Source organism: Sphingomonas sp. Leaf412, assembly GCF_001425405.1.
Lineage (GTDB): Bacteria > Pseudomonadota > Alphaproteobacteria > Sphingomonadales > Sphingomonadaceae > Sphingomonas.
Genome location: NZ_LMQP01000003.1, coordinates 726,819 through 778,038 on the forward strand (window position 1 = coordinate 726,819; position 51,220 = coordinate 778,038).

Consider the following 51,220-nt stretch of genomic DNA (forward strand, 5'->3'; position numbering starts at 1 on the left):
CAGTCCGAGCGACAGCGGCAGGCGTAGCGCGATCCACCCCGCGGGCGCCAGATCGTGCGCCACGATCGCGCGGTCCACCGCCAGTGCCGCGACCAGCGCGCCCGCGAGCACCAGCAGCGACGGGCCCGGCCATGTCTGCCCGGTCCACCACGGCAGGGCGGTGGCGAGCGCGAGGAGCGAGGGCGCGACCGCGGCGATCCACAGCCATGCGGGCGTCCGCTCGCCGCCGCGGGTGGCGAGGCCCCACCAGGTGCCGCCGAGGAAGCTGAGGATCAGCGCGGCATAGGCAAAGGCGAAGGCGAGCGCGGCGAAGCGGGTGGCGGGGTCGTCCTTCAGCAGGACCATCACCGCGAACGCCTGCGGCAGCAGCCCGGCATAGCCCAATATCCGGGCGAGCCGCGGGACCGATCCGTTCATGCGCGCACCTCCACCCGTACCAATGCGTCGATCGCGGCCTGCAATATGTGCGCCGCCGCGGCCGAATCGATCCGGTCGGCGCGCTTCGCGCGGCTCATGTCCTGTTCGATCAGCGCGCGTTCGGCGGCGACGGTCGACCAGCGTTCGTCCCAAAGCAGGATCGGGAGCGCGAGGTCGACCATGTTGCGCGCGAAGGCGCGGGTCGATTGCGTGCGCGGGCTGTCGCTGCCGTCCATGCTGAGCGGCAGGCCGATGACGAGGCCGACGATCCCCTGCGTGGCCGCCAGCGTGGCGAGCGCCTCCCGGTCCTTGGTGAACTTCGTCCGGCGGACCAGCAACGCGGGGCTGGCGAAGGACCAGCCGGCGTCGCAGGTGGCGGTGCCGATCGTCTTCGTGCCGACGTCGAGGCCGAGCAGGCGCCCGCCGTCGGGAACGAGCGCGCGGTAATCGGCCGCCGACGTGACGATCGCGCCGGCGGTCATTGGGCCGCCATCCGCCGCGCGGCATCGGCGCGCACGTCGCCCCAGAACAGGCTGTAGTCGTAGACGTGGTAGTTGTTGCCCGGCAGCGTGTACGGCCCGACCTCCGGCGGCGATCCGATCAGCAGCAGGCCGCGCTCGCCGCAGCGTGCGGGGACGAGGCCGGGGGCGATGCGTGCCTGCGTCATGCCCTCGTTGGGCAGCAGCGTGCCGCGGTTCGCGCTGGCGGGGGCGGTGCCGGGCGTGCCGAGGATGGGGTTGGTACACAGCATCGGCGTGCCGCGCCGCGGCTTGCCGTCGAAGCCGGTGGTGGCGTCGTAGGTGTCGAGGACCAGCTTCGGGTCCGCAGGCTCCGCGAACGACTGCCACGACAGGATGCAGCCGCGCTGCGCGGGCGCGGTGCAGGCGGGCAGGCCGAGCGCGGCGAGGTCCGTCGCGGTGGAGACGGGCCAGCCGACGACATAGGCCGCGACGATGCGGCGCTTCAGCGCGGGATCGGTTGCGACCCGCTCCCGCAGCAGGCGCGTCAGGTGCAGCGCGCCCTGGCTGTGGCCGGCGAGGATGACGGGTCGGTCGCGCGGAATCGCGGTTAGGAAGGCGTCGAACGCGGCCGCGACGTCGCGATAGGCGAAGGCGAGTGCGCGGTCCGCATCCGCCTCGGTCGTCAGGAAGGCGCCGAAGGTCGCCTGCCGATAGCGCGGGGCCCAGATCTCGCCGACCGCGTTGAACGCGCTCGCCTGTCCGCGGAGGAACAGCGCGGCGCGCGCATTCGCCTCCGCATCGGTGACCGGCGCGTTCCAGTGTGCGCGGCTGAGGTAGGAGGTGGGGTGGATGAAGAACACCGCCGCGCCGCCGGGCGTCGTGCGCGGCGTGTAGCCGGTGGGAGTCCACAAAGCCGGATTGCCGGGCAGGTCGGGGCGGGCAAGCCACATCTTCTGCTCGCGATAGGCGGCAGGGCTGAACGGTGCGGCGGTCTGGAAGCGCTCGCCGGGGACCATCGCCATCCGCATCAGCTCGACGCCGTAGAAGCGATAGGCGAAGGCGCCCGCGATCGCGAGGACGACCAGCGCGGCGATGACGTAGAGGAATTTGCGGACCAAGCGGGAAGCACCTGCGGCATCGCGGCACGATCGCCGCGATCGATCCGTGGCGCATGATCGCGGACGGCGCAACAGCGCGACGGTTGCGCGCGACGCGCGGGGGGTGGTAGCGGCAACGGCATGTCCGTCGACACCGCCACCGTCCGCCGCATCGCCGGCCTCGCCCGCATCGCCATCTCCGACGAGGAGGCCGCGCGCCTGTCGCCCGAGCTGGGCAATATCCTCGACTGGATCGAGCAATTGTCGGAGGTCGACACGTCCGCGGTCGAGCCGATGACCGCGGTGATCCCCAACACGCTGCGGCTGCGCGACGATGTCGTCACCGACGGCGGCGTGCGCGACAAGGTGCTGGCGAACGCGCCGCAGGCGGAGCACGGGTTCTTCACCGTGCCGAAGGTGATCGAATGAGCGGTCGCACCCCCTTCGTCACCCCGGCGAAGGCCGGGATCCAGCAAGGACTCGTCATCCGGGCGAACGCCGGGATCTCGTGCCGAAAGGGCACGCTCAATAACGCAAAGACCCCGGCGTCCGCCGGGGTGACGAAGGCTTCGACATGACCGACCTCACCGACCTCGGCATCCGCGACCTGCGCGACGGGTTCCGCGCCGGGCAGTTCAGCGCGCGCGACGTCGCGACCGCGTTCAACGCCGCGGTCGCCGCCGCGACGCCGCTCAACGCCTTCCTGGTCGAGACGCCCGACCACGCGCTCGCCGCCGCCGATGCCGCCGATACCGCGCGCGCCGCGGGCGACGCGCCGAAGCCGCTGGCGGGCGTGCCGATCGGGATGAAGGACCTGTTCTGCACCAAGGGCGTCGCCAGCACCGCGGCGAGCCACATCCTCGAGGGCTTCGTCCCCGAATACGAATCCACCGTGTCGCAGAAATTGTGGGACGCGGGCGCGGGGATGCTGGGCAAGCTGAACATGGACCAGTTCGCGATGGGATCGTCGAACGAGACCAGCCATTTCGGCAACGTCATCAGTCCGTGGCGCCGCGCGGATGGCGGCAATGCGCCGCTCGCCCCCGGCGGGTCCTCGGGCGGCAGTTCGTCGGCGGTCGCGGCGCGCATCGCCCCCGGCGCGACGGGCACCGACACCGGCGGCTCGATCCGGCAGCCCGCGGCCTTCACGGGCATTTCGGGGATCAAGCCGACCTATGGCCGCTGTTCGCGCTGGGGCGTGATCGCCTTCGCCTCGTCGCTCGATCAGGCGGGGCCGATGGCGCGCGACGTGCGCGATTGCGCGATCATGCTGGAAAACATGTGCGGCTTCGATCAGAAGGACGCGACCAGCCTCGACCTGCCGGTGCCGCAGTGGGAGGCGGGGCTGAACGCTGGCCTGAAGGGCAAGCGCGTCGGCGTGCCGAAGGAATATCGCGTCGACGGCATGCCGCCCGAGATCGAGGCGTTGTGGCAGCAGGGCATCGACTGGGTGAAGGATGCGGGCGCGGAGGTGGTCGAGGTATCGCTGCCGCACACGAAATATGCGCTTCCCGCCTATTACATCATCGCACCGGCGGAGGCGTCGTCGAACCTCGCGCGCTACGACGGCGTGCGCTACGGCCTGCGCGACCTGCCCGAGGGTGCGAACCTTCAGGAGATGTACGCACGGACCCGCGCCGAAGGGTTCGGCGACGAGGTGAAGCGCCGCATCCTGATCGGCACCTACGTCCTGTCGGCGGGCTTCTACGACGCCTATTACACGCAGGCGCAGAAGGTCCGCGCCCTGATCGCGCGCGATTTCGAGCGTGCGTGGGAGGCGTGCGACGTCCTGCTGACCCCCACCGCGCCGTCCGCGGCGTTCGCGCTGGGTGAAAAGTCGGCGGATCCGATCGCGATGTACCTGAACGACGTCTTCACCGTGCCCTCGTCGCTGGCGGGCCTGCCCGCGATGAGCGTGCCGGGCGGCGTCGACGCCATGGGCCTGCCGCTGGGGTTGCAGATCATCGGCCGCCCGCTGGACGAGCAGGGCGTCCTGAACGCCGCGCTGGCGATCGAGGAACGCGCCGGGTTCGTCGCGCGGCCGGAGCGCTGGTGGTGAGGATCGCCGCGCTCGCCGCCCTGGCGCTGGCGGTCCCCGCCTGCGGCACCGCCGCCGCCCCCCAGGGCCCGGGCGCCGGCCCCGCAACCCTGCGGACGCTGGCCGCACGGCTGAAGTCGGCGAAGGGGGGCGAGACGATCCGCCTCGCGCCCGGCGACTACGGCAGGGTCGTGTTCCCGCGCGGCGGCCATTCGCCCGCCATCACGGTCGAGGCCACGGGCGCCACGTTCGAAGGGCTGGTGCTGAACGGCACCGGCGGCGTCACGGTGCGCGGGGGGACGATCCGGGGGACGGGCGGGCGCAGCTACGGCATCGGCATCCGCGACAGCGACGGCGTGCGCATCGAGGGCATGTCGATCACCAATACCCACCGCGGCGTGGTGGTGAACGAAAGCAGGAACGTGGCGCTGGTCGGCAACGAACTGACCGGGCTGATCTCCGACGGGATCAACATCGCCCTGTCCAGCCACGTGCTGGTCCAGCGCAACCGCTGCCACGATTTCAGCCCGAACCTGGCGGTGTTCGACGCGGCGGGGAAGAAATTGCGCGACGGCGACCACCCCGATTGCATCCAGGCATGGTCCCGCCCGACCCGCGCGCCGGTGAGCGACGTTCAGGTGCTGGACAATGTCATGGAGGGGAACATGCAGGGCATCTTCTTCGGCAACCACGTCCGCGGCGGCGTCGACGACGGCGGCTTCGATCGCGTGACGATCAGGGGCAACCGCATCCGCGTGACGATGAGCGGCATCGTCCTCGACGACGCGCGCGACAGCGAGGTGGCCGACAATCAGGTGTCGCAATTCCCCGGCGCCATCTTCGCCACCCGCCCGGCCTTCCGCCTGAAACCCAACGTGCGCGTGTCGGGCGCGCGCAACCGCGCGTGCGGGAACGTCGTGACGACCGGCGGCGTGAACCAGGGGGGCGGTCGCTGCCCCTAGGCGCCCGGCCCCGCACCCGTCCCGACGCACCCCGTCCATCGATCCTGTAGACCGCGAGAAGTCATGGCAGACGCAAGCACAATGTACCGTATCAAGGGCGCCACCGGCGACTGGGAAGTCGTCGTCGGGCTGGAGGTCCACGCGCAGGTGACCAGCAACGCCAAATTATTCTCCGGCGCCGCGACCGCGTTCGGGGCGGAGCCCAATACGCAGGTCAGCCTGGTCGATGCCGCGATGCCCGGCATGCTGCCCGTGCCCAACCGCGAATGCATCCGCCAGGCGGTCCGCACCGGCATGGCGATCGAGGCGCAGATCAACAAATGGTCGCGCTTCGACCGGAAGAATTATTTCTACGCCGATCTGCCGCAGGGGTATCAGATCAGCCAGCTCTATCACCCATTGGTGGGCGAAGGCGCGGTCGAGATCGAGGATGCGGGAGAGACGCGCACGATCGGGGTGGAGCGCATCCATGTCGAGCAGGATGCGGGGAAGCTGATGCACGACCAGCATCCGACGCGCAGCTATGTCGACCTCAACCGGTCGGGCGTCGCGCTGATGGAGATCGTCAGCCGTCCGGACATGCGGTCGCCGTCCGAAGCCGGGGCGTATCTGCGCAAGCTGCGCGCGATCCTGCGCTACGTCGGGTCGTGCGACGGCAACATGGAGGAAGGCTCCATGCGCGCCGACGTGAACGTCAGCGTGCGCCGCCCGGGCGAGGAATTCGGCACGCGGACGGAGACGAAGAACGTCAATTCGGTCCGCTTCGTCATGGCGGTGGTGGAACAGGAGGCGCGCCGCCAGGTGGACGTGATCGAGGACGGCGGGCGGATCGTGCAGGAGACGCGCCTGTACGACCCCGACCGGAACGAGACGCGATCGATGCGGTCGAAGGAGGACGCGCACGATTACCGCTACTTCCCCGATCCCGACCTGTTGCCGCTGGTGCTGGACGACGCGTTCCTCGACGAATGCCGTGCCTCGCTGCCCGAACTGCCCGATGCGAAGCGCGCGCGCTACATCGGGCTGGGCATCACGCCCTACGCCGCGGACGTGCTGACCGCGGAGGTGGAGAATGCGCGCTGGTTCGACGCGCTGCTGGACGCGGGCGCGCCCGCGGTGGCGGCGGCGAACTGGGTGACCAGCGAATTGTTCGGCGCGCTCAACCGGCTGGGCCGGGGGATCGGCGATTCGCCGGTGCAGCCGGGGCAGGCGGCGGAGCTGCTGGCGCTGGTCGCGGACGGCACGCTGTCGGGCAGCCTGGCCAAGCAGGTGTTCGAGGCGATGCTGGAGACCGGCGACGCGCCGGGGAAGATCGTCGAGGAACGCGGGCTGAAGCAGACCAGCGACACCGGCGCGATCGAGGCGGTGATCGCGGACGTGCTGGCGAAGAACCCCGGCCAGCTGGCGCAATATCGCGACGGCAAGGTCGCGCTGTTCGGCTTCTTCGTCGGCCAGACGATGAAGGCGATGGCGGGCAAGGCCAATCCGGCGGTGGTGAACGAGCTGTTGAAGAAGGCGCTGGGATAAGGGGCGGGGGAAGGATCAGCGCATCAGCGCGAGGACGCGCGGATAGTCCTCCGGCCCGATCGTCGCGTCGAACTTGCACCCGATGCGGCCGCCCAGCGACCAGCGGACCTCCGCCATCACCGCGCCGACCTGCGGCAGGTGGAACGTCAGCCGCGCGCCGACCGCCACGGGTTCGTCGACCCTCGCCATCAGGCCGTGGGGGGACAGGTTCACGACCAGCACGGGCAATCGCGCGCCCGACGCATCCGACGATCGCACGCGGCGCCACGTCTCGTCGCGCGGCGCGATGCGGTCGTCCTGCGATGATACCGGGCGCGGGGCCATGGGGGTCCTTCGGGTGATGGCCTTCCGCTAGATCACCCGCGCCCTAACAACGGGTGAATCGTGCGACCGGATGCGCGCGGCTACGACCAGTCGACGATCCCGTGGTGCTTCTTGCCCGCCGATATGCGCACCGGTGCGCCCGCGGCGGCGACGATCGCGGCCTCGTCCGCCACCTTCTGCCCGTCCACGCGCGCGCCGCCGCCCTTGATGAGGCGGCGCGCCTCGCCCTTCGACGCGGCGAAGCCCAGCCCGACCAGCGCGTCGACCAGCGCGATCGCTCCCGTGGCGGCGATCTGCGGCAACGTTTCGCCCGCGCTCCCCTCCTCGAACGTCCGGCGCGCGGTTTCGGCGGCCTCGTCGGCGGCGGCGCGGCCGCGGCACAGGGCGGTGGCCTCGTTCGCCAGCACCTTCTTCGCCTCGTTGATGTCCGCGCCCTCCAGCGCGTCCAGCCGCGCGATCTCGTCCAGCGGCAGGTCGGTGAACAGGCGCAGGAAGCGGCCGACGTCGCGGTCGTCGGTGTTGCGCCAGAATTGCCAGTAATCGAAATGCGGCAATTGATCCTCGTGCAGCCACACCGCGCCCGAGACGGACTTGCCCATCTTCTCCCCCGACGCGGTCGTCAGCAGCGGGGTGGTCAGCCCGAATACCTCGGTCCCGTCCATCCGGCGCGCCAGGTCGACGCCGTTGACGATGTTCCCCCACTGGTCGCTGCCGCCCATCTGCAACCGCACGCCCTGCCGCCGCGCCAGTTCGCGGAAGTCGTAACCCTGCAATATCATGTAGTTGAATTCGAGGAACGACAGCGACTGTTCGCGATCGAGGCGCAGCTTCACCGAATCGAACGACAGCATGCGGTTGACGCTGAAATGCTGTCCGACCTCGCGCAGGAAGGGGATGTATTCCAGCTTGTCGAGCCAGTCGGCGTTGTTGACCAGCACCGCGCCGGTGGGACCGTCCCCGAACGTCAGGAAGCGCGCGAAGATGCGCTGGATGCCCGCGATGTTGGCGGCGATCGTCTCGTCGCTCGACAGCTTTCGCGCCTCGTCCTTGAAGCTGGGGTCGCCGATCTTGCCGGTGCCGCCGCCCATCAGGACGATCGGCTTGTGCCCGGTCTGCTGGAGCCGGCGGAGCAGCATGATCTGGATGAGACTGCCGACGTGCAGCGACGGCGCGGTGGGGTCGAAGCCGATATAGCCGGGCACGACCTCCCTCGCGGCCAGCGCGTCGAGCGCGGCGGCGTCGGTCGCCTGGTGGACGTAGCCGCGCGACGTGAGCGTGCGGAGGAGGTCGGATCTGTGGTCGGTCATGATGCGGGGGCGCTTAGCACAAATTGTGCTTCCGCGAAGGCGGAAGCCCAGACTGGGTTCCCGCCTTCGCGGGAACACAAAGCTACCGCCGCGGCAATTGTCCCACCGGGTCCACCGGCGTGCGCCCGCGGCGCAGTTCGAAATGCAGCTCGGGGCGGTCGGCATAGCCCGTCTCGCCCGACAGCGCGATCGTCTGGCCGCGCTTCACCGCCTGTCCGCGGCGGACCAGCAGCTTGCCCGCGTGGCCGTAGATCGACGCCCAGCCCCCGCCGTGGCGCAGGATGACGAGCCCGCCTAGCGCCGCGATCCCGTCGCCGACATAGGCGACGTCGCCGTCCGCCGCGGCCTTCACCGGGGTATCCGCGGGCACTGCGATCTTGATTCCGTCGTTGCGTTCGCCGCTGGCGCCGGGGCCGAAGCGGCGGACGATGCGGCCGTCGACGGGCCAGGCGAAGCGGCCCGGGGCGGGGGGCGTGCCCACGACGGCGGTGGTCGACGGCAGGACGCGCCGCGGCCCCGCGACCGGCTTCGCGGGCGGCCGGTTCGCCGCCACCGCGGGCTGCCCGCCGGTCAGGATCGAATCGATATCGAGGCGGAAGGCGGCGGCGCGTTCCGCCGCGGACGGGCGGCGCGCGGCATCGCCGGGGATCAGCACGCGTTGCCCGACATACAGGACATAGGGTTCGGCCAGCGCGTTGGCGGCGACCACCTCCGCCCAGCGGACGCCGTAGGCGCGCGCGATCGCGATGCCGGTCTGGCCCGGCCGGACCAGGTGATAGCGCCCGCCGGGGATCGCCAGCACCTGCCCCGCGGCGATGGCATCGGGGCGGGGAAGGGCGTTGGCGCGCGCGATCGCCTCCACGCCCGCGCCGGTGCGCGCCGCGACCGCGGTCAGCGTGTCGCCGGGGCGGACGGTGTAGCGCTGGTCCTCCACCGCGCGCGCATCGGGCGCGACGGGGCGGCTTTCCCACGCCGGGCGCGGCGCGGGCAGCTGGCTGACCCCGGTAGCGGGGCTTTCCACCACCGGCGCGGGAAGCGGCTCGGCCTGCGGCGGCTCGGCCCGTGGCGGCGGGGCGGGGGGCGGCACGTCATATCCGCCGCCCGGGATGCACGCGCCCAGGAGCAGCGGCGCGACCAGGGCGGCGGCCCGCGTCATCGCCCCCGGTAGACGTCGGCCAGCCCCGCGAGCGACCGGTGATGCGTCAGGTCGAGCTGGAGCGGGGTGACGGTGACGTATCCGTCCGCGACGGTCGGCAGGTCGGTGCCGTCCGCCTGCGGCGCGGCGATGCTGCCCAGCGCGAGCCAGTAATAGGGATAGCCGCGCGGATCGGTGCGCGGATCGAAGCGGACGCGGCCATAGTCGCGCAGCCCCTGCGGCACGACGCGCACGCCCTTCACCTCCCCCGAATCGGGGGCGGGGAAGTTGATGTTGACCATCGTGCGCGGCGCCCAGTCGTGGTCCAGCAGCGGGCGCAGGACGCGCGCCCCCCATTGCGCGGCATGATCGAACGACACGTCGTCGCCCGGCTCGATCGCGCCGTAGCGCTGGCTGAGCGCGACCGAGCGGATGCCCGCCAGCGCCCCTTCCATCGCGGCGGAGACGGTGCCCGAATACATGCAATCCTCCGCCAGATTGCCGCCGCGGTTGACGCCCGACAGGATCAGGTCGGGCGCGCCGTCCTTCATCAGTTCGGCCAGCGCGATCATGACCGCGTCGGTCGGCGTCCCCGCCACCGCGAAGCGGCGGGCGTCGAACCGGCGGACGCGCAAGGGGCGGGTGAGCGTGAGGGAGCGGCCCGTCCCCGACTGTTCCTCCGCCGGCGCGACGATCCACACGTCGTCGGACAATTCGGCCGCGATTCGTTCCAGCACGGCAAGGCCGGGGGCGTGATAGCCGTCGTCGTTGGTCAGCAGGATACGCATGGGTTCAGGGCCGATCGGGGTTAGGGTTGCACGGGCGCCGGCGATCTAGAACGCCGCCGTCATGCCGGATCCATTCCGGCATCCATCGTGCCGCGATAGCAAAAAGCGTTGATATGGCGGCACGATGGACCCCGGAACAAGTCCGGGGTGACGAAGGGTTGGGGCGAGGTCGCGCGAACATCTTCCGTCAACCGACCGATCATCACTTCGGCTCCAGCCGGTTCAGCCCGCCGAGATACGGTTGCAGCACCTCGGGCACCCACACCGATCCGTCCGCCTGCTGGTAGTTTTCCAGGATCGCGACGATCATCCGGCCGACTACCAGTCCCGAGCCGTTGAGCGTATGGACGAAGCGCGTCGCCTTCTCGCCCTCTGGCCGATAGCGTGCGTTCATCCGCCGCGCCTGGAAATCGGTGCAGGTGGAACAGCTCGAAATCTCGCGATACCGCCCCTGTCCGGGCAGCCATACCTCCAGGTCGTAGGTCCGCGCCGCGGTGAAGCCCATGTCGCCGGTGCAGAGCTTCATCCGGCGGAAGGGGAGGCCGAGCCGCGTCAGCACATCCTCCGCCGCCGCGGTCATCCGTTCATGCTCTTCCTCGCTGCGGTCCGGCTCGACGATCGACACCATCTCCGCCTTCTCGAACTGGTGCTGGCGGATGAAGCCGCGCGTGTCGCGCCCCGCCGCGCCCGCCTCGCTGCGGAAACAGGCGGTCAGGGCGGTGAAGCGCAGCGGCAGGTCGGACGCGGACAGAATCTTCTCGCGCACGATATTGGTCAGGCTGACCTCCGCAGTGGGGATCAGCCAGCGATCGTCGGTAGTGCGGAACAGGTCCTCGGCGAACTTGGGCAATTGCCCGGTGCCGAACATCGCCTCGCCCTTCACCAGCAGCGGGGGGACGACCTCCTCATAGCCGTGGTCGCGGGTCAGGACGTCGAGGCCGAACTGCCCCAGCGCGCGATTGAGCCGCGCCATCGCGCCGCGCACCAGCGTGAAGCGCGCGCCCGCGATCGCGACGCCGGTCTCGAAATCCAAGCCCAAAGCGGGGCCGATCGCGTCATGCTCCTTCACCGCGAAATCGAACGTCGGCCGGTGCCCGCGTTCGTGGACCAGCTGGTTATCCTCCTCGTCCGCGCCCTGCGGCACGTCGGCCAGCGGCAGGTTGGGAAGCGTCGCCAGCGTCTCGTCCAGCGTCGCCTGCAACGTCGCGGCCTCCGCCTCCAGCTGCGGCATCCGCTCCTTCAGGCCCGCGACCTCCGCCATCAGCGCGGCGGCGGTCGCCTCGTCCTTGCGCCCCTTCGCCGCGCCGATCGCCTTCGACGCCTCGTTCCGGCGCGCCTGCGCGGTCTGCAAGTCGGTCAGCAGCGCGCGGCGGCGTTCGTCGTTCGCGACCAGCGCATCCGACGACGGCGCCACCCCGCGGCGGGCGAGCGCGGCGTCGAAGGCGGCGGGGTCGTCGCGGACCAGGCGGATGTCGTGCATGGCCGCGCTATGCCGCCCGACGGCCGTACTCGCAACCTCATGCGGCGCGACCCGTTGGAGAGGGGAGCATAGACCATAAGGAGAGCGCTCCCGTGCACATTCCCCACAAGTCCGTCGTCGTCGTCGCGGACGGACGCAAGATGCTGTTCCTGCGCAACGAGGGCGATGCCGAATATCCCAACCTCGTCGTCGAGACCGCGGAAGAGAAGTCGAACCCCGCGACCCGCGACCAGGCGACCGACGCCGCGGGCCGCGCGTCCTCCCCCCAGGGCGCGGCGCGCAGTTCGGTGGAGCCGACCGACTTCCACCAGCTGGAGGAAGACCGCTTCGCCGCGGAGGTGACCGACATGCTGAAGATACGCGCGCTGAAGAACGATTTCGAATCGCTCATCATCGTCGCCCCGCCCAGGACGCTGGGCGAGATGCGGAAACACTATCACAAGGAAGTCAGCGGACGCCTGACCGCGGAACTGGACAAGGACCTGACCGGTCACCCGATCGCGGATATCGAAAAGGCGCTGCTCGCGGCCTGATCCGTGCCCGGCCCGGGGGAACGACGGCGGTGTTCGTGAGCCCGGGTTCCCGCCTTCGCGAACACGGACGGTCGTCAGGCGGCGACCGCCCGCTTCGCCAGTCGTCGCCGCGCGACCAGCCCCGCGGCGGCGGCGCCGAACAGCAGGACCATCGGCGGGGCGGGGACGGGCGCGGGATTGCCGCTGCTCGACCCGCCCGGCCCGCATTTCCCGTATTTGCACCCGCCCGGCCCCGACGACGTCCAGCCGCCGCTGCTCGACCAGCCCTTGGAACTCGACCCGTAGGAGGACGAGGAGGTCGACGTCGTGCTCGACTGATTCTGTCCCTGGCCCTGCTGCTGCTGCTGCTGCTGGTTCTGTTGCTGGTTTTGGGCCTGTTCCTGGTTCTGGCTCTGCTGATTCGTGTTCGTATTCGTGTTGTTGCTCGTGTTCGTGTTGCTGCTGGTATTGCTGTTCGTGTTGGTGTTGTTGCTCTGGCTCGAGCTGTTGTTCGTGCTGCTGTTGTTCGACGAATTGTCGAGGTTGTTGTTGTTGTTCACGTCCACGGTCGCGCCGCCGGTGGAGCTGGAGGTCGAACTCGCGACATTGCCCGACGACGACGTGCTGCTCGACCCGCTGGTGCTCGACGTGGAGGAGACGACGATCCCGCCGCCCCCCCCGCCGCCGCCGCCCGATCCGCCGAAGAACCCGCCCGCGAAGAATCCGCCCCCGCCGCCGAAGCCGCCGCCGCCGATGATCGCGGGCGCCACGCCCCCGCCGCCGGCAAAGACCGGCGCCTCGGGCAGCGGCACGGGGATCGGCGCCCCCTGGCTCGCGATCGTCACCGTCGTCGCGGCGCACGCCCGGCCGCCCTTCGCGACGCGGCGCACCTTGCCCGTGCTGGCGTAGGACCGGCGCACGACGCGCTTCGCCACCTTCTTGGTATAGGCGGCGCGCGCCTTGCCCGTCTCGGCGACATGCACCGCGCCGCCCCCGATCAGCGCACCGCCGCAGGTGCAGGCACAAAGTTTCGCCAATGCCATCCGTACGGACATGTGACACTCTTTCGTTGGCGGCGAAGACACGCCGTGGGATATCGAAGCACCCGCTCCTGCCGATGCTCATCCACCAAAGTGCAAAACAAACATTTAAGTTCAACCGTGTTAACTATGATGCGTCGGGGATATCGTGTCGAAATCGGGACACCTGTGCGAACATTGTGGTTAACGTGCCGGCGCGGGACGATCCGGCCCCAGGTCGTTCAGGCAGGCGACAGCCGGAACGTCGCAAACCGCGTCAGCGTCCGCTTGAGATAGGTTAGGGTCGCCTCTATAGCGCCCGCGGGGGCGTGGCGATGCGAAGACATCCGGCGCTGGCGGGAGTGTTTCGATGGCAACGGCAATAGATCGTATCGACAGCGTAGCGGGGCGCAGGATGGCGGCGAACGATGCCGACGACGGATACCGTCCCGGGCCGGACGAGGCGTTCATGAACGAACGGCAGCTGGCCTATTTCCGCCGGAAGCTGCTGGCGTGGAAGGATGCGCTGCTGCGCGAATCGATGGGCACGCTGTCGCAGCTCCAGGTCGATTCGAACCGCGAGGCGGACCTGAGCGACCGGGCGTCGAGCGAGACCGACTGGTCGATCGAACTGCGCACCCGCGACCGGCAGCGCAAGCTGGTGTCCAAGATCGATTCGGCGCTGCGGCGCATCGACGAGGGCGAATACGGCTATTGCGAAGTGACCGGCGAGCCGATCAGCCTGGGCCGGCTGGAGGCGCGGCCGATCGCGACGATGACGCTGGAGGCGCAGGAGCGCCACGAACGCAACGAAAAGGTATCGCGCGACGACTGATCCCCGCCGATCCGGTAACGCGCGGTTTACCGCATTCGGGTAGCAGGGGCGCAGGATCGAACCGGTGGACGCAATGGAACAGATAGGTAAGCGCGGATTCGACGACGCCGCTCCCGCGACGGACAGTCCGCGGGGGCGCGACAGCCTGTTCCTGATGGCCCGCCTGCGCTTCGCCGGCGCGGCGGAGGACATGTCGGTGCGCGTCCGCAACCTGTCGCCCGGCGGCCTGATGGCCGAACTGCCCGCGCCGATCGCCACCGACAGCGCGATCGAGGTGGAGGTGCGCGGCATCGGCTGGGTCAAGGGGCGGATCGCCTGGCAGACCGAAGGTCGCGCGGGTATCGCCTTCGACGCGGAGATCGACCCGCAACGCGCGCGCAAGGCGCCCGGCACCCCGAACGATCGCTGACCCCTCTGGACGCGGGCGCTCCGCTGGTGCAAGGGCGCGACGCTTCCACGCGGGTGTGGCGGAATTGGTAGACGCAGCGGACTCAAAATCCGCCTCTGGCAACAGATTGTCGGTTCGAGTCCGACCACCCGTACCAGCCATCGATCCATGAACCCTTGCGCGATCGCGTCCCGCCCGGCATCTCCGTAACAAATGATATGGAGGAGGATGGCGATGGGCGATTTCAGCGGCAGGAACGTGTTCGTGGCGGGCGCGTCCAGCGGGATCAACCTGGCGATCGCGCACGCGTTCGGCGCGGCGGGCGCGACGGTGACGGTGCTGAGCCGCAGCGCGGAGAAGATCGAGGCGGCGGCGCAGGGCCTGCGCGATGCGGGCGTCGATGCGCAGGGGATCGCATGCGACGTGCGCGACTATGCCGGGCTGGAGGCCGCCTTCGCCGCGGCGGTGGCGAAATACGGCCCGATCGACGTCGTCGTCTCGGGCGCGGCGGGCAATTTCCTCGCCCCCGCGCTGAAGGTCAGCGCCAATGCGTTCAAGACCGTGGTCGATATCGACCTGCTGGGCACCTACAACGTCTTCCGCGCCAGCTTCGATCACCTGAAAAAGCCGGGCGCGTCGCTGATCGCGATCACCGCGGGGCAGGCGGTGCACCCGATGTCGTTCCAGATCCACGCCTGCGCCGCGAAGGCGGGGGTGAACATGGTCACCAAGTGCCTGGCGCTGGAATGGGGCCCGGCGGGCGTGCGCGTGAACGCCATCTCCCCCGGCCCGATCGCGGATACGGAAGGAATGAAGCGGCTGGCCGATCCGGCGCGCGAGGCGGCGATCAAGGGCCGCCTGCCGCTGCGCGACTATGGCACGAAGCAGGACATCGCCGACGCCGCGCTGTTCCTGTCGAGCGAGGCGGCGAAATACGTGACCGGCACGATCCTGAACGTCGACGGCGGCAGCGACCTGGGCGATGCCAGCGCGGATGCGTTGGGCGTTTAGGGCGGATCCGCATTCAGCGGACTGCCCGGCGATCCTCCTCCTCCGGGGAAACATCTCGCGATGTTGATCCAGCCTGGCCCGCACCCCCTTTCCGTTCGGGCTGAGCGAAGTCGAAGCCGATGTGCGACACATGGCCTTCGACTTCGCTCAGGCCGAACGGGGGTAGGGGAAGGCGCTCCGCCCGAAAGGGGTTCAGGCGATCCCCAGGTCCGCCGGTCCGAACGCATCCGGCAGCAGTTCCGACAGGCGATAGCTGGCCAACGCATCGCCGGTCGCGCCCGCGCAATGCACGGACAGGTCGCGCCCCCCCATCTGCGCCGCCTCGTTCAGCACCTGCCGGCAGCGCCCGCACGGGCGCACCGGATCGGCCCCGGCCGCCTGTCCCGATGCGTCCATCGCGCCGCCGATGACGCCGATCGCGACCACGTCCGCCAGCCGCCCTTGCGCGGACACCGTGGCGATCGCGACCGTCTCCGCGCACAGCGACAGGCCGTAGCTGGCATTCTCGACATTCGCCCCCGTCACGACGCTGCCGTCGGACAGCAGTACCGCCGCCCCGACCGCGAAGCGCGAATAGGGCGCATGGGCGTGGACCGCGGCCCGCCGCGCCGCCGCGATCAACATCCGTGCCTCGTCGCTCATCGTACCGCCACGTCCCAGTTCACCGGCCCCTCCACCCCGTCGACGCGCCGGATATCGCTCGCCTGCCACATCCGCCACGGACGGTCGGTATAGGCGGGGCGAAGGAAATTGCCCGTCGCCCAGATATTTCGGCGCAATGCCTGTACCAGGGTATAATCGTCCTCCACGTCGGGCGCGACCTTCAGCAGCACGGGCTTGCCCGTATGCGCCTCGATCCGCCGCGCGGCCTCCGCCACGTCCGCGATCAACGCCGCGCGATCGGGGCGGGCGGGGCAGGCGGGATCGTAATGCAGGTCGATCGCCGCGGGCAGCGCGTCGGGCGCCAGCGGCACGACGGTGTTGAACGCATTCGCCTGCTCCGCGCCGTCCTGGCAGAAGGAATAGACGTGGATCGCGCCACGCCGCACGCCCGCGGCGGCCATCGCGTCCCAATGCGCCTGGAACGTGCGGTCGCGGACGTTGTGCCCTCGCGTCGCGACGGCGTAGCCGAAATCGACGCCCGCGCCCTTCGCCACCGCCCATTCGACCGCGCCGTTGGCCTCCGACACGTCGATGCCCTGCACCGGATATTTCGCGACCGACGGGTGCCAGCGGATCGCCAGCCGCCAGCCTGCGACGGTCGCGAGCGCGAGCGCGAGCAGGATCAGGACGAGGCGGCCGGCTCCATACATGCGTCAGCCCTTGATGTGCAGGACGCAGATGAGCGTGAACAACCGGCGCGCGGTGTCGAAATCGACCTCGATCTTCCCCGCCAGCCGTTCGACCAGCAATTCGGCGGCATCGTTGTGGACCGCGCGACGGGCCATGTCGACGGTTTCGATCTGCTGCGGCGTCGACTGACGAATCGCCTGGAAGTAACTGTCGCAAATGGCGAAATAATCGCGGATCGGCCGCCGGAATCGCGCCAGCCCCAGCACCAGCGTCTCCAGCGGCGTGCCGTCCTCGCGCTTGATGTGGATGCCAAGCCGCCCCTCCTCGACCGACAGCGCGACGCGATACGGCCCGGCATAGCCGTCGGGATGGACGCGTTGCGGCGCGAAGTGATTGCCCTCGACCAGGTCGAAGATCGCGATCCGCCGTTCCTGTTCGATATCCGCCGAGCGCCACAGGATCGTGCGCTCGTCCAGTTCGACGTCGATGATCCGCGGATCGGCCATATCGTGTCGATAGAGACGGTTTGCCGGTCCGTCATCCCCGTTCACTCGACGCGTCGCACCCCATGTCCGTTCGGGCAGAGCGAAGTCGAAGCCCATGTGCCGACCTTGGCGCTTGCCCTTCGACTTCGCTCAGGGCGAACGGAGGTGGGGTGCGCCAAACCCGGCTCGTCCATGTTATCCACAGTGACGGACATTCCGCTTTCCCCCCGCGTCCGCTACACCGCCCGGCATGGCGACCCTCGCATTCCCCCATCCGGCCCCGGCCGAACCGATCCAGCTGCCCCGCAACGTGGAGGCGGAGGCGGCGATGCTCGGCGCGATGCTGATCGACAACCGGCTGGCCGACGACATCGTCGACCGGCTGGAGCCGCAGCATTTCTACGAACCCGTCCACGGCCGCGTCTTCGCCGCGATCAAGACCTTGCGCGGCAAGGACATGCTGGCCTCGCCCGTCACGCTGCGCCCGATGTTCGAGGCGGACGAGGGGATGCGCGAGCTGGGCGGTCCGGCCTATCTGGCGCAGCTGACCGGCTCGGGCGCGGGGCTGATCGGCGCGCGGCAGTTCGCGAACCAGATCTACGACCTGGCCATGCTCCGCTCGCTCGTGACGGTCGGCCGCACGCTGGTCGACCGCGCGATGGACACCAGCGAGGAGGTGAACCCGCGCGCGCAGATCGAGCTGGCGGAAGAGGAATTGTTCAAGGTCTCCGCCGACGGCCAGTCCGAATCGACCGTGAAAAGCTTCGCCCAGGCCGCGACCATGGCGGTAAGAATGGCGGAGAAGGCCCTGAACTGGGGCGGAAACCTGTCGGGCGTGACGACCGGGCTCGATTCGATCAACGCCAAGATCGGCGGCCTGCACCACAGCGATCTGATGATCCTGGCCGGGCGTCCCGGCATGGGGAAGACATCGCTCGCCACCAACATCGCCTTCAACGCGGCGCAACGCTGGATGCACGACATGCGCGACGGCATCCCGCCCGCCAAGTCGGTGGGGGCGAAGGTCGCCTTCTTCAGCCTGGAGATGAGCGCGGACCAGCTGGCGACGCGTATCCTGGCGGAGCAGTCGCGGATCAGTTCCGAGGCGTTGCGCATGGGCAAGATCAGCAAGAGCGAGTTCGAGCAGCTCGCCGCCGCCGCGGTGGAGCTGGAGAATCTGCCGCTGTTCATCGACGATACCGGCGGCCTCAGCATCGGCGCGCTGCACACGCGCGTCCGCCGGTTGCAACGGCGCCACAACAACGAAATCGGCCTTGTCGTCGTGGATTACCTGCAATTGCTCAGCGGCTCCGGCAAGACCGGCGACGGCAATCGCGTGCAGGAGATTTCCGAGATCAGCCGCGGGCTGAAGACGCTGGCCAAGGACATGAACGTCCCCGTGCTGGCCCTGTCGCAGCTCAGCCGCGCGGTGGAGCAGCGCGAGGACAAGCGCCCGCAATTGAGCGACCTGCGCGAATCGGGATCGATCGAGCAGGACGCCGACATGGTGTGGTTCGTGTTCCGCGAGGATTATTACATCGCGGCCAAGGAGCCCAAGCGCCCCGCGGAGGGCGACGACACCCGCGCGTTCGAGGACCACGCCCGCTGGGCCGCGGACATGGAACGCGTCTACGGCCTGGCCGAGCTGATCGTCGCGAAACAGCGCCACGGCGCGACGGGGAAGGTGACGCTGAAGTTCGATCCGACGATCACGCGGTTCAGCGACTATGCGGGATATTGAGTGTTACACGCCCGGACTTCCGTTCGGGCTGAGCGCAGTCGAAGCCTATGCTCTACGCATGCCCTTCGACGTCGCTCAGGGCGAACGGAAAGTCTCCTCGCCTATCGCGGCCGGTATTCGATCCGTGCCTCGCCTTCCGCGCGGACGGGCAGGAACAGGCCCTGCGCGGTCGCGCGGATGCGCCCGTTGGTCACGCGCGTGACATGGGCGGACAGCAGGAAGTCGCCGCGCCGTCGCGATCCGATCGCCGCCTGCGCCTTGGCCAGCACCTTGGCATAGTCGCCCGCGAAATCATGGCGTAGCGCCCCTTCGACCCCCGCCAGCACCGCCGGGCTTTCGAACAGGCGGACCAGCAGGTTCACGACCTGCGAATCGGTTTTCGTCGCGAACCCGATGTCGCGCGCCTGCACCACCTGCGACCCTTCGGCGTTCCACGGCAGCGCGGTCAGCCAGACCTCCCCCTTCGTCACGCCCAGCGATCCGTCGCGTGCCTTCACCTCGGTGCGGACGCCCACCGCCAGCCGATTGCCCTCGGTCGCGTAGATCGTGACCTTCCCGAATGTCGCATCGACCGCGCCGACCCCCGCCAGCGTGATCCCCTTCGTCGCCAGTTCGCGCAATTCGCGCTGCACCACGGGCTCCAGCTGGCGATAATCGGCCAGCACCGGGATGAAGAAGCGCAAGCCCGCCCCGCTCGCCACCCGCGACGGCGGGGGCAGGGGGGTGGGGACGGGATCGGCGGGGCGATCGCCGACGAAGCTTTCGGTCAACGCCTCCGCCGCCAGCGTCAGGCGCAATTGGCGACCATCGACGCGATAGCCGCCGACGCCGATCGCGCGCGGGGTCACGCGCATCCATGCGGGCGGGTTGCGGCGGTTCAGCTGGATGGTCGTGAACCCCTCGGCCCACGCCCGGTCCAGCTGCGCTTTCACGTCCATGCGCGCCAGGTGCCGCGGCAGGTCGCGTTCCAGCTTCGCGACCACATCCTTCAGTTTCTCATCGGCTTGCCGCGTGAAGGTGACACGCTGTCCCAGGATGTCGATGCCCGGCTCGCGTCGCCACGCATAGCCGATGTCGATCGTCGCGCGCGGTCGCCAATCGTCGACGATCCCCAGCCGTGCGTTCGCCCGGACCATGGCCACCGCGGTCGCCGTCTCTCCCGCCACGCCGCCCAGGTCGCGGATGCGCACGGTCGCGGTGACGGGCATGACCAATGTCAGCCGCTCGCCCGCGCCCGCCACCGTGATGCGCCCGCGTCGCGCCTCGCCGACGATGCGACAGCCCAGGTCCGGCGTGACCTTCACCCCCGCCACCTTTCGCCCCGCGATGCACCGGTCGCGATGCTGGTCGATCCGCCACAGCACCTGCGGCGTTTCGCGGTCCAGCCCGCGTTCGACCGCGTCGAGGGAGGCGGTGACGGGCACGACGATCGTGGAGCTCTCGCCCGGAAGGTCGACCGTGCCGGTCGCGCGCGGCGGCGCCGGATTGCCCGCATCGCGCCCGCAACCCGCCACCGTTCCCGCGAGGAGAAGGAGCAGGGCAGGGGCGGACGGGTTACGCAAAGCCATCGATGAACGCGGCGTCGCGGCGTTGGTTGCCGAACCGTAACGGTTATCGGATCGCGCACTTTCGTCCAATCTCGGCACGCCCGCCCACGCTATGACCCAAGGCGCGGGCCGCCGGAGGGGCGGGCCGCGATCGAATCTTGGGGGGTTTATGAAGAACTGGATGATGGCGTCCGCGCTTGCGGCGTCGATGGCGGCCGTGCCCGCGACGGCGCAGGAAACCGACGACGGGCCGCGGATCGTCGCGGGCGTGACCGCGGGGACGCTGGGGATCGGACCGGAGGTGGGCGTGCGCCTGTCCGACCATATCGGGATCCGCGGAAGTGCGACCTTCCTCGGTTTCGGCGCAGATTTCGATTCGGACGATATCACCTATCGCGGCGACCTGAAGCTGAAGTCCTTCGGCGCGATGGTCGACGTCCATCCGTTCGGCGGCAGCTTCCGCGTGTCGGGCGGCGCGCGGATCAACCGCAACCGCGTCGACGTGCGCGCGACGCCGTCGGACGGCGGCACGGTGACCGTCGGCGGCGAGGATTATACCGCGGCGCAGGTCGGCGTGCTGTCGGGCGGCGCGGACGTGAAGAAGTTCGCGCCCGCGCTGACGCTCGGCTGGGCGGGGTCGAACCGGAAGGGCTTCTTCTTCGGCACCGAACTGGGCGTGCTGTTCCAGGGCCAGGCGCGCCTGCGCGAGTTCCGTGCCAGCGGCACCGCGGCGAACGACGCCGGTTTCCGCGCCAGCCTGGAGGCCGAACGCCGCGACCTGCAAGACGACATCGACAAGGTGAAGGTCTATCCGATCCTGCAACTGATGATCGGCTGGCGCTTCTGACCGGGCGCCGGGCGGGGGATCAGAACGCGGGTTCCTCGCCCGGCTTCTCGGGCACGTGGATGCCGCATTCCACCTTGTCCCATCCGCGCCAGCGGCCCGCGCGCGGATCCTCGCCCGGCTGCACCTTGCTGGTGCACGGCAGGCAGCCGATCGACGGATAGCCCGCCGCCTCCAGCGGATGGCGCGGCAGATCGTAATCGGCGAAATAGGCGTCGAGGCGTTCCTTGCCCCAGTCGGCGAGCGGGTTGATCTTCAACCGCCCCTCGTCGATCTCGAACCGCGGCAGCGCGGCGCGCGTCTTCGCCTGGAACCCCTTGCGCCCCGAAATCCAGGCGTCGAACGGCACCAGCGCACGGCGCAGCGGCTCCACCTTGCGCAGGTCGCAGCATCCGTCCGGGTCGTACGACCAGCGCAGCCCCTTCTCGTCCTTCAGCCGCAATAGCCGCGGATCGGGGCGGTAAACGCGCAGGTCGGTGAAGCCGAGCCGCTCCGACAGTTCATCGCGGTAGGCAAGAGTCTCGCCGAACATCTTCTGCGTATTGGTGAAAACGACCGGCACGTCGGTATCGACCGCCGCCACCATGTGCAGCAGCACCGCCGATTCCGCGCCGAACGACGACACCGCCGCCACCCGCCCGCGCAATTCCCCGCCCAGCAGCGCGCACAGCATCTCGGGCGCGTCGACGCCCGCGAAGCGCGCCTCCAGCGCGGCCGCATCCGCGACCGTGAAGGCGGGACGGACGTCGATCTGGTCGAGGATGCGGGCAGGTTCAGCCATGCCGCTTCCTCCACACCGGCACGATATTGTCGGCGGCGGGCTGGTAGTGATCGGTATAGCGGGTCAGCGCGCGATCCAGCGCGGCCTGATCGATCGGTGCCTCGGGCGCGAAGCTGTCGAAACCGCAGCGGCGCATGAACGCGATCTGGTCGACCAGCACGTCGCCCGCGGCGCGCAGTTCGCCGGTATAGCCGCCCTCGCGCAGGATGCGCGCGGAGGAATAGCCGCGTCCGTCGCGATAGCCGGGGAAGCTGACCTCGATCAGCGCGACGCGGTCGAGATGGCCGAGCAGGCGGCGCGCGTCGTCGCCCGCCTCGACCCGCACCGCGCCAGCGTTGGTCTGTCCGTCGAGGAAGGCGTCCAGCGTCACCGCGGGTTCGTCATGCGCCGCATCGTCGCGGAAGCGCAGCAGGGCCTCACCCATAGATCGCCTCCTTGAACACATCCATGCCGACGCGGCGATAGGTATCGACGAAGCGCTCGTCGTTCTCGCGCACTTCCAGATACTTGCCGGTCACTCTTTCGATCGCGTCGACCACGCCGTCCTCGTCGAAACCGGGCCCGGTGATCTTCCCCAGCGACACGTCCTCCGCGCCCGATCCGCCGAGCAGGAGCTGGTAATTCTCCGTCCCCTTCCGGTCGACGCCCAGCACGCCGATATGCCCCGCGTGGTGATGCCCGCACGCGTTGATGCAGCCGCTGATCTTCAGCTTCAGTTCGCCCAGGTCGCGCTGCCGCGCCGGATCGGCGAAGCGGGTCGCGATCTTCTGCGCCAGCGGGATCGAGCGCGCGTTCGCCAGGCTGCAATAATCCAGCCCGGGGCAGGCGATGATGTCGCTGATGAGGTCGAGGTTCGCCTCCGCCAATCCCGCCGCGACCAGCGCCTCCCACACCGGCGTCAGGTCGCCCTGGCGCACGTGCGGCAGGACGATGTTCTGCGCATGCGTGACGCGCAGTTCGTCGAAGCCGTAGCGTTCGGCAAGGTCCGCCATGACGTCGATCTGGTCCGCCGACGCGTCGCCGGGGATACCGCCGATGGGCTTCAGCGAGATGTTGACGATCGCATGGCCGGGCGCCTTGTGCGGCTTCACGTTCTGGTCCAGCCACACCGCGAAATCGGGGTCGCCGCGATCCGGCGCCGCGCCGCCGTCATCGAACGCGGGGGGCGCGAACATGGCTTCGATCCGCGCCAGCTCCGCCGCCGGGGGATCGATCCCCAGCGCCTTCACCGCCACGAATTCCTCCTCCACCTGCCGCCGGTATTCGTCGACACCCAGTTCGTGGATCAGGATCTTGATCCGCGCCTTGTAGATATTGTCACGCCGGCCGTAGCGATTGTAGACGCGCAGGCACGCCTCCAGATAGCTGAGCAGGTCGTCCGCGGTGACGAAGTCGCGCACTAGCGGCGCGATCATCGGCGTCCGGCCCATGCCGCCACCGACATATACCTCACCGCCCAATATGCCGTCGCGCGTCACCAGCCGGATACCGATATCGTGCAGGCGCATCGCGGCGCGATCCTCGTCCGCGGCGATGACCGCGATCTTGAACTTGCGCGGCAGGTAGCTGAATTCGGGGTGGAAGGTGCTCCACTGCCGCAGCAATTCCGCCCACGGGCGCGGATCGGCGACCTCGTCCGCCGCGGCGCCCGCGTATTGATCGCTGCTGATGTTGCGGATGCAATTGCCCGACGTCTGGATCGCATGCATCTCCACCGTGGCGAGATCGGCAAGGATATCAGGGGCTTCGGACAGCTTGATCCAATTGTACTGGATGTTCTGCCGCGTCGTGAAATGGCCGTATCCGCGATCGTACTTGCGCGCGATATGCCCCAGCATCCGCATCTGCCGCCCGTCCAGCGTGCCGTACGGCACCGCGACGCGCAGCATGTAGGCGTGCAATTGGAGATAGAGCCCGTTCATCAGCCGCAGCGGCTTGAACTGGTCCTCGGTCATCTCGCCCGCCATGCGGCGCTGCACCTGGTCGCGGAACTCGTCCACGCGGGCGTCGACGATCGCCTGATCGTAGGTATCGTATTTGTACATCAGCTCGTCATCCCGGCGCAGGCTGGGATCCAGCGATCCGCGCACTGCGCTTTGTGGCTCTGGACCCCGGCCTTCGCCGGGGTGACGGTGGGCGCGCGGCTCATATCACCCAGCTCCCGGCATTCGCATCCGCGGGCTTCAGCGTCAGGTCGGGGCGGACCGTCGGACCCAGCGCGCGGATGCGGTCCTTGATATGGGCGGGGCGGGGGCCGTCGGGCGTCTCGCTCGCCTCGATCACGTACGGGCCGTTCACCCGCCGCGCGGCTTCCTCCTCGCGCGCGATCCCCTCGGCCTGCGGGCCCGCGTCGGTCGCATCCTCGACATGGCGCGACCAGCCGTCGCCGGTCCACCAGGTCACGTCGCCGGTGGCGAGGTCGTTGCCGGTAATGATCCTCACGCCATCGCCTCCGCTACCTGCGCATAGGATGCCAGCTTGTCCTGCGCGTCGGACAGTTCGACCACCTCGCCCACGACGATGATCGCGGGGCTGCACACGTCCTCGCGCGCCACCATCGCGCCCAGGTCCGCCAGCAATGTCTTCAGCGCGCGATGGCCGGGGCAGGTGCCCTTTTCCAGCACCGCGACGGGCATGTCGGGCGCGACGCCGTCGGCCATCAGCTTGTCCGCGATCGCCTCCGCCGTGGCGACGCCCATGTAGATCACCAGCGTGCGGCCCTGCCCGGCGAGGCCGGACCAGTCCTGCTCGCTCAATCCCTTGCACTGCCCGGCGACGAAGCTGACCGCGCTGCTGTGATCGCGGTGGGTCAGCGGCAGCATCGCCTCCGCCGCGCAGCCCAGGGCCGCCGAGACGCCGGGGATCACCTCCACCGGCAGGCCCGCGGCGCGCACCGCCTCCACCTCCTCGCCGCCGCGACCGAAGATGAACGGGTCGCCGCCCTTCAGCCGCACGACGCGCGCGCCGGTGCGCACGTGCGCGACGATCAGCGCGTTGATCGCCTCCTGCGGCAACGTGTGCCGCGCGCGCTTCTTCGCCACCGATATGCGCACCGCCCCGGCGGGCGCGAGGTCCAGGACGCGCGGATCGATCAGGCCGTCGTGGACGACGACGTCGGCCGACGCCATCGCCTCCACCGCGCGGACGGTCAGGAGGCCGGGGTCGCCCGGGCCGGCACCGACGAGGATGACGCGGCCGCGCGCGTGCGGATCGAGAAGGCTTGCCATGACGGCGCAGATGGGCCGCGCGGGGGCGGGGCGCAATCGAGCGATGCTTGGCTTTGGCTTAGCTGCGCTTTCGCGCTAGGCGATGGCCGTCATCCTTCCGGAGTACCGTCCTTGCGCCTGATCGCCCTGCTCCTCGCCGCCACCGTCCCGCTTCCCGCCCTCGCCCAGAGCCCGGCGCCGCGGCCCCCCGTGGCGAAGGCGGGCGACAGCGCGGAGGATGCGAAGCTGTCCGCGCTGTTCCACGCCAGCGACGAGGCGACGTTGCGGCTGAACCCGCTGTCCGCGCTGTTCCGGGGCGACATGCGCTGGCCCGACCGGATCGGGGATCTGTACACCGACGGCTATCGCGCGGCGCAGAAGGCCAATCTGGAGCGCGATCTCGCCGCGCTGCGCACGATCGACCGCGCCCGCCTGTCGCCCGTGAACCGCATCGCCTACGACGTGTTCCGCACCGATGCACAGGTGGCGCTGCGCGGCTTCGCGCCCGAATATCGCGCGCTGGACGAGGCGATGCCGATCACGCATTTCTTCGGCCTCCAGGCCTATTATCCCGACATCGTGTCCGGCACCGGCGCGGCGCCCTTCAAGACGGTCGCGGATTACGACGCCACGCTGCGCCGCACGTCCGAATATGCCGCGATCCTGGACCGGATCGTCGCGCGCTTCCGCGCCGGACTGGCCGCGGGCATCACCGAACCGAAGCTGGTCGTGCGCAACATGATCGGGCAGTTCGACGCCCTGATCGCGGAAGGGGTGGAGGGATCGACCTTCTACGCCCCGGTGAAGACCTTCCCCGCGGGCATCCCCGCCGCGGAGCAGGCGCGGCTGCGCGCCGCCTATGCCGCGCAGATCCGCGACGTCGTCACCCCGGCGCACGTGCGCATCCGCGATTTCCTGCGCGACACGTACCTGCCCAGGGCGCGCGACACGGTCGGCCTGTCCGCGCTGCCGGGCGGGGCGGCCTATTACGATTATCTGATCGAGGCGCAGACGACGTTGCCGCAGACCGCGGACGCGGTGCATACGCTGGGCCTTTCGGAGGTGGCGCGCATCCTGCGCGAGATGGAGAAGCAGAAGGCGGCCACGGGCTTCGAGGGCGACCTGCCCGCCTTCTTCACCTATCTGCGCACCGAACCGCGCTTCCAGCCGAAGACGGCGGAGGAACTGCGGCTGGATTACGAGGCGATCGGCCGGCGCGTGGCGACGCGCATTCCCGAGCAATTCTCGCTCCTGCCGCGTGCGAAGCTGGAGATCCGCCCGGTCCCCGCCTTCCGCGAGAAAGGCGACGCCGCGGGCTCCTACAACCAGGGCACGCCCGACGGTTCGCGCCCCGGCATCTTCTACTACAACACCTACGACCTGAAGAACCGCTACAAATGGGGTGAGGAGACGCTGTACCTGCACGAGGCGGTGCCGGGGCATCATTTCCAGATCAGCCTGGCGCAGGAGAACGAGGCGCTGCCCGCCTTCATGCGCTTCGGCGGCAATACCGCCTATGTCGAGGGCTGGGCATTGTATGCCGAGACGTTGTGGAAGGAACTGGGGGTCGAGAGCGACCCGTACCAGCGCATGGGCGGCCTGAACGACGAGATGCTGCGGGCGATGCGGCTGGTCGTCGACACCGGGCTGCATGCGAAGGGATGGACCCGCGACCGGGCGATCAAGTACATGACCGACAATTCCCCGATGCCGCTCAGCGACGCGACCGCGGAGGTCGAACGCTATATCGCGGTGCCGGGGCAGGCGCTGGCGTACAAGACCGGCGCGCTGACGATCCAGCGGCTGAAGGCGAAGGCGCAGGCGACGCTGGGCGCGACATTCGACCCGCGCAGGTTCCACGCGGCGGTGCTGGACACCGGCGCGCTGCCGATGACGGTGCTGGAGAAGAAGATCGACGACTGGATCGCGGCGGGGGGGGAATAGGCCGCGGTTCCGGATGGGCCCCTCCCTCTGTCGGGAGGGGCCTTGCGCTTGCCCCGGAACCGCGTTGGCGGCGGATGCCTACTTCGGCTTTACGAAGCGCAGCGTCATCCGGTCGCTTTCGCCGATCGCGGCATATTTGGCGCGGTCGACGTCGCCCAGGCGATAGGTCGGCGGCAACGTCCAGACGCCTTCGGGGTGATCGTGCGTATCCTTCGGGTTGGCGTTCACCTCCGACGCGCCCGCCGGCCGGAACCCGGCCGCCTCGGCCAGCTTCACGACCGTGCTGGTCTTCAGGTATCCGCTCTTGGCTTCCAGCGCGGTGTCCGCGCCTTCGGGCAGGCGGTGCTCCACGATGCCCAGCGTGCCGCCGGGCTTCAGCATCGTGAACCACGCCTTGAACGCATTCGCCGCGGTCGTGCCGCCGCCCATCGTCAGGTTGTGGATGTTGCGGAACGTCAGCACCACGTCCTGGCTGTTCGCGGGCACCGTCGACGCGCCGGTCGCGCCGTCCAGCGTGGCGACCGTACCGGTCAGCTTCTTTTCGGCCAGCATCTTCGTCGTGCCCTCGACGCTGCGCGGCGTGACCAGCGCGGTGTAGCTGCCGCCCTTCGCCGGGATCGTCGCCAGGATCTCGCTGTACCAGCCGCCGCCGGGGATGAATTCCACCACCTTCTTCGCGGGAGTCACGCCGAAGAAGGCGAGCGTCTGCGCCGGGTGGCGCCACGCGTCGCGCGCGCGGTTCGCCTCGCTGCGCGCGGGGTTGGCGATCGCGCGGGTGACGGCCGCGTCGGGGGCGGCATCGCGGGCTTGCGGCGCGGCGGCATAGGCGGCAACGCCGGCGCCCGCGACGGCGGCGATCGCGAACAGGGGACGGAATGTCATGGCGATTCCTTCGGAAGGTGATGCCGCGGGTGTGGGCGAGCGATGATCGAGTGGCAAGACCTCCTCTTCGCGCTGGCGGGCGCGGCGATCGCGGTGGCGATAGCGGCGGGCTGGCGCGATGCGCGGCGCCGCCGCCGCGACGACGTCGACGCGGTCGGCTGGGTCGACTGGACGACGGTGCAGGTCCTGGCGGTGTTCGTCGCGGCGGGCGCGGCGCTGCTGGCGTGGAAGGGGTGACCCCGATTTTTTGGGGGTAGCTCCCGACGGGGGCGGCACGTAGGTCGATCGGAATGGACATGCGGGTCGAGGAAGGATTGCGGGCGCTTTCCGAGAAGGAGAAGCAGACGCTGCGCCTGATCGTGCGCGGTCACGACGCGAAATCGACCGCGCGCAGCCTGGGGCTGTCGGTCCACACGATCAACGAGCGGCTGCGCGACGCGCGGCGCAAGCTGGCGGTGTCCAGCAGCCGGGAAGCCGCGCGCATCCTGCTGGCGGCGGAGCGCGACGTCGCCGGCGCGGCCCCCGAATTGCTGGGGGACAGGCAAATCGGGGCAGACCCGGCGTCCGTTGCGGTCGATCCCGGGGATGCGCCGACCGGCGGCGCGGGGCGGGCATATCGCCGGCCCTCGATCATCATCGGAGTCGTCCTCATGACCCTCGTCCTCGGCCTGCTGGCCCTCGCCACCCTTCCGCAATCCGCCCCCGCCCCCGCGTCCGCCCCGGCGCCCGCACCCACACAAACGCCCGACGCCGCGGTGGTGGATGCGGCGCGGCAATTCCTGCTGCTGGTCGACCAGGGCAAATGGGACGAAAGCTATCGTTCGTTCGGCACCGCGTTCCGGAAGCTGAACACCGCCACGGTGTGGGCCGACGTGTCGGAGAAGGTGCGCGTGCCGCTGGGCGCGGTCACGTCGCGCACCTTGCTGAGCCAGGAGAATCTGCCCGCACCGCCGCACGGCTACGAGGTGGTGAAGTTCCGCACGTCCTTCGCCAACAAGGGCGAGGCGGTGGAGACGGTGACGCTGGACCGCGAGGGCGGCGCGTGGCGGATCGTGGGCGTGACGATCGGGTGATGCCCTTTCAATAGAATCGCCGCAGCGTCAGCCGCCGCTCCGCGCCGTCGCACATCCGCAACGCGACGGCGCGGCCCGCGGCGGCGGTGGGCCAGCCGGCCTGCGCGCTGCCGACATAGTCCGGCCCGATCGCGATACCGTCGATCGCGCAGATCGCTTCGCCGTCGCGCCATCCCGCCGCCGCGGCGGGGCCACCGCGCATGACGTGCAGCACCTTCAGCCGGTCGCGCGCCACGCCCAGCAGCAATCCGCTGGTCGACCGGACCGGCGCGGTGGCGGCGGCGGGGTCCGCGGCCAGCAGCATGTGCCCGGCCGCGGGGTCCAGCAGCACGCGATAGCGCTGGAGGAAGCCCGATCCGATCCGCCCCGCGACGCGGATGGTGTCGGAAAAGCCGCCCGGCGGCTCGATCCTCACCTCCACGTCGCGGGCGGTCGCGCGCCCGACGGTCAGCTCGGGGACGATCGCCATGCCGCTGACCACCGCGCCCGCGATGCCGTAGGACACGGTGGTGGTCGCCGGCGTCCCCGCGGGCATCGCGCGCGCCCACGCGGCGTGCGACAGCGTCACGGCGGAACCGTCGCCGGTATCGACGACGACGGGCTGGAAGCGCTGCCCGCCGAGGCCGACGTCGCTGACGTACACCAGCCGGTCGGGCGCGATCGACAGCGGCGCGGCGATGCCGGGGAAGGGCATCCGCCCCGACGGCAGGAAGCGGAAGCGGCGGTGCGCGTAATCGATGTCGAGCGCGAAGGGCGCGGTCAGGTCGCGACCGACCAGCAGGTCGACGGCCGCCGCCCCGCCCGTCGCCGCCGCGGGCAGGTCCACCACCGCCAGCGTGCCGCCGCGCCGGACCAGTCCGCCGATCGCCAGCGTCGCGGTATCGACCCTGCCGACCGCGACGCTCCCCCCGATCGCGGTCGCCCGCCCGCCCGCGGTGATCGCAAGGCCCTGCGCCGCGGCGTAGCGCCGCGCCAGGACGGACATGCTGACCCCGGTGTCGAGGATCGCGGTGACCGCGCGGCCGTCCAGCGTCATCGCGAAGCGGATCTGGTTCCCCGGCGTCAGGTCGAACGCGACCCACCGCGCCTCGCTGTCGGGCGCAAGCGTGGCCACCGGCGCCGCACCGGCGAGCGCGAGGAAGGCGAGGAGGGAGAAGAGGATACGCACGCGTCGCTCCCTACGCGCGGCGGCGCGCGGCGAGAAGCGGGCGCGCAGTTTCTCGATTGTGTCCCCGCGAAGGCGGGGACCCAGACTGGGCTCCCGCCTTCGCGGGAGCACAAGGGAACTGGGCGTCGGCTCGGAAGCGAGGATCAACATCCGCCATGCGCACCGAACCGCACCGGTGCTGGAAGAATTCCCGATCCTACAGGCACGCCTCCAGATACGCCTGGTCGAAGCCGTATTGCCGCGCCTTGTCCAGCGTGTAGGGGCGCAGGCCCATCGACCGGTATTCGCCGATGATCTTCCCGTCGGCGCTTTCGTCCAGATATTCGAACTTGAACAATTCCTGCGTCACGATGACGGGGCCTTCCATCCCGATGACCTCGGTGATGTTGGTCACGCGGCGGCTGCCGTCGCGCAGGCGCTTCACCTGGATGATGAGCTCGACCGAATCCGCGATCTGGCGGCTGATCGCCTCCTTCGGGACCTTGATGTCGGACATCATCACCATGTTCTCCATCCGCGCCAGCGCCTCGCGCGGGCTGTTGGCGTGGAGGGTGCACATCGATCCGTCGTGGCCGGTGTTCATCGCGGCGAGCATGTCGAAACACTCGCTGCCGCGGATTTCGCCCAGGATGATGCGGTCCGGGCGCATGCGCAGCGCGTTCTTGACCAGGTCGCGGATGCTGATCTCGCCCTGACCCTCCAGGTTGGCGGGGCGCGTTTCCAGCGGCAGCCAGTGCGGCTGCTGCAACCGCAATTCCGCCGCGTCCTCGATCGTCAGCACGCGCTCGCCCGGGTCGATCATCTTCGAAATGGCGTTCAGCATCGTCGTCTTGCCCGATCCGGTGCCGCCCGAGATGACGATGTTGAACCGGCTGGCGCCCGCCACCTTCAACGCGGTAGCCATTTTCGGCGACATGCTGCCGAACCCGGCCATCATGTCGAGCGTGATCGGCTTGGCGGAGAATTTGCGGATCGAGATCGCCGTGCCCTTGAGGCTCAGCGGCGGGACGATGACGTTGACGCGGCTGCCGTCCTTCAGGCGGGCGTCGGCCAGCGGGCTGGTCTGGTCGACGCGGCGGCCGACGCTGTTGCAGATGCGCTGCGCGATCTGGAACAGATGCTCCTCGTCGCGGAACTGGATCTGCGCCAGCTCCAGCTTGCCCTTGCGCTCCACGAACGTCTGGTCGGGGCCGTTGACCATGATGTCGCTGATGTCCGCATCGGCCAGCAGTTCCTCCAGCGGCCCCAGACCCAGCAGTTCGTCGACCAGCACCTTTTCCAGCGCGAACTGCTCGCGCCGGTTCAGCGTCAGCTTCAGCTCCGCCAGCACCTCGCCGATGATCGGGCGGAATTCCTCCGCCAGCTCGTCCTTGCCCAGCGTCGCCGCGGCCTCGGGATCGACGCGTTCCAGCAGGCGGGGGAGGACCTGTTCCTTGATGCGGTGGATCGACGCCTCGAACCCCTCGACCCGGCTCGATCCCGATTCGCCGCTGGCGTTCTGCCGCTCGGTCAGCCGCGCCATCGCGTCCAGCTGCGCGGGCGGGGTGGTCGCGGACAGGCCGTCGGTCTCCAGCGCCAGCGCCAGCGCGTCCAGCGGCGGGAATTGCTCCCCCGCGGTCGCGCCGCCCGCGTCGTTGCGCTGCATGCCGCCGCCCTGCATCGGGCGCGCCACGCCGAAGCCGGGGCGCACCCCCGCTCCGCCGCCGCCGCCGATCCCGCCCCGTCGCCCGAACGCGCTCATTCCACTCGATCCCTCGCGTAATCGTGGTGCAGGGCTAGTGGCCAAGCCTTTAGAATTGCCTAACCATGACGCGGAGGAGACGATGATGGACGAGCCTGTACTGGTAACGCGCGACGGCGCGGTCGCGACGGTGACGCTGAACCGCCCCGCGGCGATGAACGCGCTGTCGCAGGCGATGCGCGCCGCCTTGTACGATGCGATGACCGACCTCGACCGCGACGATTCCGTCGCCTGCGTCGTGCTGACGGGGGCGGGGGAGCGCGCGTTCACCGCGGGGCTGGACCTGAAGGAACTGGGCTCCACCCCCGGCGCGCTGGGCGCGGCGAACGCGACCGATGCGGCGGCGAACCCGGTGCGGGCGGTGGAGGCGTGCCGAAAGCCCGTGATCGGCGCGATCAACGGCGTCGCGATCACCGGCGGCTTCGAACTGGCGCTGGCGTGCGACATATTGATCGCCAGCACCGCGGCACGCTTCGCCGATACGCATGCGCGCGTCGGCGTCATGCCGGGCTGGGGCCTGTCGCAGAAGCTGTCGCGGATGATCGGCGTGTCGCGTGCGAAGGAATTGTCGTTCAGCGGCAATTTCCTCGACGCGCAGACCGCCTGCGCCTGGGGCCTGGTCAACCGCGTCGTGGCGCCCGACGCGCTGCTGCCCGCCGCGCGCGCGCTGGCGGCGGACATCGCCTCCGCCGATCCCGCCTTCGTGGCGGCGTACAAGCGCCTGATCGACGACGGCTTCGCGCTGTCCTTCGGGGAGGGGATGGCGCTGGAACAGGCGCGCTCGACCGCCGCCAACCGGCTGGTGACGCCCGCCTCGGTGGAGGCCCGCCGCGCCGCGGTCCAGGCGCGGGGGCGAAACCAGTAATCTGGCGCTTGCGACCGTACATACGGATGTCCAGACTCGCGGCTGATGACGGTGGAACGGGCGGGGTCGCACGGGTGATGGGCAGGATGATCGGTGCGCTCGCCGCGGTCGTGACGGCGTGCGTCGCCGTGCCAGCGGCGGCGACGTGGCATGAGGCGACGACGCGGCACTTCACCGTCTACGCCGACGACAGCGCGCCGGCGGTGCAGAAGATGGCCGACGACCTCGAACGGCTCGACGCGATCTCGCGCCTCTTCCTGAAGCAGGAGGACGTGCCCGGCGCGGACGCGAACAAGCTCACCATCTATGTCCTGCCCGACCTGGAGGCGATCCAGCGCCTCTACGGTCGCGGCGGCGGCAACGTCGGCGGCTTCTACGTCGGGCGCGCCAGCGGGTCGGTCGCCTTCACGCCGCGCCGCGCCGGATCGGGCGGCATCAACGAACTCAATCCCCAGATCGTCCTCTACCACGAATACGGCCACCATTTCCTGCTGGGCAACAAGGCGTACGCCTTCCCGGCATGGTTCTCGGAAGGGTTCGCCGAATTCGTCTCGACCGCACGGCGCGAGGACGGGAAGACGATCCTCGGCTCTCCCGCCAATCACCGCGCCTACAGCCTGCTGGGCAGATATCGCCTGCCGGTCGGGCGGTTGTTCGATCTTACGCGGCGCGGCAGTCCGGCCGAGATCGACCAGCTCTACGCACGCGGCTGGCTGCTGACGCATTATCTGCTGATGACGCCGGGCGGGGTGGCGAAGCTCAACACCTATCTGGCCGCGGTCAACGCGGGCACCCCGGGGCAGGAGGCGGCGCAGCGCGCGTTCGGCGACCTGAAATCGCTCGACCGCGCGCTGGGGCGATATCTGCATGCGCGTCATATGAGCGCGATCGGAATGCCCGACGACAAGCTGCCGATCGTCCCCGCCACGGTGCGCGAACTGCCGCCGGGACAGGCGGCGCTGATCCGGCTGCGGATGGAATCGGTGCGCGGGGTCGATGCGAAGGCGGGGGCCAGGGTGTATGCCCGCGCCGCTGCCGTCGCCGCGGGCTTTCCCGGCGACGCGGTCGTACAGGGCTGGCTTGCCGAGATGGCGTTCGACGCGGACCGGCTCGATGCCGCCGCCGCGGCCGCGGATCGCGCGCTGGCGGCGGATCCGACATCGCGACAGGCGCTGCGGTATCGCTCGCACGTCCTGGCCGCGCGTGCGATCGCGGCGAAGGCGACGGACGAGGCGACGTGGAAGGCGGTGCGCCGGCCGTTGCTGGCCGCCAATCGCCTGTCGCCCGACGATGCCGCGGTGCTGATGGCGTACTACGGCACCTTTGCGGCGCAGGGCGTCGATCCCAATGCGAGCGCGATCAAGGGGCTGATCCGTGCGCAGGAACTGGTGCCGCAGGATGCCGGCCTGCGCGCGTCCGCCGCGCGACAGGCGCTGGTAGACGGCGATCGCGACACCGCGCTGCGGCTGTTTCGCCCGCTCGCCTATAATCCCCACGGCAGCGATCCGCGCGTGATGGCGGCGGTGAAGAAGCTGGAGGAGGGCGCCACGGCGAAGAGCGTGCTGGCCGACCTCGACGCCGCGCCGGAGGACGCGACCCCGAAGCCGCCCGGCTGACCACCCGTGCGCACCGCCGCGACGGCGCGACCCGGTTGCATCGGGCGGGACCCGATGCTACGCGCCCGCCAACTCGAGCGATGGTGCCCGCCGCGGTGCCGCCTGGTCGCACGAGGCCCATTCTTGCGGCACGAGGAAAGCGAATCGCGTGGATCATTCCAGCGGTAATCAAGGCAGCAACAGCATCCAGGCGTCGCTCGGCGGCCGCTATGCGACCGCGCTGTTCGAACTGGCGGCGGAGGCGAAGGCGATCGATTCGGTCGAGCGCAGTCTGTCGACGGTCCGGCGCGCGCTCGACGAATCGGCCGATTTCGCGGCGCTGACGGCGTCGCCGCTGATCGCGCGCGGTGCCGCGACCAAGGCGGTGCTGGGCGTCGCCGACGAACTGGGCGTGGATGCCACGACGAAGTCGTTCCTGGGCGTGCTGGCGGAAAACCGGCGCCTGGGCGAACTGCCGCGCATCATCCGCGCCTTCCGCGCGCTCGCCGCGCGCCACCGCGGCGAAACGACCGCCGACGTGACCAGCGCGCACCCGCTCAACGACGATCAGATCGCCGAACTGAAGCAGCAGCTGCGCCAGCGTGTCGGCCGCGAGGTGTCGGTCGACCTGTCGGTCGATCCGGCGCTGCTCGGCGGGCTGGTCGTCCGCATCGGTTCCCAGATGATCGATTCGTCGATCCGCACCCGACTCAACACTCTCGCGCAGGCGATGAAGGGCTAAACAATGGATATCCGCGCCGCAGAAATCTCGAAGGTCATCAAGGACCAGATCGCCAGTTTCGGCACCGAGGCCCAGGTCAGCGAGACCGGCCAGGTGCTCAGCGTCGGCGACGGCATCGCGCGCATCTACGGCCTCGACAACGTGCAGGCGGGTGAGATGGTCGCCTTCGCCAACGGCGTGCAGGGCATGGCCCTGAACCTCGAGGCGGACAATGTCGGCGTCGTGATCTTCGGCTCGGACGCCGAGATCAAGGAAGGCGACACCGTCAAGCGCACGGGCACGATCGTCGACGTCCCCGTCGGCAAGGGCCTGCTGGGCCGCGTGGTCGATGGCCTGGGCAATCCGATCGACGGCAAGGGGCCGATCGTGTCGGACCAGCGCAGCCGCGTCGAGGTCAAGGCACCGGGCATCATCCCGCGCCAGTCGGTCAGCGAGCCGATGCAGTCGGGCCTGAAGGCGATCGACGCCCTCGTGCCCGTCGGCCGTGGCCAGCGCGAACTCATCATCGGCGATCGCCAGACCGGCAAGTCCGCGGTCGCGATCGACGCCTTCATCAACCAGAAGGGCGTGAACGCCGGGACGGACGAGAAGAAGAAGCTGTACTGCGTGTACGTCGCGGTCGGCCAGAAGCGCTCGACTGTCGCGCAGCTCGTGAAGACGCTGGAGGAGAATGGCGCGATGGAATATTCCATCGTCGTCGCCGCCACCGCGTCGGAGCCCGCCCCGCTCCAGTTCCTGGCGCCCTACACCGGCACCGCGATGGGCGAATATTTCCGCGACAACGGCATGCACGCGCTGATCGTGTTCGACGATCTGTCGAAGCAGGCCGTGGCGTATCGCCAGATGTCGCTGCTGCTGCGCCGCCCGCCGGGCCGTGAGGCGTATCCGGGCGACGTGTTCTATCTCCACTCGCGCCTGCTGGAGCGTGCGGCGAAGATGTCGGACGCGAACGGCGGCGGGTCGCTCACCGCGCTGCCGATCATCGAGACGCAGGCGGGCGACGTGTCGGCCTATATCCCGACGAACGTGATCTCGATCACCGACGGGCAGATCTTCCTCGAAACCGACCTGTTCTTCGCGGGCATCCGCCCGGCGATCAACGTCGGCCTGTCGGTCAGCCGCGTCGGTTCCGCCGCGCAGACGAAGGCGATGAAGAAGGTGTCCGGCTCGATCAAGCTGGAGCTGGCGCAGTATCGCGAAATGGCCGCGTTCGCGCAGTTCGGCTCCGACCTCGACGCCTCGACGCAGCGCCTCCTGAACCGCGGCGCGCGTCTGACCGAGCTGCTGAAGCAGGCGCAGTTCTCGCCCATGCCGTTCGAGGAGCAGACCGCGTCGATCTTCGCGGGCACGCAGGGGTATCTGGACAATGTCGCGGTGACCGACGTGACGCGCTACGAGGCCGCGCTGCTCAGCTATCTGCGCAGCGACCACGCCGACGTGCTGACCACGATCCGCGACACCCGCGATCTGGGCGACGAGGCGAAGGGCAAGCTGAAGGCTGCGCTCGACTCGTTCGCGAAGACGTTCGCGTAGGTTAGTTGTGTCCCCGCGAAGGCGGGGACCCAGTCTGGGCCTCCGCCTTCGCGGAGGCACAACGAAGGAAGACGATGGCTAGTCTGAAGGCCCTCAAGGTCAGGATCAACTCGGTCAAGTCGACCCAGAAGATCACCAAGGCGATGAAGATGGTCGCCGCCGCGAAACTGCGCCGTGCGCAGGAGGCGGCGGTCGCCGGGCGTCCCTATGCCGAGCGGCTGGAGGGCGTCATGGCGTCGCTGGCCAGCAAGGTGACGGTGAGCGAATCCTCGCCGAAGCTGCTGGCGGGCACCGGCAAGGACCAGGTCCACCTGATCGTCGTCGCCACGTCGGAGCGCGGCCTTGCGGGCGCGTTCAACACCAACATCGTCCGCGCCGCGCGCAAGAAGGCGGAGGAGCTGGAAGGGCAGGGCAAGACCGTGCGCTTCTACCTCGCGGGCAAGAAGGGGCGCGTCCTGAAGCGCTTCTATCCCAACGGCATCGTCGCGGACCACGAACTGGGCCAGCACAAGACCCTGGGCTTCGAGCAGGCGCGCGAGATCGCGGACGACCTGATCCGCCGCTTCGAGGCGGGCGAGTTCGACGTCGCGCATCTGTTCTACGCGAAGTTCCAGTCCGCGCTGGTGCAGATCCCGACGGGCATGCAGATCATCCCCGTCGCGGTGCCCATCGACGCGGTGTCGTCGGCCAACGACGGCGGCGCCGCGGTGACGTACGAGCCGGACGAGGAGGCGATCCTCGCCGACCTGTTGCCGCGCAACGTGGCGATCCAGGTCTTCCGCGCGATGCTGGAAAACGCCGCGTCGGAACAGGGCAGCCGCATGAACGCGATGGATAACGCCACGCGAAACGCGGGCGACATGATAAACCGCCTGTCGATCCAGTATAACCGCACCCGCCAGGCCGCGATCACGACCGAGTTGGTCGAGATCATCTCCGGCGCCGAAGCGCTCTAAGTTTTCGAAAGCAGGAAGCAGAACATGGCTACCGTCCTTGAGACCCGCCCGGAAACGTCCGGCAGCAACAACGTCGGCCGCATCAGCCAGGTGATCGGCGCGGTCGTCGACGTGCATTTCGAGCAGAACCTGCCCGCGATCCTGTCGGCGCTCGAAACCGACAACAACGGCCAGCGGCTGGTGCTGGAAGTCGCGCAGCATCTGGGCGAGAACACCGTCCGCACGATCGCGATGGACGCGACCGAGGGGCTGACCCGCGGCCAGACCGTGACCGACACCGGCGCGCAGATCACCGTCCCCGTCGGCCCCGCGACGCTCGGCCGCATCCTGAACGTCATCGGCGAGCCGATCGACGAGCGCGGCCCGGTGAACAGCGAGCATCACGCGCCGATCCATGCGAGCGCGCCGCTGTTCGTCGACCAGTCGACCGAAAGCTCGATCCTCGTCACCGGCATCAAGGTCATCGACCTGCTCGCCCCCTATGCGAAGGGCGGCAAGATCGGCCTGTTCGGCGGCGCGGGCGTCGGCAAGACCGTGTTGATCCAGGAGCTCATCAACAACATCGCGAAGGGCCATGGCGGCACGTCGGTGTTCGCGGGCGTCGGTGAGCGGACGCGCGAGGGCAACGACCTGTATCACGAATTCCTCGACGCGGGCGTCATCGCCAAGGATGCGGACGGCAACCCGACCAGCGAGGGATCGAAGGTCGCGCTGGTGTTCGGCCAGATGAACGAGCCCCCCGGCGCGCGCGCGCGCGTCGCGCTGTCGGGCCTGACGATCGCGGAATATTTCCGCGACGTCGAAGGGCAGGACGTGCTGTTCTTCGTCGACAACATCTTCCGCTTCACGCAGGCGGGCGCGGAAGTGTCGGCGCTGCTGGGCCGCATCCCGTCGGCGGTGGGTTATCAGCCGACGCTGTCGACCGACATGGGCGCGTTGCAGGAGCGGATCACCTCCACGAACAAGGGCTCGATCACCTCGGTGCAGGCCGTGTACGTCCCCGCGGACGATCTCACCGATCCGGCCCCGGCGACCTCGTTCGCGCACCTTGACGCGACGACGGTGCTGAACCGCGCGATTTCGGAACTGGGCATCTACCCGGCGGTCGATCCGCTCGATTCCACGTCGCGCGTGCTCGAACCGCGCGTCGTCGGGCAGGAGCATTACGAAACCGCGCGTGCGGTGCAGTCGCTGCTCCAGCGCTACAAGTCGTTGCAGGACATCATCGCGATCCTGGGAATGGACGAGCTGTCGGAAGAGGACAAGCTGACCGTCACCCGCGCGCGCAAGATCCAGAAGTTCCTGTCGCAGCCGTTCCACGTCGCCGAGGTGTTCACCAGCATCCCGGGCAAGTTCGTGCAGATCGAGGACACGGTCCGCTCGTTCAAGGCGGTGGTCGACGGCAAGTACGATCACCTGCCCGAGGCGGCCTTCTACATGGTCGGCGGCATCGACGACGTCGTCGCCAAGGCCGAGAAGCTGGCGCAGGAGGCGTAAGGATGCTCGCGGCGGCGATGGCGGTGGCGTTCGCTTCCCCCGTCGCCGCCGGCGTCTCCCCGACCGTGCTGGCCGAGCGCGCGGCCTTCGTGGACTGCGCGCACGTTCTCGACGGCACGTTGCGCCTGACGGATGTCGAAGCGCTGGCAAGGGCCGGCTATGACGCGCCGGTTCGCAACGACAACGGTGTCCGCGCCGCGAGCCGTGAGCGCGAAGGCGCGGTGCGGATCGGAATGAACGCCGGAAAGCGCGGCTGCATCGTGGAATATGAAAGCGCGGCTGCATCGTGGAATATGAGGGCAGATCGTCCGCGGTCGTCTACGAAGCACTCGTTCGCCGGTTCGTCGCGCGCGGTTTCCGGTTCGCCGACGGCGCGCGCCGACCACCGAAAAAGGACTTTGTCCTCGATACGCTGACCAGCGGGGAGGGACCGATCGCCCTCGCAATCCTCGGTCGGCCGACGATGCGCGGTGCCACGATGTTCACGGTATCGCTTTTCCCGCTCCCCAAAGAATGAGATCATCCAGCATGCCGCTCCATTTCGAACTCGTCACGCCCGAACGCCTCGTCCGAAGCGAGGAGGTGTACATGGTCACCGTCCCCGGCAGCGAGGGCGATTTCGCGGTGCTGGAGGGGCATGCCCCGCTGATGTCGACGATCCGCGACGGCGACGTGCTGGTGCAGAAGTCCGCGACCTCCACGCCCGAACCGATCGCGATCCGCGGCGGCTTCGCGGAGGTGAACGCGCGCGGCCTGACCGTACTGGCCGAACACGCGGGCTGACTTCGTTCGGGCGCGGGCGCGGGCGTGGTCGCCGACCACGCACCGCTCCGGCCGCGTTGTGCACCCCCGGCGGAACACATTCGTCATGCCGGGCCCGTCCCGGCATCCACCGGGCCGCATCCTCCTACATCGTCGATGACGCGGTACGGCGGACCCCGGAAAAGTCCGGGGTGACGTCATCGACGCCGGCAAGGAACGCGACCCGTTCCGGCATCGATTGGGGCGCACATCCGCCGCCTCCGAACCACGCCCGGCCTGACGCCCCCTAAACCGCGTCGATCGTCAGATACACCGCGGTCTGGTTCAGCAGGATGTACGCGATCTCGCCGAACGTCACCGGCCCGGTCAGCGTCCCCGTCCGCTTCCCCTCCAGCTCGCCATACTGCCAGTTGCAGATGCAGTTGCACGAGAAGGCCGGCGCCGGTCCGCCCGTCGTGGCGATGCGCGACAGCCGTCCCGACAGGTCGTCGACCGGCTTCGCGAAGCGATAGGTCATGTCGGGGAAGGTCGGCGCGAACGCCTGCAACCCGCCGTCGGGTCGCCGGGTCAGCGCGACGTCGACCAGCGCGCCGTTATAGTCCGCGATCATCGGCAGGCGCAGGTCGACGCCCGCCGCGGCGACATGGTCGCGCAACCGCATCGGTACGCCGTCGACGCGCATCGCATCGGTGTCGAACCCCGCCGTGTCGAACGTCAGGGCGGGGCCGTCGCCCGGTTCGAACAGCGTCACGATATCGACCGCCGCGAAATGCGTCGCGGGGAGGGAGGCGTGCAGGATCGCCGCATCGGTCGCGCTCTTCGTCCCCGTCGCGCCGTCGTAGACCTTGGGACTGTCGACGCCCAGCCGCTCCACCGCCACGGCGGAAACCCAGCCCACCACGGGCCGGTCGAACAGGCCGGGCCATTCCTGCCCCTTGACCGCGAAGCGCTCCGCCGCGGGACTGCCCCCGGGCAGGATCACCGCGGTGAACCCGTTGGCCGCGCCGTCGCCCGCGAAACCCGGCAACGCGGTCGCATCGCGCAGCCCCTGCCAGGCGACGTCGACGACGTCGGGCAGGACATGCGCGAAGATGCGCGTCTCGTCCACGATGCCGCCTTCTTCCGCGCTCATGAAATAGGGCGTCGTGCCCGCGATCCAGCGCCCGCGGGGCAGTTGGTCGAGCAGCGGCTCGCATCCCGCCAGCAGCAGCGCGCGGCCGTCGCGGATCATCGCCGCGACCTCGTCGACCGTGAACATCGTCCGGTTGCCGTCGACCGCGATCATGCCGCCTGCTCCTGAAAGATGGCGCGATAATCGGGTGCGGCGAAGCGCAGGTTGGCGACGAAGAAACGGCGCACCTCCGCGATCAGGTCGGCGCGACGCGCCGGATCGCGGTCGTGCTGGTGCCGGATGCGGATCATCATCAGTTTCAGCGCGAGGCAGGCGTAGGACGGCTGCATCTCCCCCGATACCAATTGCCCCCAGCGCGGATGCGTCGCCGCCGCGATCGTGATGTCCTGCGTGCCCATAAGCCCTCGTCCCGTCGGCAGGGGCGTAGACACAGGTTGGTTAAGGGAGGTTTATCACCGGACGCGAACGGCGCGGGGAGGGCGAGGGACACGTTCCGGCGGTAGGGCGGCGATCGATCGCCTACAGGAAATTGTACGGGTCCACATCCACCGCCACCCGTACCTTCGCCGGCCAGTCCACCGCGGCCAGCCACGCCCGGATGACGTCCTGCACGTCCAGCGCGCGGCGGGCATGGACCAGCAGGCGATAGCGATGCCGCCCGCGCAGCATGGCGAGCGGCGCGGGGGCGGGGCCGTAGACGTGCATCCCCGCCACGTCGGGCGCCGCGCGCCCGATCGCGCGCGCGGTCTCCAGCGCGCTCCCCTGGTCCTCGCATGACACGACGATAGCGGCGTAGCGGCCGAACGGCGGCGCCTCCGCATCGCGCCGCGCCTCGGTCTCGGCGGCGTAGAAGGCGTCGGCGTCGCCCGTGACGAGCGCGCGCATCACCCCGGCCTTGGGCGAATGCGTCTGGATATAGACGTGCCCCGGTTTCTCCCCGCGCCCCGCGCGCCCCGATACCTGCCGCACCTGCTGGAACGTGCGTTCCGCCGCGCGCAGGTCGCCGCCCTCCAGCCCCAGGTCCGCGTCGACCACGCCGACGAGGGTGAGGTTCGGGAAGTGATAGCCCTTCGTCACCAATTGCGTGCCGACGACGATGTCGATCTCGCCCCCCTCCATCCGCGCGACGAATTCCGCCGCCTTGGCGGGGGACCAGATCGTGTCCGACGTCACGATCGCGGTCCGCGCCTCGGGGAACAGTGCCGCGACCTCGTCCGCGATCCGCTCCACGCCGGGGCCGCAGGCGACCAACGTATCCTCGCCCTTGCATTCCGGGCACAGCCGCGGGACCGGCTCGACATGCCCGCAATGATGGCACGCCAGCCGCCGCGTCAGCCGGTGCTCGACCATCCACGCGGTGCAATTGGGGCATTGGAAGCGATGCCCGCACGTCCGGCACAGCGTGAGCGGGGCATACCCGCGCCGGTTCAGGAACAGCAGCGACTGCTCGCGCTTCTGCAACCGGTCGGTCAGGCCCGCGACCAGTTTCGGCGACAGCCACCGCCCGCGCTCCGGCGGTTCCGCGATCAGGTCGATTGCCTCGATCGTCGGCATCTCCGCCGCGCCGAAGCGGGAGGGCAATTGCACTTCGGCGTAATTGCCCAGCGCGACCTGATGCCGCGTCTCGATCGCGGGTGTCGCGCTGGCCAGGATGACGGGGCATGCCTCGAACTTCCCCCGCATGACGCTGACGTCGCGGGCGTGGTAATGGACCCCGTCCTCCTGCTTGAAACTGGTCTCGTGCGCCTCGTCCACCACGATCAGGCCGAGGTTCGCATACGGCAGGAACAGCGCCGACCGCGCGCCCACCGTCACGCGCGCCTCGCCCGATGAAATCGCGCGCCATGCCCGCCGCCGCTGCGTCGATCGCAGGCCCGAATGCCACGCCACCGGCTCGCACCCGAAGCGGTCGTGGAAACGCTTCAGGAACGGCTCGGTCAGCGCGATCTCGGGCAGCAGGACCAGCACCTGCCGCTGGCTGCGGATCGCGGCGGCGACCGCTTCGAAATACACCTCGGTCTTCCCCGATCCGGTCACGCCGTCCAGCAACGTGGGCCGGAACGCCGCCGCCGCGACGTCCGCGACCAGAATATCCGCCGCGGCCCGCTGGTCGTCGGACAGGGCGGGGGGCGCGTGGTCGGGATCGGGCACCGGATAGGGGCTGTCGATATCGACCTCGACCGCCTCCAGCGCGCCCGCCTTCACCAGCCCGCGGATCACCGCGTCGCTGACGTCCGCGATCCCCGCCAGCTCGCGGATCAGCCCCTGCCGCTCCCCGATCCGCTCCAGCGCCTGCGCGCGCTGCGGGGTCAGCCGGTCGGGCACGTGCCCGGTCGCGCGATACTCGATCGTGGAGCGCGCGCCCTCCAGCGCGGCATTGGACGACAGCGCCATCCGCACGACGGCGGCGGGGGAGGCGAGGTAGTAATCCGCGGTCCATTCCACCAGCCGCCGCAGGGGAGCGCGCAACGGCGGCGCGTCCGACACGGCCAGCAGGTTGCGCAGCCGATTGTCGCCGACCTCCGCATCCGACGGCATCCGTTCCGGCTCCCACACCACGCCGGTCAGCTGGCGCGGCCCCAGCGGCGCGACGACGATCGACCCCGGCTCCACCGCCATACCGTGGGGCACGCGGTAATCGAGCGGGCCGAGCGCGGAATTCAGGACGAGGACGCGGGCGCGGGACATGCGCGGCCCATATGGCGCGGGACGGAACGCGTTGCCAGCCGCGGGCCGCACCGGTTACACCGGCGCGATGAAACCCGTCATCTTCGGCCTGTCCGGCCCCGTGCTGACCCCCGAGGAACGCGCCTTCTTCGCCCGCGCGCAACCCGCCGGCTACATCCTGTTCGGCCGCAACGTCGTCGACCGTGCGCAGCTGCGCGCGCTGACCGATTCCCTGCGCGACCTGGAAGGCCGCGACGACGTCGCGATCCTGATCGACCAGGAGGGCGGCCGCGTGTCGCGGATGAAGCCGCCCGAATGGCCCGCCTTCCCCGCTGGTCCCGATTTCGACCACCTGTACGAAATCGCCCCCATGTCCGGGATCGAGGCGGCGCGCGCCAACGGCCATGCGCTGGGCCTGATGCTGGCGGAGGCGGGGATCACGGTCGATTGCGCCCCGATCCTCGACGTGGCGCGCGACGGCACGACGGAGGCGATCGCCTGCCGGGCCTACGGCCACGAACCGATGCGCGTGTCCGCGATGGGCCGTGCCACGCTGGAGGGCCTCGCCGCGGGCGGGGTCGTCGGCGTCGTCAAGCACATGCCCGGCCACGGCCGCGCGATCGTCGATTCGCACCATCTGCTCCCCACGGTCACGGCTTCCGCCGCGGAACTGGAGGAGGACCTCGAACCCTTCCGCCGCCTCGCCCATGCCGCGATGGGCATGACCAGCCACATCGTGTTCGAGGCCTGGGACCCGGACCGCCCCGCGACCCTGTCCCCGATCGTGATCGCGGAGGTCATCCGCGGCCTCATCGGCTTCGACGGCCTGTTGATGACCGACGACATCGACATGAAGGCGTTGTCGGGTACCGCCGCGGACAAGGCGGCGGGGGCCATCGCGGCGGGCTGCGACCTCGTGCTCGATTGCTGGGCGCGGATGGACGAGATGGTCGCGATCGCGGACCGGCTGGGCGAGATCGCGCCGCGCGCGCGCGAACGGCTCGACGTCGCGATGGCCAGCGTCGGCGCACCGACGGGCGACATGGCCGCGCTGACGGCGAAGCGGGACGCGCTGCTGGCGCTGGCCTGACCCTGTCGCATCCGCCGGGGCGGTGCTGACATACCGGGACGCGCCGACAATAAGCGGCGGTCCGTGCCAAGGCAGTCCAACTCACCCCCGTTCGTGCCGAGCGTAGTCGAAGCATATGCGCCAGCGCATGTCCTTCGACTTCGCTCAGGCCGAACGTATGTGTTACAGTCACTCTTCACCTCGTTCGTGCTGAGCGAAGTCGAAGCACAAGCGCCGGCGCGTGGCCTTCGACGACGCTCAGGCCGAACGGGGATGGGAAAAGAGACAGGAAGGACCGCCATCATGAACGACCGGACCAGCGCCACCCGCCCTGCCTCCCCGTTCCCGATGGTGTCCCATGCCCGCTTCCCCCACCGCTTTCCTCACCCTCGATTCCGTCGCCGCCGCCACGCCTGACGGCCGCGCGCTTTTCGCCGACGTGACCTTTGCCGTCGGGGCGGAGCGGGTCGGCATCGTCGGGCGCAACGGCGCGGGCAAGTCTACGTTGCTGCGGATCGCCGCCGGTACTTCGGCCCCCGCCGCGGGGATCGTCACCCGCACCGCCCGTATCGGCACGCTCGCGCAGACGCTCGACCCGCGACAGACCGTGGCGCAGGCGCTGGGCGTCGCCAACGACGTCGCGCGCATCTCGCGCATCGTCGCGGGGGAGGGCGATGCGGACGACCTCGCCGCCGCGGACTGGACGCTGGAGGAGCGGATCGAGACCGCGTTCGCCGACGTCGATCTCGCCGTCCCGCTCGACCGCGCGGTCGCCACGCTGTCGGGCGGGGAACGGATGCGCGTCGCGCTCGCGCGGCTGCTGCTGGAGGCGCCCGACCTGCTGCTGCTGGACGAGCCGACCAACGACCTCGACGCCGCAGGCCGCGCGCTGGTCGCCGCCGCGATCGCGCGCTGGCCCGGCGGCGTGCTGGTCGCCAGCCACGACCGCCTGCTGCTGGAGGGCATGGACCGGATCGTCGAGCTGACGCCCGTCGGCGTGACGATCACCGGGGGCGGCTGGTCCGCGCATGTCGCCGCCCGCGATGCGGCCCGCGCCCGCGCCGCCGATACGCTGGCGCAGGCCGAAGGGGCGGTGGACGCCGCCGCCCGCGCCGCACGGCGGCAGCAGGAACGCCGCGATCGCCGCGACCGCACCGGCCGCGCCTTCGCCGCCTCGGGCAGCGCGCCCAGGATCCTGCTCGGCGGGATGCGCCAGCGCGCCGAGAACAGCGCGGGAAGGGACAATGTCCTCGCCGCCCGTCAGGCGGGCAATGCGGCCGCGGCCGCGGACGCGGCCCGCGCGGCGGTGGAGATCGTGACGCCGTTGAGCATCGCGCTGCCCCCCACCGGCCTGCCGCCCCATGCGCGCGTCCTGACGCTCGACCGCGCGACCGTGGCGGTGGGGGACCGTATGATCGGCCCCTGGTCGCTGGACCTGTGCGGTCCCGAACGGATCGCGATCGCGGGCCGCAACGGCGCGGGGAAGACCAGCCTGCTCCGCCTCGCCGCCGGGCTCGCCGCGCCCGCGTCGGGCAGCGTCCGGCGCGCGGAGGGGCGGGTCGCGTTCCTCGACCAGCACCTGTCGCTGCTGGACCCGGCGGCGAGCGTGCTGGACAACGTCCGCCGCCTGAACCCCGCGTTCGACACGCAGGAGGCGCACGCCGCCTGCGCCCGCTTCGCCTTCCGCAATCGCGCCGCCGACCGCCTCGTCGCGACGCTGTCGGGCGGCGAACGCCTCCGCGCCGCGCTGGCGGCGGTGCTGGGCGGGGCGATGCCGTGGCTGCTGTTGCTCGACGAGCCGACCAACCATCTCGACATGGAATCGACCGACATCCTGGAAGCCGCGCTGCGCGACTTCGACGGCGCGCTGCTGGTCGTCAGCCACGACGCGGCGTTCCTCGACGCGATCGGCGTGACGCGGCGGATCGCCGTCTAGGGCGTCCGCCGGGCAGGCAGCGGAGGCGCCCGCCCGCCTACGCCGCCAACCGCGCCTTCGCGCCGCGATATTCCCGTTCCATCCGGTCCACCCGCGCCGCGACGGTTTCCACCTCGGTCACCGCGCCGATGCCCTGGCCCGACCCCCAGATGTCGCGCCACGCCTTCGCCTTGGGCTGGTCGTTGCCGCCGCCGCCGAAGTCCATCGTCTTCAAATTGCCTTCGGGGAGATTGTCGGGGTCCAGTCCCGCCGCCACGATCGATCCGCGCAGGTAATTGCCGTGCACCCCGGTGAAGAGGTTGGAATAGACGATGTCCGACGCGCGACCCTCCACGATGCCCTGCTTGTAGCGCTCGTCCGCATTCGCCTCGTCCGTGGCGATGAAGGGGGAGCCGATATAGGCGAAGTCCGCCCCCATCGCCTGCGCCGCCAGCACCGCGTCGCCGGTCGCGATCGAGCCCGACAGCGCCAGCGGGCCGTCGAACCATTGCCGGATTTCGGACACCAGCGCGAAGGGCGACAGGCGCCCCGCATGCCCGCCCGCGCCCGCCGCGACCGCGATCAACCCGTCCGCGCCCTTTTCCACCGCCTTGCGCGCGAAGCGATCGTCGATGACGTCGTGCAGCGTGATCCCGCCCCAGCCGTGCACCGCCTGGTTCAATTCCTCGCGCGCGCCCAGCGACGTGATCGTGATCGGCACCTGCCATTTCTCGCACGTCGCCAGATCGGCCTCCAGCCGGTCGTTCGACTTGTGGACGATCTGGTTCACCGCGAACGGCGCCGCCGGGCGATCGGGGTTGTCGCGGTTGTGCGCCGCCAGTTCCTCGGTGATCCGGTGCAGCCATTCGTCCAGCAACGCCTGCGGCCGCGCGTTCAGCGCGGGGAACGAGCCGACGATGCCCGCCTTGCATTGCGCGATCACCAGGTCGGGACCGGAGATGATGAACAGCGGCGAGCCGATGACGGGGAGCCGCAGGCGGGAGAGGATCGTGGGAACAGCCATAACACCGGTTATGCCGGGTGTGCCGCTGCTGTCCAGCCGCTTCGTCGCGCTCCCATAGGTCCCCGCGACGCCGGGAGCGTTCCGCCGTCGCGAGGCGGCGTACCGGATGGGCGCTTATTCCACCCGTTCCAGCGTCGCCGCCGCGTCGCGGCCGTTCTGCACGTAATGCGCCGCCGAGACCTTCAGGAACGCGATCGTCTGCGCGTCCAGCTGCCGCACCGCCTTCGCGGGCGCGCCCACGATCAGGCTGCCCGGCGGGAACGTCTTGCCCTCGGTCACCAGCGCGTTGGCGCCGACGATGCAATCGTCGCCGATGACGGCATGGTTCAGGACGGTCGCGCCCATGCCGATCAGCACGCGGTCGCCGATCGTGCAGCCGTGCAGGATGGCGTGGTGCCCGATCGTGCAATCCTCGCCCACCGACAGCGGCGCGTCGTGGTCGGAATGCAGCATCGCGCCTTCCTGCACATTGCTGCGCGCGCCGATCGGGATCGTGTTGTTGTCGCCGCGCACGACCGCGCCGAACCAGATGCTGACGTCCTCGTGCAGCACCACGTCCCCGATCACGTCGGCGCTGGGCGCGACCCAGGCGGTGTCGTGGCGCGTCGGGCGTTGCCCGCGAAAGCTGTAGAGCGGCATGGCGATGTCCTTTCCCGCGCGTCCCGAAACGGGGCGCATCCTAACCCAAACGGCGCGAAGCCAAAGTCCTAACGGCGCGTTAAGGTTTCGCCATGACCAGACGACTCGTCACCACCAACGAAGCCGCCCGCCACCCCTTCCGTCGCGCGCTGCCGCCCCCGCCCGCCGCCGCCGTGAAGAGGAGCGACGACGACCTGAAGCTGTTCCTGCTAAGCTTCGGGGCGTTCTTCACCTGCTTCTACACGATGATCGCCTGATCCCTCGCGGCACAAGGGGTGGTCGCAGGCGCGGTGCAGCTTCTGCGCGATCCACGCCGACACGCCGCACATCCCCACCACCAGCAGCAATAGCTGCCCCGCCGTCACGCCCAGCCCCGACATCACCGCCACCGCCAGCGACCCGATCGTCATCGCACCCGCGTTGACGACATTGTTCGCCGCCACGGTGCGCGCGGTCTGGTCCTTGGGCACCGTCGTGGTCAGGAAGGCGTACAGGGGCACGACGAACATCCCGCCGAAGATCGCGACGCCCAGCAACGCGGCCAGGACCAGCGGCGCGACCGGCTGCGCGACGAACGCGGCGATGTCGTACATTTGTCCCGCGGGCGCGGGCGTCCACAGCCCGATCACCGCCCAGAACGCCAGCACCGCCGCGCCCATCGCGATCACCGACGCGGGCGAGAAGCGGGCGGAGATATGCCCCTTGAGCAGCAGGTTGATGACGACCGATCCGATCGCGACGCCGACGGAGAACACCGCCAGCACGAGGCTGGCGACGCTGGCGTCCGCCGTCAGCACGTTCTTCACCAGCGGGGGGAAGACGATGATGAGCACGCTGCCGATCGTCCAGAAGAAGCTGATCGCGCAGATGGCGAGGAACAGCCGCGGGATGTGCATCGTCCCCGCCACCAGTTTCCACGACGACCGGAACGGGTTCAGGTCCAGCTTCAGCGGCGGGCCCAGTCGCGGGGCGGGCGGGATCGCGCGCGCGGTGAACCAGCCGATCACCGCCACCGTCAGCGTCAGGCCCGCGACGACCGCGGTGGAATGATAGACGAATCCCGCCACGATCGTGCCCAGCAGGATCGACAGGTACGTCCCCGCCTCCACCAGTCCCGTGCCGCCCAGCACGTCGTCCTCGTCCAGGTGCTGCGGCAGGATCGCGTATTTGATGGGTCCGAAGAACGTGGAATGGACGCCCAGCCCGACGATCGCGAGCAGCATCAGCGCCAGCGGCAGCTTCACCTGGCCCGTGCGCGCCAGCATCAGCCCGGCGGTGCCCACTGCCATGATCGCGATCTCCGCGGTCTTCACGATCCGGATGATCCGCGTCTTGTCCACCGTGTCGGCCAGCTGCCCCGCCAGCGCGGACAGCAGGAAGAACGGCAGGATGAAGAGCCCCGCGGTCAGCGCGTTGAAGAAGCTTTCCTGCGCCTCGTCGGCGAAGATTTCGTAGGTGGCGAACAGGACCATCGCGGTCTTGAACAGATTGTCGTTGAAGGCGCCGACGAACTGGGTGGCGAACAGCGGCAGGAAGCGGCGACGCTTCAGGAGCCCGAGGGCATTAATCATGACGCGGACGCAGACCCTCGTTTCCGTTGTCGGGCGGCATAACCGTTGTACCGCCGCGAACCAACCGCCGATTTCGCACCCCGCGCGGCTTGCGCTGGCGCGCGGGGCGGGCCACGTGTTCCCGCAGCCATGCTGTCGCTTCCCAACCTCCTCACCCTGTCGCGCATCGTCGCGGTCCCGCTGCTGGTGGCATTGCTGTGGTGGCCGCGGTGGGAGGCGGGGTTCGCGCTCGCCTTCGCGCTGTACTGCCTGATGGGGCTGACCGACTATTTCGACGGCTATGTCGCGCGGGCGCGCGGCACGGTGTCGAAACTGGGCCAGTTCCTGGATCCGATCGCGGACAAGATCATGATCGCGGCCGTGATCCTGATGCTGGTCGGCACGCGGCACGAGGACAGCGCGATCATCACCGGCGTCCACATCATCGCCGCGCTCATCATCCTGCTGCGCGAGATCGCGGTCAGCGGCTTGCGCGAATTCCTGGCGGGGTTGCAGGTGTCGCTGCCGGTATCGAAACTGGCGAAGTGGAAGACGACGCTGCAACTGATCGCGTTCGGCGCGCTGATCCTGGCGGGCGCATTGCCCGGCGTCCTGTTCGTGAAGGTCACGGGCCTCGCCTGCCTGTGGGGCGCCGCCGCGCTGACCATGGTCACGGGGTGGGACTATCTGCGCGCCGGCCTGAAGCACATGGATTGAGCGCGATGCGGGTGCTGTATTTCGCCTGGGTGCGCGAACGGATCGGGATGGGGGAGGAGATGGTGACCCCGCCCGCGGACGTGCGCACGGTCGCGGACCTCGTGACGTGGCTCGCCGCGCGCAGCGACGGTCACGCCGCCGCCTTCGCCGAACCGGCGCGCCTGCGCGCCGCCGTGGACCAGGATTTCGTCGCGCTGGACCATGTCGTCGCCGGCGCGCGCGAGGTCGCGATCTTCCCCCCGGTCACCGGCGGATGATCCGCGTCGTCGTCGGACCCGCACCGATCGACGTCGGGGGGGAGATGGAGCGGCTGGAACGCGGCGGTGCGGTCGCGACCTTCACCGGCCTGGTCCGTGCCGACGTGGTGGAGGGGAAGGGCGACGTCGCCGCGCTGGAACTGGAACATTATCCCGGTGCGACGGAGGCGGCGCTGGAACGGCTGGCGGCGGCGGCGGTCGCGCGCTGGTCGCTGGCGGCCGCGACGGTCGTGCATCGCGTCGGACCGATGCGTCCGGGGGAGCGGATCGTGTTCGTCGGCGCCGCGTCCGCGC

At 69.8% G+C, this 51,220-nt stretch carries 54 protein-coding genes and 1 tRNA gene; 28 read left to right on the top strand and 27 right to left on the bottom strand.

All coding sequences use genetic code 11. The features are described 5' to 3' along the window. From ASG29_RS10615 to ASG29_RS10625, 3 genes are all read right to left on the bottom strand, one after another. The coding region (locus tag ASG29_RS10615; RefSeq protein ID WP_055983538.1) for a DUF3429 domain-containing protein at positions 1-417 on the bottom strand (417 nt) is incomplete at its 3' end. Continuing rightward, entirely contained in the window at positions 414-899 is a 486-nt protein-coding gene (gene ruvX / locus ASG29_RS10620) for a Holliday junction resolvase RuvX (RefSeq protein WP_055983541.1), read from the bottom strand. The genes ASG29_RS10615 and ruvX, both read right to left, overlap by 4 nt. After that, complete coding sequence (locus ASG29_RS10625; RefSeq protein WP_055983542.1) at positions 896-1,996, bottom strand: DUF3089 domain-containing protein; 1,101 nt, start codon at positions 1,994-1,996, stop codon at positions 896-898. Before ASG29_RS10625 ends, ruvX begins: the two co-directional genes overlap by 4 nt. Positions 1,997-2,116: 120 nt before the next feature. Between ASG29_RS10625 and gatC the strand changes: the two genes are divergently transcribed. The 4 genes from gatC (at position 2,117) to gatB (ending at position 6,502) form a co-directional block, all read left to right on the top strand. Then, complete coding sequence (gene gatC, locus ASG29_RS10630) at positions 2,117-2,404, top strand: Asp-tRNA(Asn)/Glu-tRNA(Gln) amidotransferase subunit GatC (protein WP_055983545.1); 288 nt, start codon at positions 2,117-2,119, stop codon at positions 2,402-2,404. A gap of 145 nt (positions 2,405-2,549) precedes the next feature. Continuing rightward, entirely contained in the window at positions 2,550-4,034 is a 1,485-nt protein-coding gene (gatA, locus tag ASG29_RS10635; RefSeq protein ID WP_055983546.1) for an Asp-tRNA(Asn)/Glu-tRNA(Gln) amidotransferase subunit GatA, read from the top strand. After that, the gene (locus ASG29_RS10640; RefSeq protein ID WP_055983548.1) at positions 4,031-4,975 is read left to right on the top strand and encodes a nitrous oxide reductase family maturation protein NosD; all 945 of its coding nucleotides are present in this window, start codon (positions 4,031-4,033) and stop codon (positions 4,973-4,975) included. The genes gatA and ASG29_RS10640 overlap by 4 nt, the downstream gene beginning before the upstream one ends. A gap of 81 nt (positions 4,976-5,056) precedes the next feature. After that, positions 5,057-6,502, top strand: a complete 1,446-nt coding sequence (gene gatB, locus ASG29_RS10645; protein WP_414884497.1) for an Asp-tRNA(Asn)/Glu-tRNA(Gln) amidotransferase subunit GatB — start codon at positions 5,057-5,059, stop codon at positions 6,500-6,502. A 15-nt stretch (positions 6,503-6,517) separates the two neighbouring features. On the opposite strand, the gene ASG29_RS10650 is transcribed toward gatB, so the two are convergent. From ASG29_RS10650 to serS, 5 genes are all read right to left on the bottom strand, one after another. Beyond that, complete coding sequence (locus tag ASG29_RS10650; RefSeq protein WP_055983552.1) at positions 6,518-6,826, bottom strand: PilZ domain-containing protein; 309 nt, start codon at positions 6,824-6,826, stop codon at positions 6,518-6,520. 80 nt (positions 6,827-6,906) lie between these two features. Further along, the gene (gene tyrS / locus ASG29_RS10655; RefSeq protein WP_055983554.1) at positions 6,907-8,133 is read right to left on the bottom strand and encodes a tyrosine--tRNA ligase; all 1,227 of its coding nucleotides are present in this window, start codon (positions 8,131-8,133) and stop codon (positions 6,907-6,909) included. An 82-nt stretch (positions 8,134-8,215) separates the two neighbouring features. After that, on the bottom strand, positions 8,216-9,289 hold the full coding sequence (locus ASG29_RS10660; RefSeq protein WP_055983556.1) for a M23 family metallopeptidase: 1,074 nt from the start codon (positions 9,287-9,289) through the stop codon (positions 8,216-8,218). Then, a complete protein-coding gene (gene surE / locus ASG29_RS10665; protein ID WP_055983559.1) occupies positions 9,286-10,056 on the bottom strand; it encodes a 5'/3'-nucleotidase SurE in 771 nt (256 codons plus the stop codon). The genes ASG29_RS10660 and surE overlap by 4 nt, the downstream gene beginning before the upstream one ends. 202 nt (positions 10,057-10,258) lie before the next feature. After that, on the bottom strand, positions 10,259-11,536 hold the full coding sequence (serS, locus tag ASG29_RS10670) for a serine--tRNA ligase (protein WP_055983561.1): 1,278 nt from the start codon (positions 11,534-11,536) through the stop codon (positions 10,259-10,261). Positions 11,537-11,628: 92 nt separating this feature from the next. Here serS and ASG29_RS10675 point away from each other — a divergent pair, with 92 nt between their 5' ends. Next, positions 11,629-12,069, top strand: a complete 441-nt coding sequence (locus ASG29_RS10675) for a host attachment family protein (RefSeq protein WP_055983562.1) — start codon at positions 11,629-11,631, stop codon at positions 12,067-12,069. A gap of 74 nt (positions 12,070-12,143) precedes the next feature. Here the strand turns inward: ASG29_RS10675 and ASG29_RS16735 are convergent, their stop codons facing one another. Continuing rightward, the gene (locus ASG29_RS16735; RefSeq protein WP_235532868.1) at positions 12,144-13,103 is read right to left on the bottom strand and encodes a hypothetical protein; all 960 of its coding nucleotides are present in this window, start codon (positions 13,101-13,103) and stop codon (positions 12,144-12,146) included. Between the two features lie 334 nt (positions 13,104-13,437). Between ASG29_RS16735 and dksA the strand changes: the two genes are divergently transcribed. From dksA to ASG29_RS10700, 4 genes are all read left to right on the top strand, one after another. Then, positions 13,438-13,902: an RNA polymerase-binding protein DksA gene (dksA, locus tag ASG29_RS10685; RefSeq protein ID WP_055983566.1), complete on the top strand. Its 465-nt coding sequence runs from the start codon at positions 13,438-13,440 to the stop codon at positions 13,900-13,902. Positions 13,903-13,975: 73 nt separating this feature from the next. Beyond that, on the top strand, positions 13,976-14,311 hold the full coding sequence (locus ASG29_RS10690) for a PilZ domain-containing protein (protein WP_156457977.1): 336 nt from the start codon (positions 13,976-13,978) through the stop codon (positions 14,309-14,311). A gap of 49 nt (positions 14,312-14,360) precedes the next feature. Beyond that, positions 14,361-14,447, top strand: a tRNA-Leu gene (locus ASG29_RS10695). Positions 14,448-14,524: 77 nt separating this feature from the next. After that, positions 14,525-15,301: an SDR family oxidoreductase gene (locus tag ASG29_RS10700; protein WP_235532869.1), complete on the top strand. Its 777-nt coding sequence runs from the start codon at positions 14,525-14,527 to the stop codon at positions 15,299-15,301. Positions 15,302-15,493: 192 nt separating this feature from the next. On the opposite strand, the gene ASG29_RS10705 is transcribed toward ASG29_RS10700, so the two are convergent. Genes ASG29_RS10705 through ASG29_RS10715 form a run of 3 tightly spaced genes read right to left on the bottom strand, consistent with a single transcriptional unit; the run spans position 15,494 to position 17,100 of the window. Next, positions 15,494-15,943: a cytidine deaminase gene (locus ASG29_RS10705; RefSeq protein ID WP_055983571.1), complete on the bottom strand. Its 450-nt coding sequence runs from the start codon at positions 15,941-15,943 to the stop codon at positions 15,494-15,496. Beyond that, positions 15,940-16,614, bottom strand: a complete 675-nt coding sequence (locus ASG29_RS10710) for a GH25 family lysozyme (RefSeq protein ID WP_055983573.1) — start codon at positions 16,612-16,614, stop codon at positions 15,940-15,942. The genes ASG29_RS10705 and ASG29_RS10710 overlap by 4 nt, the downstream gene beginning before the upstream one ends. 3 nt (positions 16,615-16,617) lie before the next feature. Then, on the bottom strand, positions 16,618-17,100 hold the full coding sequence (locus ASG29_RS10715) for a UPF0262 family protein (RefSeq protein WP_055983575.1): 483 nt from the start codon (positions 17,098-17,100) through the stop codon (positions 16,618-16,620). Positions 17,101-17,329: 229 nt separating this feature from the next. On the opposite strand from ASG29_RS10715, the gene ASG29_RS10720 reads away from it, so the two are divergent. Then, on the top strand, positions 17,330-18,820 hold the full coding sequence (locus tag ASG29_RS10720) for a replicative DNA helicase (protein ID WP_055983577.1): 1,491 nt from the start codon (positions 17,330-17,332) through the stop codon (positions 18,818-18,820). Between the two features lie 101 nt (positions 18,821-18,921). Here ASG29_RS10720 and ASG29_RS10725 read toward each other — a convergent pair whose 3' ends face one another. Continuing rightward, entirely contained in the window at positions 18,922-20,388 is a 1,467-nt protein-coding gene (locus ASG29_RS10725; protein WP_055983580.1) for a DUF4403 family protein, read from the bottom strand. Positions 20,389-20,536: 148 nt separating this feature from the next. Here ASG29_RS10725 and ASG29_RS10730 point away from each other — a divergent pair, with 148 nt between their 5' ends. Continuing rightward, positions 20,537-21,214, top strand: a complete 678-nt coding sequence (locus tag ASG29_RS10730) for a hypothetical protein (RefSeq protein WP_055983581.1) — start codon at positions 20,537-20,539, stop codon at positions 21,212-21,214. A 19-nt stretch (positions 21,215-21,233) separates the two neighbouring features. Here ASG29_RS10730 and ASG29_RS10735 read toward each other — a convergent pair whose 3' ends face one another. From ASG29_RS10735 to cobA, 5 genes are all read right to left on the bottom strand, one after another. Beyond that, a complete protein-coding gene (locus ASG29_RS10735) occupies positions 21,234-21,992 on the bottom strand; it encodes a phosphoadenylyl-sulfate reductase (protein WP_055983583.1) in 759 nt (252 codons plus the stop codon). Then, positions 21,985-22,416: a DUF934 domain-containing protein gene (locus tag ASG29_RS10740; RefSeq protein WP_055983586.1), complete on the bottom strand. Its 432-nt coding sequence runs from the start codon at positions 22,414-22,416 to the stop codon at positions 21,985-21,987. The genes ASG29_RS10735 and ASG29_RS10740 overlap by 8 nt, the downstream gene beginning before the upstream one ends. Further along, complete coding sequence (locus tag ASG29_RS10745; RefSeq protein WP_055985454.1) at positions 22,409-24,037, bottom strand: nitrite/sulfite reductase; 1,629 nt, start codon at positions 24,035-24,037, stop codon at positions 22,409-22,411. The genes ASG29_RS10740 and ASG29_RS10745 overlap by 8 nt, the downstream gene beginning before the upstream one ends. A 100-nt stretch (positions 24,038-24,137) precedes the next feature. After that, complete coding sequence (locus ASG29_RS10750; protein WP_055983588.1) at positions 24,138-24,434, bottom strand: DUF2849 domain-containing protein; 297 nt, start codon at positions 24,432-24,434, stop codon at positions 24,138-24,140. Further along, the gene (cobA, locus tag ASG29_RS10755) at positions 24,431-25,219 is read right to left on the bottom strand and encodes a uroporphyrinogen-III C-methyltransferase (protein WP_055983590.1); all 789 of its coding nucleotides are present in this window, start codon (positions 25,217-25,219) and stop codon (positions 24,431-24,433) included. The genes ASG29_RS10750 and cobA overlap by 4 nt, the downstream gene beginning before the upstream one ends. Before the next feature lie 111 nt (positions 25,220-25,330). Between cobA and ASG29_RS10760 the strand changes: the two genes are divergently transcribed. Continuing rightward, positions 25,331-27,142, top strand: coding sequence for a DUF885 domain-containing protein (locus ASG29_RS10760; protein ID WP_055983592.1), 1,812 nt, complete (start codon positions 25,331-25,333; stop codon positions 27,140-27,142). 78 nt (positions 27,143-27,220) lie between these two features. On the opposite strand, the gene ASG29_RS10765 is transcribed toward ASG29_RS10760, so the two are convergent. Further along, positions 27,221-28,024, bottom strand: a complete 804-nt coding sequence (locus ASG29_RS10765) for a class I SAM-dependent methyltransferase (protein ID WP_055983594.1) — start codon at positions 28,022-28,024, stop codon at positions 27,221-27,223. A gap of 42 nt (positions 28,025-28,066) precedes the next feature. Here ASG29_RS10765 and ASG29_RS10770 point away from each other — a divergent pair, with 42 nt between their 5' ends. Continuing rightward, positions 28,067-28,261 carry a hypothetical protein gene (locus ASG29_RS10770; RefSeq protein ID WP_055983596.1) on the top strand — a complete coding sequence of 65 codons (195 nt, stop codon included), beginning with the start codon at positions 28,067-28,069 and terminating at the stop codon, positions 28,259-28,261. A 53-nt stretch (positions 28,262-28,314) separates the two neighbouring features. After that, positions 28,315-29,097 carry a helix-turn-helix domain-containing protein gene (locus ASG29_RS10775; RefSeq protein WP_055983598.1) on the top strand — a complete coding sequence of 261 codons (783 nt, stop codon included), beginning with the start codon at positions 28,315-28,317 and terminating at the stop codon, positions 29,095-29,097. A 7-nt stretch (positions 29,098-29,104) separates the two neighbouring features. Here the strand turns inward: ASG29_RS10775 and ASG29_RS10780 are convergent, their stop codons facing one another. Together ASG29_RS10780 and ASG29_RS10785 are read right to left on the bottom strand one after the other, a co-directional pair. Then, the gene (locus ASG29_RS10780) at positions 29,105-30,265 is read right to left on the bottom strand and encodes a retropepsin-like aspartic protease (RefSeq protein ID WP_235532870.1); all 1,161 of its coding nucleotides are present in this window, start codon (positions 30,263-30,265) and stop codon (positions 29,105-29,107) included. Positions 30,266-30,461: 196 nt separating this feature from the next. Continuing rightward, positions 30,462-32,006: a CpaF family protein gene (locus tag ASG29_RS10785; RefSeq protein WP_055983600.1), complete on the bottom strand. Its 1,545-nt coding sequence runs from the start codon at positions 32,004-32,006 to the stop codon at positions 30,462-30,464. Positions 32,007-32,088: 82 nt separating this feature from the next. On the opposite strand from ASG29_RS10785, the gene ASG29_RS10790 reads away from it, so the two are divergent. The 8 genes from ASG29_RS10790 (at position 32,089) to ASG29_RS10825 (ending at position 39,977) form a co-directional block, all read left to right on the top strand. Next, complete coding sequence (locus ASG29_RS10790; RefSeq protein WP_055983601.1) at positions 32,089-32,871, top strand: enoyl-CoA hydratase; 783 nt, start codon at positions 32,089-32,091, stop codon at positions 32,869-32,871. A gap of 77 nt (positions 32,872-32,948) precedes the next feature. Further along, entirely contained in the window at positions 32,949-34,487 is a 1,539-nt protein-coding gene (locus tag ASG29_RS10795; RefSeq protein ID WP_055983603.1) for a hypothetical protein, read from the top strand. A 148-nt stretch (positions 34,488-34,635) separates the two neighbouring features. Continuing rightward, positions 34,636-35,208, top strand: a complete 573-nt coding sequence (locus ASG29_RS10800; RefSeq protein WP_055983605.1) for a F0F1 ATP synthase subunit delta — start codon at positions 34,636-34,638, stop codon at positions 35,206-35,208. 3 nt (positions 35,209-35,211) lie between these two features. Further along, positions 35,212-36,741 (top strand): F0F1 ATP synthase subunit alpha, encoded by a 1,530-nt coding sequence (gene atpA, locus ASG29_RS10805; protein WP_055983608.1) that lies wholly within the window; start codon positions 35,212-35,214, stop codon positions 36,739-36,741. A 74-nt stretch (positions 36,742-36,815) separates the two neighbouring features. Beyond that, positions 36,816-37,697 (top strand): F0F1 ATP synthase subunit gamma, encoded by an 882-nt coding sequence (locus tag ASG29_RS10810; protein WP_055983610.1) that lies wholly within the window; start codon positions 36,816-36,818, stop codon positions 37,695-37,697. Positions 37,698-37,721: 24 nt separating this feature from the next. Next, positions 37,722-39,194: a F0F1 ATP synthase subunit beta gene (gene atpD, locus ASG29_RS10815; protein WP_055983612.1), complete on the top strand. Its 1,473-nt coding sequence runs from the start codon at positions 37,722-37,724 to the stop codon at positions 39,192-39,194. Between the two features lie 2 nt (positions 39,195-39,196). Beyond that, the gene (locus tag ASG29_RS10820; protein WP_055983614.1) at positions 39,197-39,610 is read left to right on the top strand and encodes a hypothetical protein; all 414 of its coding nucleotides are present in this window, start codon (positions 39,197-39,199) and stop codon (positions 39,608-39,610) included. Between the two features lie 112 nt (positions 39,611-39,722). Beyond that, positions 39,723-39,977, top strand: a complete 255-nt coding sequence (locus ASG29_RS10825) for an ATP synthase F1 subunit epsilon (protein WP_055983617.1) — start codon at positions 39,723-39,725, stop codon at positions 39,975-39,977. A 265-nt stretch (positions 39,978-40,242) separates the two neighbouring features. On the opposite strand, the gene ASG29_RS10830 is transcribed toward ASG29_RS10825, so the two are convergent. The 3 genes from ASG29_RS10830 to ASG29_RS10840 form a co-directional block, all read right to left on the bottom strand. Beyond that, the gene (locus ASG29_RS10830) at positions 40,243-41,241 is read right to left on the bottom strand and encodes a DUF6976 family protein (RefSeq protein ID WP_055983619.1); all 999 of its coding nucleotides are present in this window, start codon (positions 41,239-41,241) and stop codon (positions 40,243-40,245) included. Continuing rightward, the gene (locus ASG29_RS10835) at positions 41,238-41,486 is read right to left on the bottom strand and encodes a hypothetical protein (RefSeq protein WP_055983621.1); all 249 of its coding nucleotides are present in this window, start codon (positions 41,484-41,486) and stop codon (positions 41,238-41,240) included. Before ASG29_RS10835 ends, ASG29_RS10830 begins: the two co-directional genes overlap by 4 nt. 121 nt (positions 41,487-41,607) lie before the next feature. Then, a complete protein-coding gene (locus tag ASG29_RS10840) occupies positions 41,608-43,776 on the bottom strand; it encodes a primosomal protein N' (RefSeq protein ID WP_055985460.1) in 2,169 nt (722 codons plus the stop codon). Between the two features lie 67 nt (positions 43,777-43,843). Here ASG29_RS10840 and ASG29_RS10845 point away from each other — a divergent pair, with 67 nt between their 5' ends. Continuing rightward, entirely contained in the window at positions 43,844-44,845 is a 1,002-nt protein-coding gene (locus ASG29_RS10845) for a glycoside hydrolase family 3 N-terminal domain-containing protein (RefSeq protein ID WP_055985462.1), read from the top strand. Between the two features lie 337 nt (positions 44,846-45,182). After that, positions 45,183-46,760, top strand: coding sequence for an ATP-binding cassette domain-containing protein (locus ASG29_RS10850; protein ID WP_055983623.1), 1,578 nt, complete (start codon positions 45,183-45,185; stop codon positions 46,758-46,760). Positions 46,761-46,797: 37 nt separating this feature from the next. Here ASG29_RS10850 and ASG29_RS10855 read toward each other — a convergent pair whose 3' ends face one another. Next, positions 46,798-47,763: an NAD(P)H-dependent flavin oxidoreductase gene (locus ASG29_RS10855; RefSeq protein WP_055983625.1), complete on the bottom strand. Its 966-nt coding sequence runs from the start codon at positions 47,761-47,763 to the stop codon at positions 46,798-46,800. 114 nt (positions 47,764-47,877) lie between these two features. After that, positions 47,878-48,402, bottom strand: a complete 525-nt coding sequence (locus tag ASG29_RS10860; RefSeq protein ID WP_055985464.1) for a gamma carbonic anhydrase family protein — start codon at positions 48,400-48,402, stop codon at positions 47,878-47,880. A gap of 92 nt (positions 48,403-48,494) precedes the next feature. Between ASG29_RS10860 and ASG29_RS17210 the strand changes: the two genes are divergently transcribed. Then, complete coding sequence (locus ASG29_RS17210) at positions 48,495-48,659, top strand: hypothetical protein (protein ID WP_200932430.1); 165 nt, start codon at positions 48,495-48,497, stop codon at positions 48,657-48,659. Here the strand turns inward: ASG29_RS17210 and ASG29_RS10865 are convergent. Then, on the bottom strand, positions 48,612-49,973 hold the full coding sequence (locus ASG29_RS10865) for an MFS transporter (protein WP_055983627.1): 1,362 nt from the start codon (positions 49,971-49,973) through the stop codon (positions 48,612-48,614). The two genes, ASG29_RS17210 and ASG29_RS10865, sit on opposite strands and share 48 nt — an antisense overlap. A 129-nt stretch (positions 49,974-50,102) precedes the next feature. Between ASG29_RS10865 and pgsA the strand changes: the two genes are divergently transcribed. The 3 genes from pgsA to ASG29_RS17545 all read left to right on the top strand — a co-directional run. Continuing rightward, positions 50,103-50,669 (top strand): CDP-diacylglycerol--glycerol-3-phosphate 3-phosphatidyltransferase, encoded by a 567-nt coding sequence (gene pgsA, locus ASG29_RS10870; protein WP_055983629.1) that lies wholly within the window; start codon positions 50,103-50,105, stop codon positions 50,667-50,669. A 5-nt stretch (positions 50,670-50,674) separates the two neighbouring features. After that, complete coding sequence (gene moaD, locus ASG29_RS10875; protein WP_055983631.1) at positions 50,675-50,926, top strand: molybdopterin converting factor subunit 1; 252 nt, start codon at positions 50,675-50,677, stop codon at positions 50,924-50,926. Next, on the top strand, positions 50,923-51,220 hold a 298-nt coding region (locus tag ASG29_RS17545; RefSeq protein ID WP_235532871.1), incomplete at its 3' end, for a molybdenum cofactor biosynthesis protein MoaE. The genes moaD and ASG29_RS17545, both read left to right, overlap by 4 nt.

What these genes read in the sequence shown, in the direction of transcription:
- ASG29_RS10835 (WP_055983621.1), bottom strand. Translation starts at nt 41,486, where the DNA reads ATGGGCACGCAGGACATCACGATCGCGGCGGCGACGCATCCGCGCTGG.
- tyrS (WP_055983554.1), bottom strand. Translation starts at nt 8,133, where the DNA reads ATGACCGACCACAGATCCGACCTCCTCCGCACGCTCACGTCGCGCGGC.
- ASG29_RS10820 (WP_055983614.1), top strand. Translation starts at nt 39,197, where the DNA reads ATGCTCGCGGCGGCGATGGCGGTGGCGTTCGCTTCCCCCGTCGCCGCC.
- ruvX (WP_055983541.1), bottom strand. Translation starts at nt 899, where the DNA reads ATGACCGCCGGCGCGATCGTCACGTCGGCGGCCGATTACCGCGCGCTC.
- ASG29_RS10855 (WP_055983625.1), bottom strand. Translation starts at nt 47,763, where the DNA reads ATGGCTGTTCCCACGATCCTCTCCCGCCTGCGGCTCCCCGTCATCGGC.
- ASG29_RS17210 (WP_200932430.1), top strand. Translation starts at nt 48,495, where the DNA reads ATGACCAGACGACTCGTCACCACCAACGAAGCCGCCCGCCACCCCTTC.
- dksA (WP_055983566.1), top strand. Translation starts at nt 13,438, where the DNA reads ATGGCAACGGCAATAGATCGTATCGACAGCGTAGCGGGGCGCAGGATG.
- ASG29_RS10740 (WP_055983586.1), bottom strand. Translation starts at nt 22,416, where the DNA reads ATGGGTGAGGCCCTGCTGCGCTTCCGCGACGATGCGGCGCATGACGAA.
- ASG29_RS10850 (WP_055983623.1), top strand. Translation starts at nt 45,183, where the DNA reads ATGCCCGCTTCCCCCACCGCTTTCCTCACCCTCGATTCCGTCGCCGCC.
- ASG29_RS10845 (WP_055985462.1), top strand. Translation starts at nt 43,844, where the DNA reads ATGAAACCCGTCATCTTCGGCCTGTCCGGCCCCGTGCTGACCCCCGAG.
- ASG29_RS10720 (WP_055983577.1), top strand. Translation starts at nt 17,330, where the DNA reads ATGGCGACCCTCGCATTCCCCCATCCGGCCCCGGCCGAACCGATCCAG.
- ASG29_RS10810 (WP_055983610.1), top strand. Translation starts at nt 36,816, where the DNA reads ATGGCTAGTCTGAAGGCCCTCAAGGTCAGGATCAACTCGGTCAAGTCG.
- ASG29_RS10650 (WP_055983552.1), bottom strand. Translation starts at nt 6,826, where the DNA reads ATGGCCCCGCGCCCGGTATCATCGCAGGACGACCGCATCGCGCCGCGC.
- ASG29_RS10725 (WP_055983580.1), bottom strand. Translation starts at nt 20,388, where the DNA reads ATGGCTTTGCGTAACCCGTCCGCCCCTGCCCTGCTCCTTCTCCTCGCG.
- serS (WP_055983561.1), bottom strand. Translation starts at nt 11,536, where the DNA reads ATGCACGACATCCGCCTGGTCCGCGACGACCCCGCCGCCTTCGACGCC.
- surE (WP_055983559.1), bottom strand. Translation starts at nt 10,056, where the DNA reads ATGCGTATCCTGCTGACCAACGACGACGGCTATCACGCCCCCGGCCTT.
- ASG29_RS10710 (WP_055983573.1), bottom strand. Translation starts at nt 16,614, where the DNA reads ATGTATGGAGCCGGCCGCCTCGTCCTGATCCTGCTCGCGCTCGCGCTC.
- ASG29_RS10830 (WP_055983619.1), bottom strand. Translation starts at nt 41,241, where the DNA reads ATGATCGCGGTCGACGGCAACCGGACGATGTTCACGGTCGACGAGGTC.
- ASG29_RS10765 (WP_055983594.1), bottom strand. Translation starts at nt 28,024, where the DNA reads ATGACATTCCGTCCCCTGTTCGCGATCGCCGCCGTCGCGGGCGCCGGC.
- ASG29_RS10735 (WP_055983583.1), bottom strand. Translation starts at nt 21,992, where the DNA reads ATGGCTGAACCTGCCCGCATCCTCGACCAGATCGACGTCCGTCCCGCC.
- ASG29_RS10690 (WP_156457977.1), top strand. Translation starts at nt 13,976, where the DNA reads ATGGAACAGATAGGTAAGCGCGGATTCGACGACGCCGCTCCCGCGACG.
- ASG29_RS10865 (WP_055983627.1), bottom strand. Translation starts at nt 49,973, where the DNA reads ATGATTAATGCCCTCGGGCTCCTGAAGCGTCGCCGCTTCCTGCCGCTG.
- ASG29_RS10745 (WP_055985454.1), bottom strand. Translation starts at nt 24,037, where the DNA reads ATGTACAAATACGATACCTACGATCAGGCGATCGTCGACGCCCGCGTG.
- ASG29_RS10790 (WP_055983601.1), top strand. Translation starts at nt 32,089, where the DNA reads ATGATGGACGAGCCTGTACTGGTAACGCGCGACGGCGCGGTCGCGACG.
- atpD (WP_055983612.1), top strand. Translation starts at nt 37,722, where the DNA reads ATGGCTACCGTCCTTGAGACCCGCCCGGAAACGTCCGGCAGCAACAAC.
- gatA (WP_055983546.1), top strand. Translation starts at nt 2,550, where the DNA reads ATGACCGACCTCACCGACCTCGGCATCCGCGACCTGCGCGACGGGTTC.
- ASG29_RS10785 (WP_055983600.1), bottom strand. Translation starts at nt 32,006, where the DNA reads ATGAGCGCGTTCGGGCGACGGGGCGGGATCGGCGGCGGCGGCGGAGCG.
- ASG29_RS10825 (WP_055983617.1), top strand. Translation starts at nt 39,723, where the DNA reads ATGCCGCTCCATTTCGAACTCGTCACGCCCGAACGCCTCGTCCGAAGC.
- ASG29_RS10730 (WP_055983581.1), top strand. Translation starts at nt 20,537, where the DNA reads ATGAAGAACTGGATGATGGCGTCCGCGCTTGCGGCGTCGATGGCGGCC.
- ASG29_RS10795 (WP_055983603.1), top strand. Translation starts at nt 32,949, where the DNA reads ATGGGCAGGATGATCGGTGCGCTCGCCGCGGTCGTGACGGCGTGCGTC.
- ASG29_RS10700 (WP_235532869.1), top strand. Translation starts at nt 14,525, where the DNA reads ATGGGCGATTTCAGCGGCAGGAACGTGTTCGTGGCGGGCGCGTCCAGC.
- ASG29_RS16735 (WP_235532868.1), bottom strand. Translation starts at nt 13,103, where the DNA reads ATGTCCGTACGGATGGCATTGGCGAAACTTTGTGCCTGCACCTGCGGC.
- cobA (WP_055983590.1), bottom strand. Translation starts at nt 25,219, where the DNA reads ATGGCAAGCCTTCTCGATCCGCACGCGCGCGGCCGCGTCATCCTCGTC.
- atpA (WP_055983608.1), top strand. Translation starts at nt 35,212, where the DNA reads ATGGATATCCGCGCCGCAGAAATCTCGAAGGTCATCAAGGACCAGATC.
- ASG29_RS10715 (WP_055983575.1), bottom strand. Translation starts at nt 17,100, where the DNA reads ATGGCCGATCCGCGGATCATCGACGTCGAACTGGACGAGCGCACGATC.
- ASG29_RS10660 (WP_055983556.1), bottom strand. Translation starts at nt 9,289, where the DNA reads ATGACGCGGGCCGCCGCCCTGGTCGCGCCGCTGCTCCTGGGCGCGTGC.
- ASG29_RS10840 (WP_055985460.1), bottom strand. Translation starts at nt 43,776, where the DNA reads ATGTCCCGCGCCCGCGTCCTCGTCCTGAATTCCGCGCTCGGCCCGCTC.
- ASG29_RS10770 (WP_055983596.1), top strand. Translation starts at nt 28,067, where the DNA reads ATGATCGAGTGGCAAGACCTCCTCTTCGCGCTGGCGGGCGCGGCGATC.
- gatC (WP_055983545.1), top strand. Translation starts at nt 2,117, where the DNA reads ATGTCCGTCGACACCGCCACCGTCCGCCGCATCGCCGGCCTCGCCCGC.
- gatB (WP_414884497.1), top strand. Translation starts at nt 5,057, where the DNA reads ATGTACCGTATCAAGGGCGCCACCGGCGACTGGGAAGTCGTCGTCGGG.
- ASG29_RS10860 (WP_055985464.1), bottom strand. Translation starts at nt 48,402, where the DNA reads ATGCCGCTCTACAGCTTTCGCGGGCAACGCCCGACGCGCCACGACACC.
- ASG29_RS10705 (WP_055983571.1), bottom strand. Translation starts at nt 15,943, where the DNA reads ATGAGCGACGAGGCACGGATGTTGATCGCGGCGGCGCGGCGGGCCGCG.
- moaD (WP_055983631.1), top strand. Translation starts at nt 50,675, where the DNA reads ATGCGGGTGCTGTATTTCGCCTGGGTGCGCGAACGGATCGGGATGGGG.
- ASG29_RS10775 (WP_055983598.1), top strand. Translation starts at nt 28,315, where the DNA reads ATGGACATGCGGGTCGAGGAAGGATTGCGGGCGCTTTCCGAGAAGGAG.
- pgsA (WP_055983629.1), top strand. Translation starts at nt 50,103, where the DNA reads ATGCTGTCGCTTCCCAACCTCCTCACCCTGTCGCGCATCGTCGCGGTC.